This is a genomic window from Paenirhizobium selenitireducens ATCC BAA-1503, from assembly GCF_900492185.1.
Taxonomy (GTDB): domain Bacteria; phylum Pseudomonadota; class Alphaproteobacteria; order Rhizobiales; family Rhizobiaceae; genus Allorhizobium; species Allorhizobium selenitireducens_A.
Map to the genome: position 1 here is coordinate 672,480 of NZ_UEYP01000001.1, position 55,661 is coordinate 728,140.

54 protein-coding genes (2 of these 54 cut by a window edge) are annotated in these 55,661 nt (G+C 63.5%); 29 read left to right on the top strand and 25 right to left on the bottom strand.

What is annotated here, in order from left to right; all coding sequences use genetic code 11:
- Window positions 1-108 carry the beginning of a LacI family DNA-binding transcriptional regulator gene (locus RHIZ70P_RS03260; protein WP_115668918.1) on the bottom strand. The gene continues 972 nt to the left of window position 1, outside the view, so only the first 108 of its 1,080 coding nucleotides appear in the window; its start codon is at window positions 106-108; the stop codon falls past the left edge of the window.
- A 290-nt stretch (window positions 109-398) separates the two neighbouring features.
- Between RHIZ70P_RS03260 and RHIZ70P_RS03265 the strand changes: the two genes are divergently transcribed.
- A complete protein-coding gene (locus RHIZ70P_RS03265) occupies window positions 399-1,565 on the top strand; it encodes a dihydrodipicolinate synthase family protein (RefSeq protein WP_115669059.1) in 1,167 nt (388 codons plus the stop codon).
- Between the two features lie 79 nt (window positions 1,566-1,644).
- Window positions 1,645-2,445 (top strand): SDR family NAD(P)-dependent oxidoreductase, encoded by an 801-nt coding sequence (locus RHIZ70P_RS03270; RefSeq protein WP_115668919.1) that lies wholly within the window; start codon window positions 1,645-1,647, stop codon window positions 2,443-2,445.
- 4 nt (window positions 2,446-2,449) lie between these two features.
- Here RHIZ70P_RS03270 and RHIZ70P_RS03275 read toward each other — a convergent pair whose 3' ends face one another.
- The 3 genes from RHIZ70P_RS03275 to RHIZ70P_RS03285 are packed head-to-tail and all read right to left on the bottom strand — an operon-like array spanning window position 2,450 to window position 5,810.
- A complete protein-coding gene (locus tag RHIZ70P_RS03275) occupies window positions 2,450-3,667 on the bottom strand; it encodes an SAM-dependent methyltransferase (RefSeq protein ID WP_115668920.1) in 1,218 nt (405 codons plus the stop codon).
- Complete coding sequence (locus RHIZ70P_RS03280) at window positions 3,664-4,455, bottom strand: DUF1365 domain-containing protein (RefSeq protein WP_115668921.1); 792 nt, start codon at window positions 4,453-4,455, stop codon at window positions 3,664-3,666. Before RHIZ70P_RS03280 ends, RHIZ70P_RS03275 begins: the two co-directional genes overlap by 4 nt.
- Window positions 4,452-5,810, bottom strand: a complete 1,359-nt coding sequence (locus tag RHIZ70P_RS03285; RefSeq protein WP_115668922.1) for an NAD(P)/FAD-dependent oxidoreductase — start codon at window positions 5,808-5,810, stop codon at window positions 4,452-4,454. Before RHIZ70P_RS03285 ends, RHIZ70P_RS03280 begins: the two co-directional genes overlap by 4 nt.
- Before the next feature lie 276 nt (window positions 5,811-6,086).
- On the opposite strand from RHIZ70P_RS03285, the gene RHIZ70P_RS03290 reads away from it, so the two are divergent.
- From RHIZ70P_RS03290 to RHIZ70P_RS03350, 13 genes are all read left to right on the top strand, one after another.
- On the top strand, window positions 6,087-6,611 hold the full coding sequence (locus RHIZ70P_RS03290) for a sigma-70 family RNA polymerase sigma factor (RefSeq protein ID WP_235842135.1): 525 nt from the start codon (window positions 6,087-6,089) through the stop codon (window positions 6,609-6,611).
- Window positions 6,608-7,282, top strand: coding sequence for a ChrR family anti-sigma-E factor (locus tag RHIZ70P_RS03295; RefSeq protein WP_115668923.1), 675 nt, complete (start codon window positions 6,608-6,610; stop codon window positions 7,280-7,282). Before RHIZ70P_RS03290 ends, RHIZ70P_RS03295 begins: the two co-directional genes overlap by 4 nt.
- A gap of 43 nt (window positions 7,283-7,325) precedes the next feature.
- On the top strand, window positions 7,326-7,727 hold the full coding sequence (locus tag RHIZ70P_RS03300) for a DUF2177 family protein (protein ID WP_115669061.1): 402 nt from the start codon (window positions 7,326-7,328) through the stop codon (window positions 7,725-7,727).
- Between the two features lie 44 nt (window positions 7,728-7,771).
- Entirely contained in the window at window positions 7,772-8,782 is a 1,011-nt protein-coding gene (locus RHIZ70P_RS03305; RefSeq protein WP_115669062.1) for a ligase-associated DNA damage response exonuclease, read from the top strand.
- Between the two features lie 6 nt (window positions 8,783-8,788).
- On the top strand, window positions 8,789-10,402 hold the full coding sequence (locus RHIZ70P_RS03310; protein ID WP_115668924.1) for a cisplatin damage response ATP-dependent DNA ligase: 1,614 nt from the start codon (window positions 8,789-8,791) through the stop codon (window positions 10,400-10,402).
- A gap of 150 nt (window positions 10,403-10,552) precedes the next feature.
- On the top strand, window positions 10,553-11,767 hold the full coding sequence (locus tag RHIZ70P_RS03315) for an MHYT domain-containing protein (RefSeq protein WP_115668925.1): 1,215 nt from the start codon (window positions 10,553-10,555) through the stop codon (window positions 11,765-11,767).
- 161 nt (window positions 11,768-11,928) lie between these two features.
- Window positions 11,929-12,795 (top strand): FAD binding domain-containing protein, encoded by an 867-nt coding sequence (locus tag RHIZ70P_RS03320; protein WP_115668926.1) that lies wholly within the window; start codon window positions 11,929-11,931, stop codon window positions 12,793-12,795.
- A 14-nt stretch (window positions 12,796-12,809) separates the two neighbouring features.
- The gene (locus RHIZ70P_RS03325; RefSeq protein WP_115668927.1) at window positions 12,810-13,310 is read left to right on the top strand and encodes a (2Fe-2S)-binding protein; all 501 of its coding nucleotides are present in this window, start codon (window positions 12,810-12,812) and stop codon (window positions 13,308-13,310) included.
- Complete coding sequence (locus RHIZ70P_RS03330; RefSeq protein WP_115668928.1) at window positions 13,307-15,727, top strand: aerobic carbon-monoxide dehydrogenase large subunit; 2,421 nt, start codon at window positions 13,307-13,309, stop codon at window positions 15,725-15,727. Before RHIZ70P_RS03325 ends, RHIZ70P_RS03330 begins: the two co-directional genes overlap by 4 nt.
- A gap of 222 nt (window positions 15,728-15,949) precedes the next feature.
- On the top strand, window positions 15,950-16,828 hold the full coding sequence (locus RHIZ70P_RS03335) for an AAA family ATPase (RefSeq protein ID WP_115668929.1): 879 nt from the start codon (window positions 15,950-15,952) through the stop codon (window positions 16,826-16,828).
- Entirely contained in the window at window positions 16,825-18,030 is a 1,206-nt protein-coding gene (locus RHIZ70P_RS03340) for a vWA domain-containing protein (protein ID WP_115668930.1), read from the top strand. The genes RHIZ70P_RS03335 and RHIZ70P_RS03340 overlap by 4 nt, the downstream gene beginning before the upstream one ends.
- A gap of 11 nt (window positions 18,031-18,041) precedes the next feature.
- Window positions 18,042-18,875, top strand: coding sequence for an XdhC family protein (locus tag RHIZ70P_RS03345; RefSeq protein WP_115668931.1), 834 nt, complete (start codon window positions 18,042-18,044; stop codon window positions 18,873-18,875).
- 18 nt (window positions 18,876-18,893) lie between these two features.
- Window positions 18,894-19,352: an SRPBCC family protein gene (locus RHIZ70P_RS03350; protein WP_115668932.1), complete on the top strand. Its 459-nt coding sequence runs from the start codon at window positions 18,894-18,896 to the stop codon at window positions 19,350-19,352.
- Between the two features lie 49 nt (window positions 19,353-19,401).
- Here RHIZ70P_RS03350 and glpK read toward each other — a convergent pair whose 3' ends face one another.
- The 12 genes from glpK to uxuA form a co-directional block, all read right to left on the bottom strand.
- A complete protein-coding gene (gene glpK, locus RHIZ70P_RS03355) occupies window positions 19,402-20,898 on the bottom strand; it encodes a glycerol kinase GlpK (protein WP_115668933.1) in 1,497 nt (498 codons plus the stop codon).
- Between the two features lie 77 nt (window positions 20,899-20,975).
- A complete protein-coding gene (locus tag RHIZ70P_RS03360) occupies window positions 20,976-22,697 on the bottom strand; it encodes an ABC transporter substrate-binding protein (protein ID WP_115668934.1) in 1,722 nt (573 codons plus the stop codon).
- 81 nt (window positions 22,698-22,778) lie between these two features.
- Entirely contained in the window at window positions 22,779-23,060 is a 282-nt protein-coding gene (locus RHIZ70P_RS03365) for a DUF2160 domain-containing protein (protein WP_115668935.1), read from the bottom strand.
- A gap of 17 nt (window positions 23,061-23,077) precedes the next feature.
- A complete protein-coding gene (locus tag RHIZ70P_RS03370; RefSeq protein WP_115668936.1) occupies window positions 23,078-23,890 on the bottom strand; it encodes a carbohydrate ABC transporter permease in 813 nt (270 codons plus the stop codon).
- A 14-nt stretch (window positions 23,891-23,904) separates the two neighbouring features.
- Window positions 23,905-24,774: a carbohydrate ABC transporter permease gene (locus tag RHIZ70P_RS03375; protein ID WP_115668937.1), complete on the bottom strand. Its 870-nt coding sequence runs from the start codon at window positions 24,772-24,774 to the stop codon at window positions 23,905-23,907.
- Between the two features lie 2 nt (window positions 24,775-24,776).
- Entirely contained in the window at window positions 24,777-25,847 is a 1,071-nt protein-coding gene (locus RHIZ70P_RS03380) for an ABC transporter ATP-binding protein (RefSeq protein WP_115668938.1), read from the bottom strand.
- Between the two features lie 13 nt (window positions 25,848-25,860).
- A complete protein-coding gene (locus RHIZ70P_RS03385) occupies window positions 25,861-26,937 on the bottom strand; it encodes an ABC transporter ATP-binding protein (RefSeq protein ID WP_115668939.1) in 1,077 nt (358 codons plus the stop codon).
- 55 nt (window positions 26,938-26,992) lie between these two features.
- The gene (gene glpD / locus RHIZ70P_RS03390; RefSeq protein WP_115668940.1) at window positions 26,993-28,504 is read right to left on the bottom strand and encodes a glycerol-3-phosphate dehydrogenase; all 1,512 of its coding nucleotides are present in this window, start codon (window positions 28,502-28,504) and stop codon (window positions 26,993-26,995) included.
- A gap of 104 nt (window positions 28,505-28,608) precedes the next feature.
- Window positions 28,609-29,400 carry a DeoR/GlpR family DNA-binding transcription regulator gene (locus tag RHIZ70P_RS03395; protein ID WP_115669063.1) on the bottom strand — a complete coding sequence of 264 codons (792 nt, stop codon included), beginning with the start codon at window positions 29,398-29,400 and terminating at the stop codon, window positions 28,609-28,611.
- Window positions 29,401-29,565: 165 nt separating this feature from the next.
- Window positions 29,566-29,850 carry a YARHG domain-containing protein gene (locus RHIZ70P_RS03400; RefSeq protein WP_210209264.1) on the bottom strand — a complete coding sequence of 95 codons (285 nt, stop codon included), beginning with the start codon at window positions 29,848-29,850 and terminating at the stop codon, window positions 29,566-29,568.
- A gap of 138 nt (window positions 29,851-29,988) precedes the next feature.
- Window positions 29,989-30,909 (bottom strand): sugar kinase, encoded by a 921-nt coding sequence (locus RHIZ70P_RS03405; protein WP_115669065.1) that lies wholly within the window; start codon window positions 30,907-30,909, stop codon window positions 29,989-29,991.
- 190 nt (window positions 30,910-31,099) lie between these two features.
- The gene (uxuA, locus tag RHIZ70P_RS03410) at window positions 31,100-32,317 is read right to left on the bottom strand and encodes a mannonate dehydratase (RefSeq protein ID WP_115668941.1); all 1,218 of its coding nucleotides are present in this window, start codon (window positions 32,315-32,317) and stop codon (window positions 31,100-31,102) included.
- Window positions 32,318-32,432: 115 nt separating this feature from the next.
- Here uxuA and RHIZ70P_RS03415 point away from each other — a divergent pair, with 115 nt between their 5' ends.
- The 9 genes from RHIZ70P_RS03415 to RHIZ70P_RS03455 all read left to right on the top strand — a co-directional run bounded on the left by RHIZ70P_RS03415 (window position 32,433) and on the right by RHIZ70P_RS03455 (window position 42,624).
- The gene (locus tag RHIZ70P_RS03415; RefSeq protein WP_115668942.1) at window positions 32,433-33,134 is read left to right on the top strand and encodes a GntR family transcriptional regulator; all 702 of its coding nucleotides are present in this window, start codon (window positions 32,433-32,435) and stop codon (window positions 33,132-33,134) included.
- 8 nt (window positions 33,135-33,142) lie between these two features.
- A complete protein-coding gene (locus tag RHIZ70P_RS03420; protein WP_115668943.1) occupies window positions 33,143-34,390 on the top strand; it encodes an AGE family epimerase/isomerase in 1,248 nt (415 codons plus the stop codon).
- Between the two features lie 43 nt (window positions 34,391-34,433).
- A complete protein-coding gene (locus RHIZ70P_RS03425) occupies window positions 34,434-35,411 on the top strand; it encodes a C4-dicarboxylate TRAP transporter substrate-binding protein (protein ID WP_210209722.1) in 978 nt (325 codons plus the stop codon).
- 71 nt (window positions 35,412-35,482) lie between these two features.
- Window positions 35,483-35,974: a TRAP transporter small permease gene (locus RHIZ70P_RS03430; protein ID WP_115668944.1), complete on the top strand. Its 492-nt coding sequence runs from the start codon at window positions 35,483-35,485 to the stop codon at window positions 35,972-35,974.
- On the top strand, window positions 35,971-37,260 hold the full coding sequence (locus RHIZ70P_RS03435) for a TRAP transporter large permease (protein WP_235842122.1): 1,290 nt from the start codon (window positions 35,971-35,973) through the stop codon (window positions 37,258-37,260). Before RHIZ70P_RS03430 ends, RHIZ70P_RS03435 begins: the two co-directional genes overlap by 4 nt.
- 53 nt (window positions 37,261-37,313) lie before the next feature.
- Complete coding sequence (gene uxaC / locus RHIZ70P_RS03440; RefSeq protein ID WP_115668945.1) at window positions 37,314-38,705, top strand: glucuronate isomerase; 1,392 nt, start codon at window positions 37,314-37,316, stop codon at window positions 38,703-38,705.
- Between the two features lie 180 nt (window positions 38,706-38,885).
- On the top strand, window positions 38,886-40,529 hold the full coding sequence (locus RHIZ70P_RS03445) for a N,N-dimethylformamidase beta subunit family domain-containing protein (RefSeq protein WP_115668946.1): 1,644 nt from the start codon (window positions 38,886-38,888) through the stop codon (window positions 40,527-40,529).
- 5 nt (window positions 40,530-40,534) lie between these two features.
- Window positions 40,535-41,464, top strand: a complete 930-nt coding sequence (locus RHIZ70P_RS03450) for a 3-keto-5-aminohexanoate cleavage protein (protein WP_115668947.1) — start codon at window positions 40,535-40,537, stop codon at window positions 41,462-41,464.
- Window positions 41,465-41,595: 131 nt separating this feature from the next.
- On the top strand, window positions 41,596-42,624 hold the full coding sequence (locus RHIZ70P_RS03455) for a histone deacetylase family protein (protein ID WP_115668948.1): 1,029 nt from the start codon (window positions 41,596-41,598) through the stop codon (window positions 42,622-42,624).
- 4 nt (window positions 42,625-42,628) lie between these two features.
- On the opposite strand, the gene RHIZ70P_RS03460 is transcribed toward RHIZ70P_RS03455, so the two are convergent.
- Window positions 42,629-43,603, bottom strand: a complete 975-nt coding sequence (locus RHIZ70P_RS03460) for a LysR family transcriptional regulator (protein ID WP_115668949.1) — start codon at window positions 43,601-43,603, stop codon at window positions 42,629-42,631.
- Between the two features lie 106 nt (window positions 43,604-43,709).
- Here RHIZ70P_RS03460 and RHIZ70P_RS03465 point away from each other — a divergent pair, with 106 nt between their 5' ends.
- Entirely contained in the window at window positions 43,710-44,120 is a 411-nt protein-coding gene (locus RHIZ70P_RS03465) for an acyl-CoA thioesterase (RefSeq protein WP_115668950.1), read from the top strand.
- A gap of 31 nt (window positions 44,121-44,151) precedes the next feature.
- On the opposite strand, the gene RHIZ70P_RS03470 is transcribed toward RHIZ70P_RS03465, so the two are convergent.
- Window positions 44,152-44,913, bottom strand: a complete 762-nt coding sequence (locus RHIZ70P_RS03470; protein ID WP_115668951.1) for an IclR family transcriptional regulator domain-containing protein — start codon at window positions 44,911-44,913, stop codon at window positions 44,152-44,154.
- A 127-nt stretch (window positions 44,914-45,040) separates the two neighbouring features.
- Here RHIZ70P_RS03470 and RHIZ70P_RS03475 point away from each other — a divergent pair, with 127 nt between their 5' ends.
- From RHIZ70P_RS03475 to pcaF, 3 genes are read left to right on the top strand one after another with little or no spacing between them, the layout of a single operon-like run.
- Window positions 45,041-45,763: a 3-oxoacid CoA-transferase subunit A gene (locus RHIZ70P_RS03475; RefSeq protein WP_115668952.1), complete on the top strand. Its 723-nt coding sequence runs from the start codon at window positions 45,041-45,043 to the stop codon at window positions 45,761-45,763.
- Window positions 45,760-46,431 carry a 3-oxoacid CoA-transferase subunit B gene (locus tag RHIZ70P_RS03480; RefSeq protein ID WP_115668953.1) on the top strand — a complete coding sequence of 224 codons (672 nt, stop codon included), beginning with the start codon at window positions 45,760-45,762 and terminating at the stop codon, window positions 46,429-46,431. The genes RHIZ70P_RS03475 and RHIZ70P_RS03480 overlap by 4 nt, the downstream gene beginning before the upstream one ends.
- 1 nt (window position 46,432) lies before the next feature.
- Window positions 46,433-47,638 carry a 3-oxoadipyl-CoA thiolase gene (gene pcaF, locus RHIZ70P_RS03485; RefSeq protein WP_115668954.1) on the top strand — a complete coding sequence of 402 codons (1,206 nt, stop codon included), beginning with the start codon at window positions 46,433-46,435 and terminating at the stop codon, window positions 47,636-47,638.
- Window positions 47,639-47,681: 43 nt separating this feature from the next.
- Here the strand turns inward: pcaF and RHIZ70P_RS03490 are convergent, their stop codons facing one another.
- The 6 genes from RHIZ70P_RS03490 to RHIZ70P_RS03515 all read right to left on the bottom strand — a co-directional run bounded on the left by RHIZ70P_RS03490 (window position 47,682) and on the right by RHIZ70P_RS03515 (window position 54,171).
- Window positions 47,682-49,568, bottom strand: a complete 1,887-nt coding sequence (locus RHIZ70P_RS03490) for a bifunctional sugar phosphate isomerase/epimerase/4-hydroxyphenylpyruvate dioxygenase family protein (RefSeq protein ID WP_115668955.1) — start codon at window positions 49,566-49,568, stop codon at window positions 47,682-47,684.
- A 78-nt stretch (window positions 49,569-49,646) separates the two neighbouring features.
- Entirely contained in the window at window positions 49,647-50,096 is a 450-nt protein-coding gene (locus RHIZ70P_RS03495) for a type II 3-dehydroquinate dehydratase (protein ID WP_181903927.1), read from the bottom strand.
- A 13-nt stretch (window positions 50,097-50,109) separates the two neighbouring features.
- Window positions 50,110-51,411: a TRAP transporter large permease gene (locus RHIZ70P_RS03500; protein ID WP_115668956.1), complete on the bottom strand. Its 1,302-nt coding sequence runs from the start codon at window positions 51,409-51,411 to the stop codon at window positions 50,110-50,112.
- Window positions 51,408-51,926 (bottom strand): TRAP transporter small permease, encoded by a 519-nt coding sequence (locus RHIZ70P_RS03505; protein WP_115668957.1) that lies wholly within the window; start codon window positions 51,924-51,926, stop codon window positions 51,408-51,410. Before RHIZ70P_RS03505 ends, RHIZ70P_RS03500 begins: the two co-directional genes overlap by 4 nt.
- Window positions 51,927-51,994: 68 nt before the next feature.
- Window positions 51,995-52,993, bottom strand: coding sequence for a TRAP transporter substrate-binding protein DctP (gene dctP / locus RHIZ70P_RS03510; RefSeq protein ID WP_115668958.1), 999 nt, complete (start codon window positions 52,991-52,993; stop codon window positions 51,995-51,997).
- A gap of 290 nt (window positions 52,994-53,283) precedes the next feature.
- Window positions 53,284-54,171 carry a shikimate dehydrogenase gene (locus RHIZ70P_RS03515; RefSeq protein WP_115668959.1) on the bottom strand — a complete coding sequence of 296 codons (888 nt, stop codon included), beginning with the start codon at window positions 54,169-54,171 and terminating at the stop codon, window positions 53,284-53,286.
- 260 nt (window positions 54,172-54,431) lie between these two features.
- Between RHIZ70P_RS03515 and RHIZ70P_RS03520 the strand changes: the two genes are divergently transcribed.
- On the top strand, window positions 54,432-55,088 hold the full coding sequence (locus tag RHIZ70P_RS03520; RefSeq protein ID WP_115669069.1) for a TetR family transcriptional regulator: 657 nt from the start codon (window positions 54,432-54,434) through the stop codon (window positions 55,086-55,088).
- A gap of 52 nt (window positions 55,089-55,140) precedes the next feature.
- On the opposite strand, the gene RHIZ70P_RS03525 is transcribed toward RHIZ70P_RS03520, so the two are convergent.
- Window positions 55,141-55,661 carry the 3' portion of a RibD family protein gene (locus RHIZ70P_RS03525; protein WP_115668960.1) on the bottom strand. Its footprint extends 283 nt past the window's final position, so the window shows 521 of its 804 coding nt (coding positions 284-804); the start codon falls outside the window, past its right edge; it ends in the stop codon at window positions 55,141-55,143.

The following is a 55,661-nucleotide window of genomic DNA, read 5'->3' on the forward strand; positions in this document are numbered from 1 at the left end:
GCGCGTTCCCTCGTTGACCAGCGGGCTGCCCTGCAGGACGAGAGACACGGTCGACTTCGACACGCCGGCGGCGCGTGCGATGTCGATGACCGTCACCCTTTCTCCCATTTGCAGATCCTCCCGAATTTCAATCTGGATTGGACTCATAATTGGAACGATCCAAATCTGTCAAGCCAGCAAGGCGTTTTTCCTTCAATCGTGATCAACGGCGTTTTGCCTGAAACCCAAGTTGACCGTCATTGGGTTGTTTATGCTGTCTTATTCGCAATTCTTCGCCGGCGACACGACTGTTCTGCCGGATCAGACCTCGCTCAAACGAATCAAATTAATCAAGCCTCAAGTCTTGTTATTTGGAACGATCTAAATTATTGAGCGACCGAACCATGGAGGAGGAAGCCATGATCCAGACCATTACCCTGCCCAAGATGGACGGCACGATCGAGGACTATCGCCTGGTCGGCACGCCCACGGCACGGCCCGCAGCGCCGCCGCGCTTCAACCGCATCGCCTATGCCGCCGCGCACGTCGTCTCGGACCCGTTTCGCGACAGCGATCCCTGGGGCGCACCGGCGATCGACTGGGATCGGACCATGGCCTTCCGCCATCATCTCTGGAGCCTCGGCTTCAAGATCGCCGAAGCCATGGACACCGCGCAGCGGGGACTGGGGCTTGACTGGGCGGGCGCGCAGGAACTCATCCGCCGCTCGCTGGCCGAGGCGCGCCACGTTCCCGGAGCCGACCTTGCCTGCGGCGCCGGCACCGACCATCTCGCTCCATCCGACGCCCGCTCGCTCGACGATGTTATCCGTGCCTACGAGACGCAAATGGAGTTCGTCGAGGCCAATGGTGGCAGAGCCATCATGATGGCCAGCCGGGCTTTGGCGCGTGTGGCCAGATCTGCGGACGACTACCGCGCCGTCTATCGCCGCATCCTCCGCCAAGCGAAGGACAAGGTCATCCTGCACTGGCTCGGCAGCATGTTCGACCCGCAGCTCGCCGGCTACTGGGGCAGCGACAGCTTCGACGAGGCGCTTGATACCGTGATCTCGATCATCGACGAGAACCGCGACAAGGTCGAAGGCATCAAGATCTCGCTGCTCGACAATGCCAAGGAGATCGCGCTGCGCAAAAGGCTGCCCGAAGGGGTGCTGTGCTACACAGGCGACGACTTCAACTATGCCGACTTGATCGAGGACGGCCCGGACGGCTACAGCCACGCCCTGCTCGGCATCTTCGACGCGGTGGCGCCGCAAGCCTCGCATGCGCTCGCAGCGCTGGCGAAGGGCGATCGCGCGGAGTTCCGCAAGGTACTGGCGCCGACGGTTCCACTGTCGCGCAAGATCTTCGAGGCGCCGACGCAGTACTACAAGGCAGGCGTCGTCTTTCTCGCCTGGCTGAACGGCCACCAGGACCACTTCACCATGCCGGCCGGCATGCAGTCGGCCCGTGGCATCCTGCACTATTGCGACGTCTTCCGCCTCGCCGACCAGGCCAATGTGCTGGACCAGCCGGAACTGGCGCTGCTGCGCATGGAGAACTTCGTCGCCGTCAACGGCGGGCGTTGAACGCCGCGTCCTCGGATCTGAACCGATCGAAGCCGTTTGCCGTATCCCGAGGATAGGGCAAACGGTTCGAGAGGTTTTCATGGAAACGATCAGCACCACACGGCGAGCGGACGCGAGCCAAACAGCTCCGCGCCGCATTGCCTGGATCACCGGCGCCAGCTCCGGCATCGGTCGTGCTCTGGCGCTGCGTCTCGCCCGTGACGGCTGGACCATCGCTGTCAGCGCCCGCAGCGCCGACGAGCTCGCGTCGCTGGCCGCGGAGAGCGATGGGCGGATCGTCGCCTTCCCGCTCGACGTGACGGGCAAGGCAGCGATCGACCAAACCGTGCAAGCCATCGAGGATCGGCTCGGATCCATCGATCTCGCTGTGTTCGCCGCCGGCACCTATTTCCGCGATTATGCCGTGGATTTCGACAGCGCTCGCTTCCGCACGATGGTCGAGTTGAACCTGATCGGCACGGCGCAGTGCCTGGAAAAGATCATGCCGGCGATGATTGCCCGGCGGAGCGGCCAGATCGCCGTCGTGGCCTCGGTCTCAGGTTATGTCGGCCTGCCGGGTGCGGCGAGCTATGGCGCAACCAAGGCGGCACTCAACGTCATGTGCGAGGCGCTCTATCCCGAGCTGCGGTCGCATGGCGTGAAGCTGTCGATCGTCAACCCCGGTTTCGTCGACACGCCGCTGACCCGCAAGAACGATTTTCCCATGCCTTTCCTCATTTCAGCCGAGGAGGCAGCCGAAACGATCGCTGACGGTCTAGCGGCCGGCAAATACGAAATCGTCTTTCCGTGGAAGATGGCTGTCGCCATGAAACTGCTGCACATGCTTCCGGCGCGCCTGCGATTCGCATTGACGCGCCGGATGTTGAGGCCACAGGCCTGACCGTTCAGGACGGCTTGTCGAGGCGAAACTGCACGACATCGATGCGGCCGGTGCGGAAGCCGACCGCGCAATAATGCAGGTAGAACCGCCACAGCCTGTAGAACCGCCGGTCGAAGCCGAGTGTCTCGATCTTCGGCCAGTTGGCGACGAAGGCATGGTCCCAGGCCAGCAGCGTCCGATCATAATCCCCGCCAAAGGCCAGCGTGTGGCCGACCTCCAGCCCGGCCCGCCGTGCGCCGGCGTTGAAGGCCTCGACAGAGGGCAACATGCCGCCGGGGAAGATATAGGTCTGGATGAAGTCGGCATTGCGCCGATAGCTGTGAAAGCGGTCGTCGTGGATGGTGATCGACTGCACCATCGCACTCCCACCCGGCTTGAGGCGGTCACGCACCGCTTCGAAATAGACAGGCCAATTTTCCTCGCCGACCGCTTCGAACATCTCGATCGAGACGATCTTGTCGAATTCACCCCGGCAATGACGATAGTCCTCAAGGCGAATGTCGGCGCGTTCGGAAAAGCCGGCGCGCTCCAGCCGGTCGCGGGCGAACCTTGCCTGCTCGACGGAAAGCGTCAGGCCCGTCACGCGGCAACCGGTGGCACGGATGGCGTATTCGGCAAACCCGCCCCAACCGCAACCGATCTCCAGCACATGATCGTCCGGACCAATCCCGAGTTCCCTGACAATGCGCGCATACTTGGCCTCCTGGGCCTCGGCCAGGCTCTGCGCCGGGCGATCGTAGAGCGCGGACGAATAGGTCATCGTTCGATCGAGCCAGAGCGCGTAGAACGCATTGCCGAGGTCATAGTGGAACGAAATGTTTCGCCGGCTACCTTTCACCGAATTGCGCCGCAGCCGGTGCCGCATTCGGGCGATCCCGCCGATCAGCGAAGTGGGCGCCATCACCCGAGAAAAGGCGTTTTCATTGACGACCGCCAGTTCAAGCACCGCACCAATATCCGGGCTGTCGACATCGCCTTCGATGACAGCCTTGGCAAAACCGAGCGTGCCGCCGGTCACGATGCGCATCAGGGCGCGCGGGCGGCGCACGTTCAGCACGGCCTTCGGGCCTGGGGCTTGGCCCATCGCCACATGCTCGACGCCACCGTCGAACTGCAGGACAAGGCGCCCCTTTTCGATCCGGTCCGCGAAACGGCACAGTATTTTTTGCCAGAACGGACGGGCGGCTGTGAATGTCGAACTTTCCTGCTCGGCGTGGCTCATGGCTTTTCCATTCCATTGTTCAACACGATCGTACTGGCTATCGGCTCGGATGCCGCCACGTGGCGATGGACCGGTATGCGCTTCAGCCAGAGACGCAGGGCCTCCCAGTGGATACCTGCGAGGACCTTCAGCGTCATCAGGGGATAGGACAGCAACATGGCCGCAAGCGCCCGGTCGGACACGGCGCGCCGCTTTCCGGCAAAGGAGGCAAAGAGCAGCGGGCCCTCGCCATCGGTCTCGCTGATGTTGACCGAGACCTGCGGGCCTGGCGGCTGGATGCGAAAATTATAGGTGCAGTCCATCGGCATGAACGGCGAGACATACATCTCCTTGGCGCAGGCATGCTTCACCGCGCCCGGATCGCCACCCACCGGGATGACGTAGGTGTGCCGCTCCTTGAAGGTATTGCATACCTCGTAGAGGATGGCCGCCGCCGAACCATCCACCCTGTTGCAGAAATAGACGGTCAGCGGATTGAAGACGAAACCCAGGATGCGCGGGTAGCACAGCATGAGGATCTTCATGTCCGGTTGATACACGCCGGCGCGCTTGAGATGGCTCTCGGCCCAGGCCTTCAGCCCTCCGACGGTTCCGTCGCCATGATCCGTGTCGCGCAACGAAAACACAGCCCGGCGATTGTGCCCGAACAGGGAGAGGTTCCGGTCGAGATCCGGCAATTCGTCGAGATCGATCAGCAAAGAGAACACGCTGTAGCGCAGCGTGTGCTTCTTCGGTCGGTGCCGCACATGCAGCACATGTCCCGTATAGATTGCGGAGAGATAGCTCATTCGGCTGCCTCAAGCTGACGGACATGGTCGATGCGGGCGGATTCGTTTTCGACCGTCCAGGGGCGCTTCACGCCGCCGAGCGCCTCCGCCACGGCGAGGCCGGCCTGAAGCCCGTCCTCGTGGAATCCGCTGCCGAAATAGGCACCGCAAAACCAGGTATGCCTGTTGCCTTGAATCTGCCAGAGACGACGCTGGGCCGCAATGGCCTTCAGATCGAAGAGCGGATGCGCATAGTCGATCACCTTGATCACATGCCGGGGATCGATTGTGCGGCTCGGATTGAGGGTGACGAACAAGGGCCGGGCCGGATCGAGGGACTGAAGCCGGTTCATCCAATAGGTGACGCACAAGGCCTTGCCGTCCTCGTCGCCACGATCGGCGATGTAGTTCCAGCTCGACCAGACCTGCCGGCGCTTCGGCATCAGGGCTGGATCGGAATGCAGCACGGCGACGTTGGGCGTGTACTGAAAAGCACCAAGCGTCTCGCGCTCGACCTTATCGGCGTCGCCCAGAATGGCCAAAGCCTGATCGGCATGAGTGGCGATCACCACGTCGTGGAAACGCTCGACATGGCCTTCCCCATCGGTCAGTTCGACACCGAGCGCGTCACGGTGGATCTTCCGCACGGATCGGCCGAGGCGGAGTTCGCCGGCGAAATCGGCAAGCAGACGCTTCACATATTCGCGGCTGCCGCCGGCCACGGTTCGCCAGCGCGGTCGATCATCGAGCGACAGAAGGCCGTGATTGGCAAAGAAGCGGATAAAGGCATGCAGCGGGTAAAGCCGCATTTCGCCGGCCGTCGTCGACCAGATCGCAGCGCCCATCGGCAACAGATGATCCTCGATGAAGGAGTCGCCATAACGGCTCGACGCCAGGTACTCACCAAGGCTGACATCGGCCAGGTCGGGACGCTGGAGCAGCCCAGGAGCCTCCTTGTAGAATCGCAGCACATCCGAGACCATCGACCAGAAGCGGGGCCGCAGAAGATTGGTCTTCTGGCCGATCAGCCCCTTGAGGCCGGACCCGGAATATTCGAATGCACCGCCATCGAGCGAGGCGGAAAACGACATGTCGGAGGCGAGCGTCGGGACCTTCAGATGATCGAAAAGCGCGACAAGATTGGGATAGTTGCGATCATTGTAAACGATGAATCCCGTATCGACCGGCACGTCGCCTGTCGCTGATGGCGCGAGCTCCGTGTTCGAATGCCCCCCCGGGCGGCGCTCCGACTCATAGAGTACGACATCGGCATTTCGGCCAAGCAGCCAGGCGGCGGAGAGGCCGGAAATCCCTGAACCGACCACTGCGATCCTGCGTCTGCCCGAAAACGTCGTCTTGCCGAAGCCCGTATCCATCGAATCTTCCTCTTTCGCTGTATCGTCAGGCCACACTACGCAGCGGACCCGCATCCGGATCGATGGCGAACGAAAAATCGAAGGACGGTGATCCGGGTCGAAGGACTGCCCGTAATCGACGTCATGACAACAGCATTTTTCATATCGGCGGACGCGGGTCGCAATGCTATGAGAGGAATAGCGGGGCAGAACAAAGCCGCGCACCTCAGCCATGGGAAAAGATCCGCATTGACGCGCGTAACCGACGACGAGACATCACAGCAGTCACTTACGCAAATGCTGGCAGCTGTCGGGCAGAGCAAGGACATTGAGGCTTTCGAGGCGCTGTTCCGCCATTATGGGCCGCGGGTGCGCGCCTATATGGCCAAGCTCGCCCGCGACAACCAGGCCGCGGAAGAACTGATGCAGGAAACCATGCTTGCCGTATGGAACAAGGCGCATCAATTCGACCCGGCGCGCGGCAGCGTGTCGAGCTGGATCTTCACGATCGCCAGAAACCTCAGGACCGACGCCTATCGCAAGGAGAAGCGGCCGACCTTCGACCCGACTGACCCGGCCTTCGTTCCCGACGACGTGCCCCCCGCCGATGTCGAATTTGAAGGTCGGCAGCAAGCCGACCGGCTACACCGCGCCATGGAGACGCTGCCGAGCGAGCAGCTTGAATTGCTCAAACTCGCTTTTTTCAACGAGGCCTCGCACAGCACGATCGCCGCCAAGCTCGGCCTTCCCATGGGAACGGTCAAATCGCGCATCCGTCTCGCCTTCGCCAAACTCCGCGCCGCGCTGGAGGATCACACATGAGCATTCAGCACCATATCAGCGACGAACTCCTCCTGGGTTATGCGTCAGGCACGCTCGCCGAAGGCTGGAGCATCGCCGTTGCCACCCATCTTGCCCTTTGCCCGTCGTGCCGTCGCCGGCTCGACTTCATGGAGCATGCCGGCGGTGAAATGCTGGAGATGGCGTGCACCGATGTCGCAGACGACACGAGCTGGGCGGCGATGAAGGCACGGCTTGGCCAAGACAAGGCATCGACCGCGACGGCCGCGGCGCGGACACCGGCAAAGCCGGCGACGGCCGCGGGCGACGTGGTCATCCCGGAACCCCTGCGCTCCTATCTCGGCGGCGATCTCGCCGACCTGAAATGGAAAGCGCTCGGGCGGGGCGCCTATCATATTCGCATCCCGACAGGCGACCGCGAAACGAGCGTGCGACTCCTCAGGATTCCCGCCGGCAAGCCCGTGCCCGAACATTCGCATGGCGGGCGGGAACTGACGCTGGTGTTGAAAGGCAGCTTTCAGGATGGCGATGCGCTGTTTAAGCGCGGCGACCTGGAGGAAGCGGACGAAAGCCTGCAGCATCAGCCGGTGGCGACACCGGACGAGGATTGCATCTGCCTGGCCGTCACCGACGCGCCGCTGAAATTCCGCAGCTACCTGATGCGGCTGGTGCAGCCTGTGCTCGGCATCTGAGACAGCCGCGCCTGCGAACGCAACGACCCTGGATCGGATCATGATGACCTATGCCATCGCCTATGTCGCCACCGCCGTCGTGTTTTTCGGGCTCGACTACGTCTGGCTGTCTCGTATCGCCATCGGCTTCTATCGCCGCCATATCGGCGACCTTCTGCTGGCGACACCCAATTTCGCGGCAGCCGGGCTGTTCTACCTCTTCTACGTCGCCGGCATCGTCTATTTCGCCGTGATGCCTGCCGTCTCCGGCGGCGGCTGGCTGACGGCAGTGGCAGGCGGTGCGCTGCTCGGCCTGATCGCCTATGGCACCTATGACATGACCAATCTCGCGACACTCAAGGACTGGTCGATCACGGTCAGCATCGTCGACATGGCCTGGGGCAGTTTCCTGACCGCCGCTGCCGCCACAGCCGGTTACCTCGCCGTCACGCGCCTGGCTTCATGACGCCTCTGGTAGGGGCACGCGATCGCCCTATCTGAGGTCTCATGATCAAGCCCGAAACCCTGCTTCATCCGACCCAAGCGGGCCTCTATTGCCCGGCAGGCGACTTCTACGTCGATCCGATAAGGCCGGTGGAGCGGGCGCTGATCACTCACGGGCATTCCGACCATGCCCGTCCGGGGCACGGCAAGGTTCTGGCGACACGGCAGACCCTCGACATCATGCGCATTCGCTGCGGCGCGGAGTTCTGCGGCAGCGAGCAGGCGATCGATTTCGGCGAGCGCCTCGTCCTCAACGGTGTCGGTATCAGCTTCCATCCGGCCGGACATGTGCTCGGATCAGCGCAGGTCGCCGTCGAGAAGGACGGCATGAGGATCGTCGTGTCCGGTGACTACAAGCGAAGCACCGATCCGACCTGCGCGCCCTTCGAACCGGTGGCCTGCGATGTGTTCATCACCGAGGCGACCTTCGGGCTGCCGGTGTTTCACCATCCAGACCCCACCGACGAGATCGCCAGGCTGCTGACCTCGCTTGGCCAGTTTCCGCAACGCAGCCATCTGGTTGGTGCCTATGCGCTCGGCAAGGCGCAACGGGTCATCTCGCTGTTGCGCCGCTCCGGCTATGACCGGCCGATCTACATTCATGGAGCGCTGTCGAAGCTCTGCGCCTACTACGAGAGCCAGGGTATCGATCTCGGCGATCTGCGGCCCGCGACCGACGATGAACAGGATGCGCAAGGCTTTCGCGGCGCCGTGATTGTCGGCCCCCCTTCCGCGTTCAACGATCGCTGGGCGCGGCGCTTTGCCGATCCGCTTTCGGTGTTCGCCTCGGGCTGGATGATGGTGCGCCAGCGGGCCAAGCAACGGGGCGTGGAACTGCCGCTGGTGATCTCCGACCATTGCGACTGGCCGGAACTGACGGCGACGATCACGGAACTCAAACCCGGGCAGGTGTGGGTGACCCATGGCCGGGAGGAGGCTCTGGTCAGATGGTGCGAACTCCAGGGGATAGCGGCGCGACCGCTGCATCTGGTGGGCTACGAGGATGAGGGGGACTGACGCGCGATGAAGGCCTTCTCCGACCTGCTCGACCGCCTGGTTCTGACGCCGAGCCGCAACGGCAAGCTCACCCTGCTCGTCGACTATTTTCGCGCAACCCCCGATCCGGATCGCGGCTATGCGCTGGCGGCGCTGGCCGGCACGCTGGACATCGGCGCGGTCAAGCCGGCCGTGCTGCGCGAACTGGTGCTCGAGCGGATGGACGAGGTGCTGTTTCGCTATTCCTATGACTATGTCGGCGATCTCGCGGAAACGATTGCGCTCGTCTGGGACGGAGAGAAAGACAAGCCGGAGAGTGGCGCCGAGGAGCCGCGGCTATCGGACGTGGTCGAGAAGATACGGTCGCTCGGGCGAACCGAAATCCGCAACGCGGTGCGCGATCTGCTCGACCGGCTCGACAGTTCGGGCCGCTTCGCCTTTCTCAAGCTCGTCACCGGCGGCCTGCGGATCGGGGTCTCCGCCCGGCTTGCCAAGCAGGCGCTGGCGATGTTCGGGAACAAGGACATCACCGAGATCGAGACGCTCTGGCATGGCCTTTCGCCTCCCTACGGGACCCTGTTTGCCTGGCTGGAAGGCGGAGCGGACAAGCCGGCGCTTGCCAGTCCGGCAATCTTCCATTCGGTCATGCTGTCGACCCCGGTTGGCGAGGGCGATCTGGAGAACCTCGACCCGGCCAGTTTTGCGGCGGAATGGAAATGGGACGGCATTCGCGTCCAGCTGTCGCGCTCCGGCAGCCGCACGCGGCTCTATTCGCGCTCTGGCGACGACATTTCCCATTCCTTCCCCGATATCGTCGAGGCGGCGGATTTCGAGGGCGTGATCGATGGTGAACTTCTGGTCGGCGGAACGCTGCGTTCCAACGAACCCACCCGCACCTTCTCCGACCTGCAGCAGCGCCTGAACCGCAAGACGGTGTCTGCGAAGATGCTGGGGGAATACCCGGCCTTCCTGCGCGCCTATGACATTCTCTTCCAGGGAGAGGACGACGTGCGCTCCGAGACCTTCGTCCAGCGTCGCGAGCGACTGGCCGAGCTGATCGACGCCAGCCAGCCGACCCGTTTCGATCTCTCGCCGCTGGTGCCGTTTTCCAGCTGGGACGAGCTTGAGCGCCTGCGCATCGATCCGCCCGATCCGGTGATCGAGGGCGTGATGATCAAGCGGCTGGACAGCGTCTACCAGGCGGGGCGCGCCAAGGGACCATGGTTCAAATGGAAGCGCGAGCCGTTCAACGCCGATGCGGTGCTGATTTATGCGCAACGCGGGCACGGCAAGCGGTCCAGCTATTATTCCGATTTCACCTTCGGGGTCTGGACCAAGGGGGAGAGCGGCGACGTGCTGGTACCGGTCGGCAAGGCCTATTTCGGCTTCACCGATGCTGAGCTGGAAATTCTCGATCGCTATGTGCGCAACAATACCGTCGATCGCTTCGGACCGGTCAGGGCGCTCAGGGCCGAGCCCGATCACGGCTTCGTCGTCGAGGTTGCCTTCGAGGGCATTGCCCGTTCGCCCCGTCACAAATCGGGCGTCGCCATGCGCTTCCCGCGCATCGCCCGGCTCCGCCAGGACAAGTTGCCCCGCGATGCCGATCGGCTCGACACGCTTCTTGCCATGATCGACTGAGACGAACAGATGAGCCTGTTCGCTGCGATGCGTCTTTAGCCTGTATGACAAGCATGGCGCGCACGCTCGGCTTGCCAATCTCGCCACCGCAGTTGTACCTTCCCGGCAGGAGGCGGTTGCCGGCGGAGGAACGCGGCAGCCAAAGAGTTGATGTTCGCAGGACACGATCCATTTCTCGTGGCGCTTTCGGTCGCCGTCGCGATCCTGGGCGGCTATACGGGCTTCGGGATTGCGGGCCGCATCCGCACGGCACCGCGCGCCAATCCGCGCCTGCTTTTGACCGGTGCCGCGGCCTTTCTGGCGATCGGCATCTGGACCATGCACTTCGTCGGCATGCTGGCGGCACCGATCCCGACGGACGCAAGCTATCTCGTCCTGCCGACCGTCATCTCCTTCCTGTTGTGCGCCCTGGTGGTCGGCATATCGCTGTTCTTCGTCAGTATCGGCACGCCGTCCAGGATACGCGTTGGCGCTTCGGCCCTGCTGCTCGGGCTCGGCATCGCCTCGATGCACTATGTCGGCATCCACGGGCTCTCCGGGAATTTTGCCATCGAACACGACTACGCCATGCTCGTGCTGTCGCTGGTTATTGCGGTTGCCGCGGCCTATGGAGGCTTGAAGATCTATCTTGCCCGCCAGAGTGGCCTGCTCCTGGCACTGAGCGCCATGGCCTTCGGCATCGCGGTCTCCGGCATGCACTATACCGCGATGTACGGCATGCATTTCGTGCCCGCAGCCACGGGCCATCAGCATGAGTTCGGCGGGCTGGTCGCGTCGCCACAATTGTTGTCGCTCGTGGTGGCGCTCCTCTGTTTCGTCATCGCCGCCGGCTTCCTGCTGTTCCTTGTTCCGGAACAGCGGCAGCGATCGGCCACGCCCGATTACGACGAAGCCGATATCGGCACCGTCGATCCGCTGGCCGGCCTCGAAGACCGCCCGTCACCCCGCGCCGATCAACCCGCCTTACGCGCCCAGCCGCTCGGCGGCATCGGCCAGCCCAGGACAATGCCCGTCAGCCGCGTGCCGGTTTCGAGTGCCGACGGCACGCTCCTCATCGACATCTCGGAAATCCGCAGCATAAGGGCCGACGCGCATTACACACTGATCCATGACGGGCAGCGCGAGCGCATGTGTCCCTGGTCGATTTCCGAGGCCGAGGCCCGGCTCGACCCGGCTCTGTTCACCCGCGTCCACCGCAGCCACATCATCGCGCTGCCGCATGTCAGCTTCCTGCGCAAGGAAGGCGACGGCGCCATCATCGAGCTCGACGGAGCCGTACCGCACGTGGTTCCGGTCAGCCGGGCGAAGATCGCCGAGGTCAAGGCACGGCTCGGACTGGTCCGCCGCGCGGCCATGCGTCAGTAAGTCAGAACGCCTGACGCAGTTCGTGCGGCAATTGCCGCAATTCGTGCGAAACAGCGAGCTTCGTGACGGGATCAGAGCCCGCCGCTTGCGCATCATCAAAAGCGCGAACACCCTTCCTCCATCGTTCGTGTCGACGCCCGACCGGCGAATGGGAGGAAACCATGATACCAGGCGAATTCGAATACCATCGGCCAGCAACGCTCGCCGATGCTGTGAAACTATTGTCCGAGCTCGGCGAGGAGGCCCGGCCGCTCGCCGGCGGCCACAGCCTGATCCCGATGATGAAGTTGCGCTTCGCGACGCCCGAACATCTGATCGATCTTGGCGGCATCGGCCAGTTGAAGGGCATCTGTCGCGACGGCAATGCGCTCGTCATCGGTGCGATGACCACGCAGCACGACATCATCCATTCCGCCGACATCGCCGTGCATCTGCCGATCCTGAAAGAGACGGCGCTGATGATCGCCGATCCGCAGGTTCGCTATGTCGGCACGCTGGGCGGCAATGTCGCCAACGGCGATCCCGGCAACGACATGCCGGCGGTGATGATGGCGCTCGGTGCGAGCTATCGCCTGGAAGGGCCGGACGGGACCCGCGACGTGGCCGCCACAGATTTCTACCAGGGCGCCTATTTCACCGCGCTCGAACCCGGGGAAATCCTCACCGCCATCTCCATCCCGGTTCAGCCGACGGGCCACGGCTATGCCTATGAGAAGCTGAAGCGCAAGGTTGGCGACTATGCCACGGCGGCTGCCGCCGTCACCCTCACCATGGCGGGCGGCAAGGTCGCTGCCTGCTCGATCGCGCTCACCAACCTCTCCGAGACGCCTTTGCTGGCAGACGCTGCGGCGCAAGCCGTGATCGGAACGAGCCTGGATGACGCCGCGCTGAAGGCGGCGGCAGCGGCAGCCCGCGCAGTGATGAGCCCGGCGGCCGATGCGCGCGGCACCAGCGAATATCGCACCCATGTCGGCGGCATCATGGTCATGCGGGCGCTCACGCGCGCCGCGTCCCGTGCAGCGGCCTGAGGAGGAAAAAGACTATGGCGAAGACCCATGTGAAGATGGTGGTGAACGGAGCGGAGGTCGAAGGCCTCGTCGAACCCCGCACTCTCCTCATCCATTTTATCCGCGAACAGCTGCTGTTGACCGGCGCGCATATCGGCTGCGAGACCACCCATTGCGGTGCCTGCACCGTCGACATCGACGGGCGTTCGGTGAAGAGCTGCACCATGTTCGCCGTGCAGGCGAACGGCACCGAGATCCTGACGATCGAGGGCATTGCCAATGACGACGGCACGCTTTCGGCGCTTCAGGAAGGCTTCCGGCAGATGCACGGCCTGCAATGCGGGTTCTGCACCCCGGGCATGATCGTGCGGGCGCACCGTCTGCTGCAGGAAAACCCCAACCCGACCGAGGAGGAGATCCGCTACGGCATCGCCGGCAATCTCTGTCGCTGCACCGGCTACCAGAACATCGTCAAGGCGATCCAGTACGCCGCCGCCAAGATCAACGGCACCGATTTCCAGGAGGCAGCAGAATGAACGACATGACTCCCACGCGGGAACAGAGAGAAGCCCGCCTCGAAGGCATGGGTTGCAAGCGCAAGCGCGTCGAGGACATTCGCTTCACCCAGGGCAAGGGCAATTACGTCGACGACGTGAAGCTGCCGGGCATGCTGCACGGCGATTTCGTCCGCTCGCCGCACGCCCATGCGCGCATCAAGTCGATCAATACGGAGAAGGCGCTGAAGGTGCCCGGCGTGCTTGCGGTCCTGACCGCCGAAACGCTGAAGACCGTCAACCTCGCCTGGATGCCGACGCTCGCCGGCGACGTGCAGATGGTGCTGGCCGACGGCAAGGTGCTGTTCCAGAACCAGGAGGTCGCCTTCGTCGTGGCCACCGACCGCTATGCGGCGGATGACGGCATCGGCGCAGTCGAGGTCGAGTACGAGGCGCTGCCTCCCCTCATCGATCCCTTCACCGCCATGGATGCCGATGCACCCATGCTGCGCGAGGATCTCGCCGGCAAGACGGAAGGGGCGCACGGCCCCCGCAAGCACCACAACCACATCTTCGAATGGACGGTCGGCGACCGGGAACTGACGGACCTCGCCTTCGACAAGGCGGACGTGACGATCAAGGAGATGATCTCCTATCACCGCACCCATCCGTCGCCGCTCGAAACCTGCCAATGCGTGTGCTCGTTCGACAAGATCAAGGGCGAGCTGACCATCTGGGGCACGTTCCAGGCGCCGCACGTCATCCGCACGGTCGTGGCGCTGATCTCCAAGATCCCCGAGCACAAGATCCACGTGATCGCGCCGGACATCGGCGGTGGCTTCGGCAACAAGGTCGGCGCCTATCCGGGTTATATCTGTGCGGCGGTCGCCACCATCGTCACCGGCAAGCCGGTGAAATGGGTCGAGGACCGGATGGAGAACCTGACCACTACGTCCTTTGCCCGCGACTATCACATGACGACGGAAATCGCCGCGACGAAAGAGGGCAAGGTGACGGGGCTGCGCGTCCACGTGCTCGCCGACCATGGCGCCTTCGACGCCTGCGCCGACCCGTCCAAGTGGCCGGCCGGTTTCATGAACATCGTCACCGGGTCCTACGACTTCCCCGTTGCGCATCTGGCGGTCGACGGCGTGTATACCAACAAGGCGCCGGGCGGCGTCGCCTACCGCTGTTCTTTCCGCGTCACCGAGGCCGCCTATTGCATCGAGCGCGGCATGGACATCCTCGCCCAGAAGCTCGGCATGGATCCGGCAGAACTGCGGCTGAAGAACTTCATCAAGGCCGAGCAGTTTCCCTATCACTCGGCGCTCGGCTGGGAATATGATTCGGGCGACTATCACACCGCCATGAAGAAGGGCATGGAGACCATCGACTATGCGGGTCTCCGGCGCGAGCAGGCGGAGAAGCGCGAAGCCTTCAAGCGCGGCGAAACCCGCGAGATCATGGGCGTCGGCGTATCCTTCTTCACCGAAATCGTCGGTGCGGGACCGTCGAAGAACTGCGACATCCTCGGCATCGCCATGTTCGACAGTTGCGAGATCCGCCTGCATCCGACCGGCTCGGGCATTGCCCGCGTCGGCACCAAGAGCCAGGGCCAGGGCCACGAGACGACCTGGGCGCAAATCATCGCCACCGAGATCGGCATCCCGGCCGACGACATCATGGTCGAGGAAGGCAATACCGACACGGCGCCCTATGGTCTGGGCACCTATGGCTCGCGCTCGACGCCGGTCGCGGGCGCCGCGATCGCGCTGGCCGCCCGCAAGATCCGCGCCAAGGCGCAGATGATCGCGGCTTACCTGCTGGAAGTGCACGAAGGCGACCTCGAATGGGACGTCGACGGCTTTAGGGTGAAGGGCCTGCCGGAAAAGTTCAAGTCGATGAAGGATATCTGCTGGGCGGCATACAACTCCGTGCCCCCGGGCATGGAGCCGGGCCTCGAGGCGGTCAGCTATTACGATCCGCCGAACATGACCTATCCCTTCGGCGCCTATTTCTGCGTCATGGACATCGACGTCGATACCGGGGTCTACAAGATCCGCCGCTTCTACGCGCTGGACGATTGTGGCACCCGCATCAATCCGATGATCATCGAGGGCCAGGTGCATGGCGGGCTGACTGAAGCTTTCGCAATCGCGATGGGACAGGAGATCCGCTACGACGCCACCGGCAACGTGCTCGGCGGCTCGTTCATGGACTTCTTCATCCCGACCGCGGTCGAGACGCCGCATTGGGAGACCGACCACACCGTCACCCCCTCGCCGCACCATCCGATCGGCGCCAAGGGCGTCGGCGAAAGCCCGAATGTCGGCGGCGTACCGGCCTTCTCCAACGCCGTCAACGACGCCTTCTCCTTCCTCGGGTCGACGCATATCCAGATGCCCCACGACTTCTGGCGCAACTGGGAAGCAGCGAAGCGGCTCGGCGTGACGGGCTGAGGGAGGCGACGAGGAAAGGCCCTCTCTGGCCTGCCGGCCATCTCCCCCACAAGGGGGGAGAAGACCGAGCCGAAAGCGCTCGCTTTTATCCGCCGAGGTTTCGGCTGGGTTAAGCCCTCCCCCTTGTGGGGAGGGTTGGGAGGGGAGTGTCTTCCCGTCCTGTGGGGCAAGCCGGCAGTCAGGCCGTGCGTTCTGTGACCATCGAAAGAAGCGATTCGAACCATGAGCAAGCTCAACCGCGATGAAATCGCATCAGGACTTTCCAAGGTCGGCTACGTCGCAGACGGCGAGCTGGCGACGGCGATTTCGCTCATGGCCTTTCTCAAGCGGCCCCTGCTCCTCGAGGGCGAGGCCGGTGTCGGCAAGACGGCAGTGGCGGCTGCCCTTGCCGACCTCTACGACACCAGGCTGATCCGGCTACAATGCTATGAGGGGCTCGACCAGTCGGCGGCGCTCTACGAATGGAACTATCAGCGGCAATTGCTGGCGATCCAGGCGCATCAGGGTCGCGGCGCGGTCGAGATCGAGGACGAGATCTTTTCGGAGAAGTACCTGCTGGAACGGCCGCTGCTGGCGGCGATCCGGCAGCCAAAAGCGCCGGTGCTGCTGATCGACGAGGTGGACCGGGCCGACGAGGAGTTCGAGGCCTTCCTTCTGGAGGTTCTGTCCGAATTCCAGGTCTCCATTCCCGAACTCGGCACGATCCCCGCGACCACCATCCCGCATGTGGTGCTGACCTCGAACGGAACGCGCGAGCTTTCCGATGCGCTGCGTCGCCGCTGCCTCTACCATTATGTCGACTTTCCGGACCCGGATCGCGAGGCGCGCATCATCATGGCGCATCTCTCCGGCATCGGCGCCTCGCTGGCGCTGCAGATCGCCCGGATGGTCGAGGCGATCCGCAAGGAGGACCTGCGCAAGGTTCCGGGCGTCGCCGAAACGCTCGACTGGGCGACCGCACTGGTGGGTCTTAAACTGCGCGACCTGCACGACGATCCGGAGGCCTTGCACGACACGCTGCTTTGCCTGCTGAAGACCCGCGAGGACAGGACGCGGATCAGCCGCGAGGTCACCGAACGTCTGCTCGGGAGGGTGGCATGAGCTGTTGCGGCCAGCCGATGGACCAGGACGAGATGGACGCCGTCTCCGGACTGGTGTCGGAGAAGCTCGCAGCCTTTCTCAAGACGCTGCGGGACAATGCCTTTGCCGTCGGGCTCTCCGAGGGCAAGGATGCGGCCGCGCTGATGGCGGCCGGCTATGCGTCGAAGCCATCGCTGATGCGCCAGGCCTTCAAGCAGCTGTTCTGCGCCCGCAAGAGCGAATGGCAGCGGTTCGACGGACTGTTTGACGCCTTCTGGCTGGCCAAACGGGTGCGCGGACGCTCCGCCGTGTCCGGATCGCCGGCGCCGTCCCCCAATCCCGCGCTCAAGAGCCTGCAGGACCCACAGGCATCGCAGCGCGGCAACGAGGCAACCGACCAGGTTCCCTCCTCCGGCGAAGACGGCGCCGACCAGTCCGGCGAAGGCCGGATGGAAGGCGCCTCGGTGATCGAGAACATTGCCAAGAGCGATTTCCGCAAGCTGTCCAACCCGGAAGAAATCGAGCGCGCCCATGCGGTCGCCGCCCAACTGGCGCGCGCCATGCAGGCGCGCCTGACGCGGCGCGATCTGGCCCGCAGACACGGCTATCGCATCGACCTGCGCCGCACGATCCACCGCAATATCGGACATGGCGGCGTTCCGGTGTCGCTGGTGATGCGCGAGCGGCGCGAAAAGCCGCTCAGGCTCGTGCTGCTGCTCGACGCATCCGGATCGATGAGCATGTATACCGGCGTCTTCCTGCGCTTCATCCATGGCGTTCTCGACAATTTCCGCGAGGCCGAGGCCTTCCTGTTCCACACCCATCTCGCGCATGTCTCCGATGCGATGAAGGAGCGCGACCCGGCGCGTGCGCTCGACCGGCTTTCGATGATGGCGCAGGGGTCCGGAGGCGGGACGCGGATCGGCGACTGCCTTGCCACGTTCAACCGCCACCACGCCGCCCGCGTCATCCATTCGCGCACCTGTGTGATGATCGTGTCCGACGGCTACGAGACCGGCGATGCGGCAAAGCTCGGCGCGGAGATGGCGACGCTCGGCCGGCGCTGCCGACGCATCGTCTGGCTCAATCCGATGATGGGCTGGGACGGCTATGCGCCGGAGGCCGCCGGCATCAAGGCGGCGCTACCGCATGTCGATCTTCATGCGCCGGCCCATTCGCTGGAGAGCCTTGCGGCGCTCGAACCCTATCTGGCCAGATTGTGAAGGAGGCGAGCATGACGATGCATGTCGATGTGATGGACCTCATGGCGAAACTCAAATCGTCGGAAGAGGCCTTCGTGCTGGCCACCGTGGTCAGGACGGTCTCCGTGACGGCGGCGAAGGCCGGGGCAAAGGCGATCATCCGGCCGGACGGAACGATCGCCGCCGGCTGGATCGGCGGTGGCTGCGCCCGCGGGGCGGTGCTGCGGGCCGCAACCCAGTCGCTGCGAGACGGGAAGGCGCGGCTCGTCTCGATCCAGCCCGGCGACCTGCTCGCCGATCTTGGGGTGAAGCCCGGCGAGGCGCGTGGCGGCGTGCAGTTCGCCCGCAACATGTGCCCGAGCCAGGGCACTATGGACGTATTCGTCGAGCCAGTGCTGCCGCGCCCGTCTCTCATCGTGTTCGGGGCAAGCCCGGTGGCCCTTGCGCTCGCGGCGCAGGCCCGCCCGCTCGGCTTCAACGTGACGCTGGCGGCCCCTGCGGACGATCTGGGCGAGGCGCCGGACGTGGACCATCTGATCGATGGTTTTGCCATCGAGCCCGAGACCAAGGGCGAGCGCTACCTTGTCGTCTCGACGCAAGGACGGGGCGACGAGGCGGCGCTCAAGGCCGCCGTCGCGGCCAGGGCCGACTATATCGGCTTCGTCGGCAGCCATCGGAAGATGGCGGCATTGAAACAAGAACTCACGGAGGTCGGCATCGAGCCGGCCGCCCTCGATCGGGTAAAGGGGCCCGCCGGGCTCGATATCGGCGCGATTACCCCGGAGGAAATCGCGCTTTCGGTACTCGCGGAAATCATTTCGATCCGCCGTCGCGGCCAGCGCGGCGAAACGGCACAACAGGCTTAAGGGAAGAGGAAACATATTATGGACATGAATGGCAGCGAACGCATCGAGGCACCGGTCGAGACGGTCTGGCAGGCCTTGAACGACCCGGAGATCCTTCGTCAGGCGATCCCCGGCTGCGAGAGCCTCGACAAGACCTCCGACACCGCCATGACCGCCAAGGTGGTCCTCAAGATCGGGCCGATCAAGGCGAAGTTCGAGGGCGCGGTCGAGCTGCAGAACCTCAATCCGCCGCATTCCTATACGATAGCCGGCGAAGGCAAGGGCGGCTTGGCGGGCTTTGCCAAGGGCGGCGCCGATGTTTCGCTTGAAGCCGATGGTCCGGATGCGACGATCCTGACCTACACGGTGAAGGCCGAGGTCGGCGGCAAGATCGCCCAGCTGGGTAGCCGGCTGATCGATTCGACCTCGAAGAAGTTGGCGGGCGAGTTCTTTGCCAAGTTCGGCCAGCTGGTCGGCAATTCGGTCGCGGCCGCCTGAGCGGGTTGGCGCGCCGCGGTGGCCTTCGAGGCTTTGCGGCGCGCGACCCTCAGTCGCGTTTGGTGAGGCAGCGCGAGACGCAATCGTGCCATCCGGCGACCGCCAGCCGGCGCTCCGCGTCGTCCATGCCCGCCTCGAAGCGGCGATCGCGCTTCCAATGCTCGGCAAAGCCCTTTTGATCCGGCCAGATGCCGGCGCGGGAGCCGGCGAGCCAGGCGGCGCCGAGAACCGTGGTCTCTAGGATCTGCGGACGGTCGACCGGTGCGGCCAGGATGTCGGCGAGACGCTGCATGGTCCAGTTTGAGGCGACCATGCCGCCATCGACACGCAGCACGGTCTTTTCGCTCGCGCCCTCCCAGTCCTTCTTCATCGCCTCCAGCAGATCATAGGTCTGGTAGGCGACGCTTTCGAGCACGGCGCGGGCAAATTCGGCGGGGCCGGTGTTGCGGGTCATGCCGAACATGGCGCCGCGGGCCTCGGCATCCCAATAGGGCGCGCCGAGCCCGGTGAAGGCCGGCACGAGATAGACGCGCTGGTGCGGGTCGGCCTTGGCGGCCAGGCCGTCGGTTTCGGCCGAACTGCCTATGAAACCCAGGCTGTCGCGCAGCCACTGCACGGCCGCGCCGGCGATGAAGATCGAGCCTTCCAGCGCATAGGTGGTCTCGCCGTTCAGCCGATAGGCGATCGTCGTCAGCAGCCGGTTGGACGATGCGACGCGATCGGTTCCGGTGTTTAAGAGAGCAAAGCAGCCGGTGCCATAGGTGGACTTCATCATGCCGGGCTCGAAACAGGCATTGCCGATCACCGCCGCCTGCTGGTCGCCGGCCACGCCGAGGATCGGGATTTCCGCGCCGAAGATCTCCGGATCGGTCACGCCGAAATCATCGGCACAGTCCTTCACCTCGGGCAGCATGGCGCGCGGGACGGCGAGGATGTCGAGAAGTTCGTCGTCGAAACGGTTTTCACCGATATCGTAGATCAGCGTGCGCGACGCATTGGTGGCGTCCGTCGCGTGCACGCGGCCGGCCGTCATGCGGAAGATGAGCCAGCTATCGACCGTCCCGAAGCAGACCTCGCCTTTTCCGGCGCGGGCGCGCAGCCCCTCGACGGAATTCAGCATCCAGGCGAGCTTGGTGCCGGAAAAATACGGATCGAGCAGCAGGCCGGTCTTGGCGGTGAAGAGCGGCTCCAGGCCCTTGGCCTTCAGCTCCTCGCAGAAACGGGCGGTGCGGCGGTCCTGCCAGACGATGGCGCGATGCAGCGGTTCGCCGGTCTTGCGGTCCCAGACCACGGCGGTTTCGCGCTGGTTGGTGATGCCGATAGCGGTGATGTCGCGCAGCGTGATGCCGGCCTTGGCGACCGCCATGCGGGTGGTCGAAAGCACGCTCTGCCAGATTTCCTCGGCATCGTGCTCGACCCAGCCAGAATCGGGGAAGAACTGGGTGAATTCCAGCTGGGCGACCCCGACGATCTGCATGTCCTGGTCGAACACCATGGACCGGGTCGATGTGGTTCCCTGGTCGATTGCCAGAATATATCCGCTCATCGGGCTTTCGTCTCCTTGGATGAAGACCGGGGCGCGTGGTTCGCGCCCCGGTCCTTTGTCATGCTAACGAGGGAAGATTACTTCTGCCAGCTCTTGACCAGTTCGTCGTAGTTGACGGTCATCGGCTTTTCCTTCTCGTTCTCGACCTTCAGCTGCGGCGCAAGGTTGCCCTTGGAAACCGCATCCTTGTTCCAGTATTCGAGATCGTGTTCTTCGGCGAGCTTCGGGCCGATGTCACCCTGAACGCCTGCACGTTCGAGGCGCTGCATGACCTTTTCCTGCTCGGCGCACAGCGAATCCATGGCTTCCTGCGCCGACTTCGCACCCGAAGATGCGTCGCCGATCGCCTGCCACCACAGCTGGGCCAGCTTCGGATAGTCCGGAACGTTGGTGCCGGTCGGCGACCACTGAACGCGGGCCGGCGAACGGTAGAACTCGATCAGACCGCCAAGCTTCGGAGCACGCTCGGTGAAGCTCGGATGCTGGATCGACGACTCGCGGATGAGTGTCAGGCCGACATGGCTCTTCTTCACGTCCACCGTCTTCGAGGTGACGAACTGGGCATAAAGCCAGGCCGCCTTGGCGCGGTCGTCCGGGGTGGACTTGAGCAGGGTCCAGGAACCCACGTCCTGATAACCGAGCTTCATGCCGTCCTTCCAGTAGACGCCATGCGGGCTCGGGGCGAAGCGCCACTTCGGCGTGCCGTCGGCGTTGACCACCGGCAGGCCGTCCTTGACGAGGTCGGCGGTGAACGCGGTGTACATGAACATCTGCTGGGCGATTTCGCCCTGCGACGGAACCGGACCGGATTCCGAGAAGGTCATGCCCTGGGCTGATGCCGGTGCATAGGCCTTCAACCAGTCGAGGTACTTCTGGATGGCGTAGACCGAGGCCGGTCCGTTGGTGTCGCCGCCGCGGGCGACGCACGAGCCGACCGGACGCGAGTTTTCGTCGACCTTGATGCCCCATTCGTCGACCGGCAGACCGTTCGGCAGGCCCTTGTCGCCGTTGCCGGCCATGGAGAGCCAGGCGTCGGTGAAGCGCCAGCCGAGCGACGGGTCCTTCTTGCCGTAGTCCATGTGACCATAGACCTTCTTGCCATCGATCTCGCGGCCGGTGAAGAATTCGGCAATGTCCTCGTAAGCCGACCAGTTGACCGGAACGCCGAGGTCGTAGCCGTACTTTGCCTTGAAGTCGGCCTTGTTCTTCTCGTCGTTGAACCAGTCGTAGCGGAACCAGTAGAGGTTGGCGAACTGCTGGTCGGGCAGCTGGTAGAGGTCGCCGTCCGGAGCGGTGGTGAACTTCAGGCCGATGAAGTCGTTGAGGTCGAGGCCCGGATTGGTGACGTCCTTGCCTTCGTTGGCCATCCACTTGGTGAGCGAACGGGCCTGCTGGTAGCGCCAGTGGGTACCGATCAGGTCGCTATCGTTGACATAGGCGTCGTAGACGTTTTCGCCCGACTGCATCTGCGTCTGCAGCTTTTCGACGACGTCGCCCTCGCCGATCAGGTCGTGGGTGATCTTGATGCCGGTGATCGCGGTAAAGGCGGGCGCCAGGACCTTGGATTCATACTCGTGCGTGGTGATGGTTTCCGACACCACCTTGATTTCCATGCCGGCGAAAGGCTTCGCGGCATCGACGAACCACTGCATTTCCTTTTCCTGGTCGGCGCGCGACAGCGCCGAAAGGTCACCGACCTCCTTGTCCAGGAACTGTTTGGCCTCGTCCATTCCGGCAAAGGCGGAGCCGGTCATCGCCAGCAGCATGGCTGCGGTCGTCGTCAAAAGGTGCTTTCGCATGATTTTCCTCCCAAAGGTTGCGATTGCAGTCTCTTCGTAGTCCGGGATGGCGGAAGCGGCCCGCCATCCGTTTTTCAAGCCTCAGACGAAACGGAATACGCCGATCGCGTAGACCACCGACAAGGCAAGAGCCCACCACAGGTTCGGACCTCCCAGCCCTAACCATGCGAGATGAATGAATGCGGATCCGAGCAGCGAGATGAACAAACGATCGCCTCGCGTCGTTTCGAACCGCAGCACGCCGATCCGGGGATTGCCGCCCGGCGAGAAGTACTCCCAGACCGCCATGCAGGCGATCAGCGTGAAGATGCCGATGAAGAACAGCGCCGTCGGCAGGGTCCATGCCATCCACGAGAAGTCCATCTTGAGCCTCCCTTTCCTTAGACGCGGCCCAGGGCAAAGCCCTTGGCGATGTAGTTGCGGACGAAATAGATGACGAGCGCACCCGGGATGATGGTGAGCACGCCGGCCGCCGCCAGCACGCCCCAGTCCATGCCCGAGGCCGAGACCGTGCGGGTCATGGTAGCGGCGATCGGCTTGGCGTCGGTCGTGGTCAGCGTGCGGGCGATCAGCAGTTCGACCCAGGAGAACATGAAGCAGAAGAAGGCGGCGACGCCGATTCCGCTGGCGATCAGCGGCATGAAGATCTTCACGAAGAAGCGCGGGAAGGAATAGCCGTCGATATAGGCCGTCTCGTCGATCTCCTTGGGCACGCCCGACATGAAGCCTTCGAGAATCCAGACCGCCAGCGGCACGTTGAAGAGGCAATGCGCCAGCGCCACGGCGATATGCGTGTCGATCAGGCCGAAGGCGGAATAGAGCTGGAAGAAGGGCAGCGCGAACACGGCCGGCGGCGCCATGCGGTTGGTGAGCAGCCAGAAGAACAGGTGCTTGTCGCCGAGGAAGCGGTAGCGCGAGAAGGCATAGGCCGCCGGCAAGGCCGCCGCGACCGAGATCACCGTGTTCATCACCACGTAGATGATCGAGTTGATATAGCCGTTGTACCAGGACGGGTCGGTGAAGATCACCATGTAGTTCCTGAGCGTCGGGTGCTGCGGAAATAGCGAGAATGCCCCGAGGATCTCGTTGTTTTCCTTGAAGCTCATGTTGACCAGCCAGTAGATCGGCAGCAGCAGGAAGACGATGTAGACCGTCGGAATGAGGAAGGAGAAGCGGCTCTTGTCGTGGTTCATCTTCTCATTCCCCCTCACTTGGCCTGGGCGTCGTGGCTGGTCATGACCGTGTAGAAGATCCACGACATGAGCAGGATGATCAGGAAGTAGATGATCGACATGGCAGCCGCCGGGCCCAGGTCGAACTGGCCGACCGCCATCTTGACCAGATCGATGGACAGGAAGGTCGTCGAGTTGCCGGGGCCGCCGCCGGTGACGACGAAGGGCTCGGTATAGATCATGAAGCTATCCATGAAGCGCAGCAGCACGGCGATCAGAAGCACGCGCTTCATCTTCGGCAGCTGGATGTAGCGGAAAACCGAGAAGCGCGAGGCGCCGTCGATCTTGGCGGCCTGGTAATAGGCGTCCGGGATAGAGACGAGGCCGGCATAGCACAGCAGCACGACGAGGCTGGTCCAGTGCCAGACGTCCATGACGATGACCGTCACCCAGGCGTCGACCGGATCCTGCGTATAGTTGTAGTCGATGCCGAGTACGGTCAGGTAGTGGCCAAGGAAACCGATGTCGACGCGACCGAAGACCTGCCAGATGGTGCCGACCACGTTCCACGGAATGAGCAGCGGCAGCGCCATCAACACGAGGCAGACGGGCACGCCCAGCCCCTTCTTCGGCATGTTGAGGGCGATCAGGATGCCGAGCGGCACCTCGATGGCGAGGATCACCATGGAGAAGATCAGGTTGCGGCCGAGCGCATTCCAGAAGCGGTCGGAAGACAGCATTTCCGTGAACCAGGCGGTGCCGGCCCAGAAGAACTTGTTGTCGCCGAAAGTGTCCTGCACCGAATAATTGACCACGGTCATCAGCGGGATGACGGCCGAAAAGGCCACCAGCAGCAGAACCGGAAGGACCAGGAACCAGGCCTTGTTGTTGAAGGTCTTTTCCATTCTCAGCCCTCCTGTCCGACGCGCCAGCTGTCGGCATAGATACCGATGGCTTGGGGATCGAAAGTGACACGTGCCTCGCTCGGGATTTCGGTGTCCTCGGGAGCGACGATCGACAGTGGATGGCCGCAGAACTGGGTGCGGACGATCTTCTGGCGGCCGGTATCCTCGACCTTGGTGATCGTGACCGGCATGCCTTCGCGGCCGAGCCGGACGAATTCCGGCCGGATGCCGAGCTCGATCCTGGCGCCCTTGGCCAAGGTCGGCGCGCCGTTCAGCGCAATGGTCTGCTCCCCGACGACGGCCGTGGACCCGTTCACTGCGGCCGGCATGAAATTCATGCCCGGCGAGCCGATGAAATAACCGACGAAGGTGTGGCTTGGACGCTCGAACAATTCGGCCGGTGTGCCGATCTGGACGATTTCGCCGTCATACATGACGACGACCTTGTCGGCGAAGGTGAGCGCCTCGGTCTGGTCGTGGGTGACGTAGACCATGGTGAAGCCCGACTGGCGGTGCAGCCGCTTCAGCTGCGAGCGCAGAACCCACTTCATGTGCGGGTCGATGACGGTCAGAGGCTCGTCGAACAGGATCGCGTTGACGTCGGAGCGCACCAGGCCGCGGCCGAGCGAGATCTTCTGCTTCTGGTCGGCGGTGAGCCCCTGCGCGCGCCTGCCGGCCATGCCGGCGAGATCGGTCATCTCAAGGATTTCCTTCACCCGGCGGTCGACGTCCGCTTCCGGCACATGGCGGTTGCGCAGCGGGAAGGCGAGATTGTCGTAGACCGTCATGGTGTCGTAAACGACCGGGAACTGGAACACCTGGGCGATGTTGCGCGCCTCGGTCGAAAGCGCCGTCACATCGACACCGTCGAACAGGATGCGGCCGTCCGAGGGATGAATGAGCCCGGAAATGATGTTGAGCAGCGTGGTCTTGCCGCAGCCGGAGGGTCCGAGCAGGGCATAGGCGCCGCCGTCGGCCCATTCGTGATGGACTTCCTTCAACGCGTAGTCGCCGGCGGCCTTGGCCTTGGGGCTGTAGGCGTGGCGGATATGGTCGAGATTGATGCGTGCCATGGTCCCTTCCCCCTCACGCCGCAGCGACGTCGACGAGCGCGCGCCCGTCGGAGCCGAACGCCATCAGGTGGCGCGTATCGATGAAGACTTCGAGCGCGTGATCCGGATCGATGTCGTGGATGCCGTGGGCCAGCATGACCCAGCGCGCACCGGCGAAGTTGAGGTGGATAAAGCTCTCGGAACCGGCGATTTCCGAGACCAGGGTTGTCGCCGAAAGCGCGGTGGTCGCGTGGTCGTTGCGATGCAGATAGAGGTGATGCGGTTGAAAACCGATCGTCACCGGACCGTCGGCGATCGTGGCCAGATGCGCCGGAACCGGCAGGACCGGACGGTCGGCGAGCAGGAACTGGGCGCCCGACTTCACCAGCTCGATCGTGTTGAGCGGTGGATCGGCGAAGGTGCGCGCGGTCAAGAGATCGAGCGGATGGCGATAGACCCGGATGGTCTCGCCGAACTGCGTCACCGCACCCTGGCTCAGGGTCGCGGTATTGCCGCCGAGAAGCAGTGCTTCGGACGGTTCGGTGGTGGCGTAGACGAAGATCGCGCCGGACTGGGCGAAGATCTTCGGCAGTTCCTCGCGCAGTTCTTCGCGCAGCTTGTAGTCGAGATTGGCGAGCGGTTCGTCGAGCAAGACCAGGTTGGCGTTCTTGACGATGGCGCGCGCCAGTGCCGTGCGCTGCTGCTGGCCGCCGGAAAGGTTGAGCGGCGTCCGGTCGAGGTAAGGCGTCAGCCGCAGAAGCTCGGCGGCCTTCTTCACCTCGCGGTCGATGGTCGCGGAATCCTTGCCGGCGATCCGCATCGGCGAGGCGATGTTCTCGTAAACGGTCAATGCCGGATAATTGATGAACTGCTGATAGACCATGGCGACATTGCGCTTCTGCACCGCTACGCCCGTGACATCGACGCCATCCAGGTGGATCGATCCACCCGTCGGCTTGTCGAGACCCGCCATCAAGCGCATCAGCGAGGTCTTGCCGGAGAGCGTCGGGCCCAACAGGACGTTCAGCGATCCCCGCTGCAAGACGAGATCGGTCGGGCGAATGTGATATTCGCCGGCAACCATCTTCGAGACATTGCGCAATTCAAGCATCTATTCCTCGGGCCTCCTCCGAACCGTCGGCTATCTTCCAGCAGGCACTCGCCGCTTAGCGGGCGACAGCGTCCGCCATGTATGTTTCCAGTTCCGCGGCCTCCCCGGCCGTCAGGAACAGACCCTGCTTGGTGCGGCGCCACAGCACGTCTTCCGCGCTACAGGCCCATTCCCGCCCGATCAGCCAGCGGACTTCGCACTCGTAAAGCGAGCCGCCAAAATGGCGCCCCAGGTCTTCCGATCCTTTTGCGCCCGCGAGCATTTCCTTTGCGTCGGTGCCGTAGCAGCGGACAAGTCGCTCGGCATGGCCCTGCTCCAGGAAAGGAAAGACCTTCAGCAGCTTGTCGACTTCCGCCGGATAGGCCGTCGCGTCGAAGTCGCCGCCGGGCAATCGGCTCTTCGCCGTCCACGGGCCACCCCTGGCGCCGATCGCCTCACCGATCTTTTCCAGCGCATGCTCGGCCAGCCGCCGATAGGTCGTCAGCTTTCCGCCGAACACATTCAGCAACGGTGCCTCGTCGGCCCTCTGGTCGAGCTTCAGCACATAATCGCGGGTCGCTTCCTGTGCCTTGGATGCACCATCATCATAGAGCGGGCGGACGGCCGAGTAGCTCCAGACGATATCGTCCTTGCGCACAGGCTCGGCGAAATACTCGCTCGCCGCATTGCAAAGATACGCGATTTCCTCTTCACTTATTTTCACATTTTTCGGATCATCCGTATAGTCACGATCCGTCGTGCCGATCAGCGTGAAATCATTCTCGTAGGGGATGGCGAAAATGATGCGGTTGTCCGGGTTCTGGAAGAAATAGGCACGCGTGTCGGAGAACTTCTTCTTCACCACGATATGGCTGCCCTGGACGAGCCGGACATTGTGGACATTGTTGCGGCCGAAGGCGCCCGCGAGCACCTGGTCGACCCACGGGCCGGCCGCATTGACCAACATGCGCGCCTTGAAGGCGCGCGACTTGCCGGTCGACTGGTCGATGAGCGTAACGGACCAAAGTCCGTTCTCGCGGCGGGCCGAGGTAACACGGGCGCGGCTCATGATCGTCGCACCGCGATCGGCGGCGTCCCGCGCATTGAGCACCACCATGCGGGCATCGTCGACCCAGCCGTCGGAATACTCGAAGGCCTTGGAAAATACCGGCTTCAGCGGCCGTCCGGCCGGATCTCGGCGCAGATCGAGCGTCCTCGTCGCCGGCAGCAGCTTGCGGCCGCCGAGGTGGTCATAGAGGAAAAGGCCGAGACGGATCAGCCAGGCGGGGCGAACGCCGCCCTTCTGGAAGGGCAGGACGAAACGCAGGGGCCAGATGACATGCGGCGCCATGGCCCAGAGAATTTCGCGCTCCATCAGCGCCTCGCGCACAAGGCGAAACTCGTAGTATTCGAGATAGCGAAGGCCGCCGTGGATCAGCTTGGTGGCGCCGGACGACGTGCCCGAGGCGAAGTCGTTCATCTCGGCAAGCGCGACCGAATAACCGCGCCCGACCGCATCGCGCGCGATGCCGCAGCCGTTGATGCCGCCACCCACGACAAAGATGTCGAAAACCGTCTCGCCCGACATTCGCTCCCCGCTCCCATTTTCGCACTGCAGAAGTTCGTGCAGTTGCGAAAGCTTGGATATCTAAATCGAAGCATAAACGAATGTCAAACGAACATTCAGGAAAATCAGCGCCGACCGTCGCTGAATTCCTGCTGGCTTTGCGTTTCCACCAACTGTACGTCGTTTTCGGCACAGATTCTGCGAATCGACTCGACCGGACAATGGTCGGTGATGAAGGTATGGACCTGGGAAATATGGCCGATGCGCACCGGTGCGGTGCGCTCGAACTTGGAGGCATCCGAAACGAGGATGACATGGCGGGCATTGGCGATGATCGCCTGGGCGACCTTGACCTCACGATAGTCGAAGTCGAGAAGCGCACCATCCTCATCAATGGCAGACACGCCGATGACGGCGAAATCGACCTTGAACTGACGAATGAAATCGACGGCCGCTTCGCCGACGATACCACCGTCCGAACCACGCACCACCCCGCCGGCGATGACTACCTCGATCAGCGGAAATACGCGCAAGCGGTTGGCGACGTTGATGTTGTTGGTGATCACCATCAGTTCTCGATGGTCCACCAAGGCTTCTCCCACGGCTTCGGTCGTCGTGCCGATATTGATGAACAGGGAGGAGTTGTCGGGGATCAGCGCGGCTGCGGCCCGGCCGATCGCCTGCTTCTCCGGCGCGGCGATGGAACGTCGCGCCTCGTATTTCACATTCTCGTTGCCGCTGGGAAAGATGGCACCGCCATGGATGCGGGTGAGTGCCTTGCCGTCGCAAAGATCGTTCAGGTCCTTGCGAATGGTCTGCGGGGTCACGGCGAACCGGGCCGCAAGTTCATCGACCAGGACACGGCCTTCCGCCTTGGCGAGAGTCATGATTTCCGCCTGCCGGCTGGAAAGCAGCATTGCCATCCCCTCTTTTCGTTTTCTTTCATCCTAGGGGAAAATGAAGTTCAGGCAAGAGTACCATCGTCGGATATGGGAAGGCATATCGGCCCATCACACCAAGCCGAGGTGACGGCAGAGCCGCCACCTCCGAGCAATCGGATCTAGCCTGGATCACCAGACCGATCAGCGGCAACCCTGGTAGACTTCCCAACGCTCGATATCGGCGACGCGGCGCTGTTCGCCGGGCGTCAACTTGCCATAGGGCGGGAAGCAACCGCGTCCGAACACGTTGCGGGCGCGTTGCGTCTTGAAGCAATAGCCCTTGGCGGCATAGATCGCATTTCGCTCATACCAAAGCTGTTCGCAGGTCATGCCGCTCTGGGCCATTGACGGCGCCAAAGCCCCCATGCCGAACAACATCGGAACGACGGCAATCGCGGTCATTAACAGTTTCTTGATGTAGCCCATTTCGAACCCTCCCCTGTGTGGAACGAGAACAGGCTAACACAACCGCGTCATCCCCAATTGACTCATATCAAGACTATTCTTGGGTCGGACGGGCCGACCTTGCCCCGAGACGGGTGGTTCCTACGGGACGGCGGCAGACTAGAGCGAGAGCCGGATTTGCTCGCGCGGGACCAGGGCGCCGGGACGGCAAACGACCTGCGCTGCGACCTCATGCCCCCGGGCCGCTGCCTTGTCCGGTGCCTCACCGGCCAGGCGCGCCGCGAGATAGCCGCCATTGAAGGAATCGCCCGCCCCGGTGCTGTCGACCGGCTTCACGCTGTCGAAAGTCAGGATCGCAATCGCGCCGTCCGACATGGACACGGCAACCGGCCCGCCGCCATTCTTGACCACCACTTCCCCAGCGCCCGCGCGCAGCCAGCGGGTGGCGCATTGCTCGATATCGCTGTCGCCAAAGACGGCAGCCTCGTCATCGAAACTCGGAAGGGCGATCGAGGCCGCTGCGGCGGCGCGCGTCAGCCAGGCCCGCATCGTCTGCGGGTCCTCCCACAATTTCGGACGGATGTTCGGGTCGAAGACCGTCGTCTTTCCGGCTTCGCGAGCCGCGCCAATCAGGCGCAACAGCGCCTCTCGACGGGCCGGCTCAAGAATGGCCAGCGTGATGCCGGAAAAATAGATGACGTCGGATTGGGCGATCGCGGTATTGAGTGCCTGCTCGTCGTCGGCGAGCCGGCGCGCCGCGGACTGCCCGCGCCAATAGGAGAAGCTGCGCTCGCCGTCATGCAGTTCGATCGCGTAAAGACCGACCGTGCGCTCGGGATCGCGCGCGATGAAGCGCGTCGAAATGGCGTTGTCCTGAAGAAAGTCCCGCATGCGCTCGGAAAAGGGATCGAGACCGAGCCGAGTGAAATAGGCGACCTCCCAGTCTGCCGGCAGGCAGGCGCGGGCATACCAAGCGGTGTTCAGCGTATCGCCGGCAAAACCCATGCGCCACAAGCCGCCCTCGGCCTGAGACAGTTCCACCATTGCCTCGCCGATCGAGAGAAACAGCTTATTCCCCATCCATTCGCCTCCTACGCGATCGCGCTTCGCATGCCCGGTCGTGGCTTTTCCGCTATCGGCGTCGCCGAGGCAATCATAAATCGACGCGACGACGCGAAGAAGACCTCGCGTGGTCGCGTTGCCGCTCAAGGTCGGGCCGACGCCCCGGCGCAAACCTTCCTCTGCGCCGGCACCGTCTGGCCCGGTTCGCTCAAGGGTGAATTCCCTCGACCGGATGCTGGAGCGCCGTCATGATGCCCCGCAGTTCGGCCAGGCCTTTCAGGCGGCCGATGGCGGGATAGCCGGGCTGGGCCTTGCGACCGAGGTCGTCGAGAATGTCCTGGCCGTGGTCCGGGCGGAAGGGAATGCTGCAATCGGACCGCCCGGCCGTACGCCGGCGGCTCTCCTCCCGCACCACGGCAGCGATCATCGCCACCATGTCGGTACCGCCGCCGAGGTGTTCGGCCTCGTAGAAGCTGCCCATGATGTCGCCCGATTGGCGCTGGACGTTGCGCAGATGGAGGAAATGGACGCGATCGCCCAGCCTGTCCATCATTCCCGGCAGATCGTTATCGGGTCTCGCACCGAGCGAGCCGGTGCACAGCGTGATGCCGTTCGCCGGCAGATCGACCGCAGCCATCACCTTGCGGTAGTCGGCTTCCGTCGACATCACCCGGGGCAGTCCAAGCAGCGAGAACGGTGGATCATCCGGATGACAGCAGAGGCGCAGGCCGAGGTCCTGGGCAACGGGCGTCACTTCCGCGAGAAAATCGATCAAGTGGCTCCGGAGACGTTCTTCCGAGATCGCCGCATATTCCGCAAGATGGCCTCGGACATCCTCGAGGGTGAAGTGTTCCGCGGCGCCTGGAAGGCCGAAGACGACATTGCGGGCGAGCGCCTGCCGTGCAGCGTCGTCCATTGCTTCAAACCGACGCTTCGCGTCTTCCACCACCTCCGGGGGATAGTTTTCCACCGCGCCGGGCCGTGCGAGGATATGGATGTCGAAGGCGGCAAAATCATTGAGGTCGAAGCGCATGCAGGTGGCGCCATTGGGCAGGCGCCAGGCGAGGTCGGTGCGGGTCCAGTCGAGCACCGGCATGAAATTGTAGCAGATCACCTCGATCCCGGCGTCGCGCAGGACCCGGAGCGAGGTCTTGTAATTGGCGATGTGTTCGCGCCAGGAGCCCTTCTGCTTCTTGATGTCCTCCGACACGGGGAGGCTCTCGACGACCTCCCATTTGAGGCCCGACGGATTGCCGTCCTTCATCCGGCCGATCTCGGCCTGGCGCTTCTTCACCTCTTCGCCCGTCCATACCGCACCGGTCGGGACGTGGTGAAGCGCCGAGACCACCCCTTCGACCCCGGCCTGCATCATGTCGTCGATCGACACGAGATCCCGTGGTCCAAACCAGCGCCAAGTCTGCCGCATCTGCCATACCTCCTGAGCCTGCTGCGTCGATGATATCCGATCGTTCTCTAGCAGCTGATTTGTTTGTTGACTAGTATGGAAGTTCGGACCTATACAGTTCGAAGGGAGAAATCGAATGGCACTTGTCCGCGCAGAACCAGCCGCACTGGAGCAAAGCTCGGCCGTCGGGCCACAGCTCTACCGGCTGTTGCGCGACCGGATCGTCAAGGGCGATCTTGCGCCCGGCGCTCGGATTTCGGAATCGGAAATTGCCGCCAGCTACAAGGTCAGCCGCCAGCCGGTGCGCGAGGCCTTCATCAAGCTCGCAGAAGAATCCCTCGTCGAAGTGCGCCCACAGCGCGGCACCTATGTCCGACGCATTTCGGTCCCGGCGGTAATGACGGCACGCTTCGTTCGCGAAGCGGTCGAGGCCGATATCGTTCGTGCGGCAGCGCAGGCCGTCACACCCAATATACTGGCTCTTCTCGAGGCCAATCTTGCCGCTCAACGCGCAGTGGTCGACAGCGATGATCCCAGCCGTTTCATGGAGCTGGATGAGGCCTTCCACCGGCTTCTGGCCCAGGCCGCCGGCCAGCCGGCCATTTGGGACATCCTGGAAGACCTGAAGACCCAGATGGACCGCGTACGCCATATCAGCGCCCGCCAGTTTCCACGCGAGCGCCTGATCGATCAGCATGCAGCCGTCGTCGCGGCCTTGCGTTCCGGTGATCCGGATGCCGCCGAGGCTCAGATGCGGGCCCATCTCAAGGGCGTGCTGACGGACCTTCCGGCGATCGCCGAGGCCATGCCCGAATTCTTCGACGAAGCGGGAGGCTGACGCAGGTGATGGCCACGGGAGGGGCACAAGGGATCGTAAAGGGCGGGGATGCCGAACGAACCGCGCCGGAATGGGCCGCATGGTTCCATGGCACGCTGATGCCGTGGTGGCTGGAGCAAGCCCGAGATACCCTTCACGGCGGCTTCTTCGACCGGTTGACCGAGGACGGCGTTGCCCAGGCCGACGATCCGAAGTCGACGCTGGTGCAGGCGCGCCTGCTCTTCACGCTGGCGCATCTTTATCTGCGCAAGCCGGACGATCGCCTGCTCGACGGCGCCCATGCGGCCCACCGCTTCCTGACCGAACATCTTCGCGATCCACAGGATGGCGGCTATGTCCGCGCGGTCGACCGTACCGGGCGGCCGAGCGGTCCTGCGACCGACCGGATCAAGCGCAGCTACGATCAGTCCTTCGTCCTGCTGGCCCTTTCGACCTATCAACGGGTGGAGCCATCAAAGGCCATAGCGGGCCAGTTGGGGGAATGCTGGTCCTTCATCGAGACCCGCCTGACCGATCCGGAAACCGGCGCGTTGTATGAGGACGACACCTTTCATTCTGGGGGCCACGACACCGGTGCCGCCACCCATGCCCTGCGTGCCCAGAACCCGCACATGCACATGTTCGAGGCCCTGTTGCAGGCCTTCGAAATGACCGGCGATGCGATATGGATGCGGCGGGCCAAGGACATGCTCGCCGTGGTCAGGCGTCACTTCATCGATCCCGAGAACGGCACGATCATCGAGTTCCGCGCAGCGGACCTCAGCCCTGCAAAAGGCCGCGACGGCTCCTTGCGGGAAATCGGCCACCAGTGCGAATGGAGCTGGCTGCTGGATCGTCATGTCCGGCTCGGCGGCCATGCCGACGCGCTCACCCTTGCCGACCGCATGATGGATTTCGCCGAGCGCTTCGGCTTTCACCGCGACGGTCCGATGAAGGGCGCCGCCTATGACGAGGTCCATTCCGATGGTCGCGTCATGACCGACACCATGCTGCTCTGGCCGCAGACCGAGGCGGGCAAGGCCTTTGTCGCCCGTTACGGGCGCCTTGGCCACGGGGCCGACGCGGACCGCGCGCACGACTTCATGCGCATCGTCTTTCAAACCTATTTCGCCGGACGGAAGGCTTGGCGAAACCGCGTCGACGGCACGGGAGCAACTCTGCAGGCCGAAGCCCTTAGCCGGCTACTTTACCATGTCGCCGTGTTCGTCACGGAAGGCGAACGTGTCGGGCTCTGGCCCGACCGCACGACTGGCTGACGCCAGAAGATCCAAATTTCATCAAGTAACGGAGGAGAAGACTATGATGAATTCCCTGAAGTCCCTTGGCCTTGCGGCCGCTTTCATCGCAGGCCTTGCCGGCACCGCCTATGCGGAAATCGCCTTGAACCTGTCCACCTCGCAGAATCCGCAGGATCCGCTCGTCATCGCCATGGAGGGCGCGAAGAAGAAGATCGAGGAGCGGAGCAAGGGCGAGATCAAGATCACCATCTTCCCGAGCTCGCAGCTCGGCTCCGACAATGACGTCCTCGAGCAGATCCGCAACGGCGCCAACATCGCCGTGCTGGTGGACGCCGGCCGTCTGGCGCCGTTCCAAAAGGAACTCGGCATCCTCTCCGCGCCCTATCTGGTCGACGATTACAGCAAGTATGCCGCGATCACGTCCTCGCCCGTCTATGCCGAATGGGTAGAGAAGCTCGCGCAATCCTCGGGCATCCGCCTCCTGAACTACAACTGGTTCCAGGGCACGCGCCAGATGTTCTCCAAGAACCCGGTCAAGGGACCGGCCGATCTCTCCGGCGTGCGCGTGCGCACCATCGATGCGCCCGGCTGGATCGCCACCGTCAATGCCATGGGCGCAACCGCCGTGCCGATGCCCTGGTCGGAAGTCTATTCCGCGCTCCAGCTTGGTGCGATCGACGGGGCGGAAGCGCAGCTGACCGGTGCTTTTGGCATCAAGCTGCATGAAGTGGTCAAGAACGTCGCGCTCACCAACCATGTCCAGCTCTTTACCGGCCTTGCCACATCCGAGCAGTGGTTCCAGGCGCAGCCGGAAGAGATGCGCAAGATCATCGTCGAGGAGCTTGCCGCGGCCGGTGACGAAGCCACCCGCATGACGGTGGAGAAGCTCGACAGCGTGCGCAAGGAGATGGAAGCGGCAGGCGTGACCTTCACCGACGTCAAGCTGGAAGATTTCAGCTCACGCGTGCCGGGGGTCTACACCGAGCTTGGCCTCGAGGAACCGCGCAAGGCGCTCGAGCCGTTCATCGCCGCCCAGTAAATCGAGTCACCGACGCGGCAAACCACAATGGCCAATGCGCAGTCCGCGTCATTGGCCTCGGGAGAGGGAATATGTGGAAATTCTTTGATCGCGCCGAGGAAATCCTCGCGCTCGTCTTTCTGGCCGGCACCGTGATCAGCGTGCTGGCCGGCGCCGTCGGACGCTCGTTCGGCGTTCCGTTTCCGGAGGGACCCGAAATCGCGCAGTTGCTGTTGATCTGGACCTGCATGCTCGGGGCGGACCTGACCATCAAGCGTGGGGAACACATTCGCGTCTCGGCGCTGCCCGACGCGCTTGCGCCTCGCTATCGGCTCGTCCTGATCTGGGTCAGCCTGCTCTGCATCGTACCCTTCCTGGGCTACATCGTTTATCTCGGCACGCAGTTGGCTCTGTCCAACTGGGCTCGCGAACTCGGCGCGTCAGGATTGAGCTATGGTCTCGTGACCCTCGCCCTGCCGGTCGGCGCCGCGCTGATGATCATTTCCGTTTTTCGCCGTATCTTTGCCCACGGCGTGCTCTTTGCCCTTGAACCCGAAGTCCCCGCGCAGGAGTATCCCTTGTGATTTCCACCCTGATCCTGATCCTTGCGCTGAGCTTCATGGTCATCGGCATGCCGGTTGCCTTCGCCATCGGCATTGCCAGCATGGCCTATTTCCTGCTGCCCACGACCTTTCTGCCGGACAGCATCGCCGTGCAACGCATCGTTGCCTCAAGCCAGTCCTTCCCGCTCCTTTCGGTGCCACTGTTCATCCTGGTCGGGCATCTCATGAACGGCACCGGCATTACGCCGCGGCTGACCAGCCTGGCGACCACGCTGGCGGGCTGGATGCGCGGCGGCCTTGGCCAGACGAGCCTCGTACTCAGCGCCCTGATGGGCGGCATTTCCGGCTCGGCCGTGGCGGATGCCGCCATGCAGGCCCGCGTGCTGGGCGAGCCGATGATCAAGAGCGGCTATTCCCGCGGCTTCACCGGTGCACTGCTGTCGATCGGCGGCCTGATCACGGCGACCATTCCGCCGAGCCTCGGCCTCATCCTCTACGGTTTCCTCGGCGAAGTGTCGATCGGCCGCCTGTTCATCGCCGGCGTCGTGCCCGGCGTTCTTCTGACGATCGCGTTGATGTTCGCCACAGCCTGGGTCGCGCGCAAGCGGGACTACAAGCCGGTGAACGACCGTCTTCCGACCTTCCGCGAGGTGCTCGCGGGCTTCCGCATCAGCTTCTGGGCCATCCTTTTCCCGGTCTGGCTGCTGGTCGGCATCCGTTTCGGCCTGTTCACGCCGTCGGAAGCCGGCGCCTTTGCCGTCGCCTACACCCTCTTCATCGGGTTCTTCATCTATCGCGAACTGACGATTGCCAAGCTGGTCGATGCCCTTGTGGCCAGCGTGCGCGACATCGGCATGATCATGATCATCATCCTTCTGTCGGGCGCCTTCGGCTATGTCATCACCTTTGAGCGCGTGCCGCAGACCATAGCGGAAGTAACGCTTGGGCTGTTCTCCAGCCAGTCGATGCTGCTGTTCGTGATCGCCGGCTTCCTGCTCGTCTTCGGCATGCTGGTCGAGGCAACCGTCATCGTCATGCTGCTGACGCCGATCCTCGTTCCCGTCATCACCGCCGCCGGCATCGATCCCGTCCATTTCGGGCTGGTGATGATGACGCTGGTGACCTTCGGCGGCATGACGCCGCCGGTCGGGGTGTCGATGTTCACCGTGTGCGGCATCCTCAATTGTTCCTACAAGGAATACACCGTCGAGATGGTGCCGCTGGTCATCGCCGTGCTCGCCGTCGTCGTCCTGATGATCCTCGCCCCGGAAGTCGTGCTGTTCCTGCCGAACTATCTGATGGGCTGATCCTTGCCAGGGGCGGCTTCGGCCGCCCCACCATACCCAACCCGAGTGACGCCATGCTCTTGCATCCCGATCGCCTGTTTCCCGCCGATCCCGCGACCCGCGCCATCGCCCGCGACCTCTACCGCACCGTCGAACACCTGCCGATCGTCTCGCCGCACGGCCATACCGATCCGCGCTGGTGGGGAGAGAACCCGGCCTTCGCCAACCCGGCGGAGTTGTTCGTCATTCCCGACCATTATGTCGTGCGCATGCTGGTCAGCCAGGGCGTGCCCTATGAGGCGCTGGGCATCGGAGAAAACGCGGAAAGCGATCCGCGCGTCATCTGGCGGACGTTCGCCCGCCATTATCACCTGTTTCGCGGTACGCCTTCGCGCCTTTGGCTCGACCATGCCTTCTCCGAGGTCTTCGGCCTCGACGAGCGCTTGTGCGAGGACAATGCCGAGCACCACTACGACGTGATCGCCGAAAGGCTGGCGGACCCGGCCTATCGGCCGCGGGCGCTGTTCGACCGTTTCGGCATCGAAGTGATCGCCACGACCGACGGTGCCCTCGACGATCTTGCCCATCATCAGGCGGTGCGCGCCTCCGGCTGGCAGGGGCGGATCGTCCCGACCTATCGGCCCGATGGCGTGGTCGACCCAGATACCGACGGGTTCCGCCGGAACGTCGAACAGCTCGGAATGCTCACCGGCTGCGATATCGGCACCTGGGAAGGCTATCTGGCCGCTCATCGGGCCCGCCGCGACTTCTTCCGCTCGATGGGCGCAACCGCCACCGATCACGGCCACCCGACCCCCCGGACGGCCGATCTCGGCCAGGCCGAAGCGCACGCGCTCTATCAGAGGGTTCTCAAAGGCGCGCTGACCAGGGGCGATGCCGAATTGTTCCGGGCGCAGATGCTGACCGAGATGGCTCGCATGTCGGTGGAGGACGGGCTGGTCATGCAGCTGCATGCCGGCTCGATGCGCAGTCACAACGCCGGCGTGCTGAAACGATATGGACGCGATCGCGGCTTCGACATTCCGGTCGCGACGAACTTCACCGAGGCCCTGCAGCCGTTGCTCAACGCGGTCGGCATGGATCCGCGGCTGACGCTCATTCTCTTCACCCTCGACGAAAGCGTCTATGCGCGCGAACTCGCGCCGCTTGCCGGCGTCTATCCGTCGCTTCGCCTCGGCCCGCCCTGGTGGTTCCATGACAGTTTCGAGGGTATCCGTCGCTATCGCGAAGCGACGACGGAGACCGCCGGCTTTTTCAACACGGCCGGCTTCAACGACGACACGCGTGCGCTCTGCTCCATCCCGGCACGCCACGATGTCAGCCGCCGCGCCGATTGCGCATACCTGGCCGAACTCGTCACCAGCCATCGGCTGGACGAAGCCGAGGCCCACGAACTCTCCCCGCTTCTGGCCGGCGAGCTGGCTCGGCGTGCCTACCGGCTTTGATGGCTGAAGGGCACCCATCCCTTCATTCCTTGAAGCTATGATCGGTATTTTTACTATCTATTTGATCAATGACCGCTTCGGGGGAATTCTTGTTGTGAAGCACGGCGGGTGCAAAGCAGCCCCGGACCAAGCTGGTCTGGCCGGCCGGTGACGCCGCGAGACGGGAGGGGGCTCGCTAGGATGGCAAAGGCGCAATTTCCAGACTTCGGCCTGACACTGGCCGAGCGCCGCGAGGCGGTCCGCGGGCATTACTACGAATATCCGGGCATGGACGGAGAACGGGGCGAGATCTGGTGCTATTCGGACCGTTTCTCCTACGCGCCGGGCGACGAGGTGACCCTGTTCGTCAGCTCGACGGCTCCGTTCTGCGATATCGAGATAATTCGGGACGGTGCGCGCGAACAGCATGTGTTGTCGCTTTGCGGTGTTCCCACCTTCTGGCAGGAGACGCCGGATCAGTGCTCGGTCGAGGGTTGCGGCTGGCAGCCGAGCCACAGCTTCCGCATCCCCTCCTACTGGGCCTCAGGCGCCTACAGACTGACGCTGACAGCGCAAGGTCGCGACGGACAGCCGATCGAGAGCCACCATCTCTTCATCCTGTGTCCCGCGCCCGGCGCCGAGTCCGGCCGTATCCTGCAGGTCGCCGCGACCGGCACCTGGACGGCCTACAACACCTGGGGTGGCTCCAACCACTACCAGGGAATCACCGGGGCGAACCGGGACGAGTATGCGACCAGCGTCAGCACGCAGCGTCCCTGGTGCCGCGGTTTTGTCGTGCTGCCGCCGGACGCGCCGCGCGTGCCGGTGGAGGTCAGCCTGCCGCCGGGCACCGTGCCGCGCTATCCGCACATGGAATGGGCCTATGCGACGGGACACTCGAAGAAATATGCGTCGTCCGGCTGGGCGAGCTATGACAGCCATTTCTTCCGCTGGGCGGAAGGGGCCGGTTACGGCGTCGATTTGATCAGCCAGCACGAGCTGCATTTCCATCCGGAACTGCTCGACGGTTATGACTGCGCCGTCTTCGTCGGACACGACGAATACTGGACCTGGGAAATGCGCGACGCGGTCGACCGTTTCGTCGAGCGCGGCGGCTTTGCCGCGCGTTTTGCCGGCAACTTCATGTGGCAGACCCGCCTCGAGGACGAAGGGCGCACGCAGGTTTGCTACAAGTACCGGGCCCGGGCCGAAGACCCCGTTTACAAGACCGGCGATCTGACGCGGGCCACCAACAGCTGGGAGGCGCCCGAGATCGGCCGACCCGGAGCCGCGACCTTCGGCCTCAATTCCACCAATGGCGTCTATGCCGGCTGGGGCGGATGCTCGCCGCGCGGCGTGCGCGGCTTCCCGATCTGTCGGCCGGAACACTGGGCCTTTGCCGGGACGGGTTTGTTCTATGGCGATCTTTTGGGCGCCGAGAGCCATATCTACGGCTACGAGGTCGATGGTCTCGACTACGAAATCCGTTACGGCCGGCCCTATCCGACCGCCACCAGCGGCGCGCCAGAGGGCCTCGAAATCCTGGCGCTCGGCATGGCAAGCTCCGTCGAGGAGAACGACGTGCTGGCACCCGAGGACCGCTTCTTCGGCGACGAGGACGGACGCTTCATCGCCGAGACGCTCTACGGCGAGGCGAGCGACGAGAACCTCGAAAAGGTGCGCTACAGCAATGGCATGATCGTCAGCTTCCGCAAGGGCGCGGGCGAGGTCTTCCATGCGGGCACCTGCGAATGGGTGGCCGGGCTGCTGCGCGGCGACGCCATGGTCGAAAAGGTGACGCATAATGTGCTGAGGCGCGCCCTCGGTTCCTCCAACAGAACGTGAGCCCCATGAGATCGAAGAAAGTCATCATCACCTGCGCCGTCACGGGCTCGGTCCATACCCCGTCCATGTCGCCCTATTTGCCCTACAGGCCGGAAGACATCGCGGCGCAGTCGATCGAGGCCGCCGAGGCCGGCGCCTCGATCCTGCACCTGCATGCGCGCGATCCGGAGAACGGCCGGCCGACGGCAGATCCCGCCGTGTTCATGCGCTTCCTGCCCGTCATCAAGCAGGCCTGTGACGCCGTCATCAACATCTCCACGGGCGGTTCCTCGCTGATGACGCTCGACGACCGTCTGGAGGCCGCCCTTTCAGCCGAGCCGGAAATGTGCTCGCTCAACATGGGCTCGATGAACTTCGGTCTTTACCCGGCGCTCGATCGGCCGCGCGAATGGCAGCACGACTGGGAACCGCAACTGCTCGAGGCCACCCGCAGCACCCTGTTCAAGAACACATTCGCCGATATCGAAGGGATCCTGAAACGCCTCGGCGAGGGCTGCGGCACGCGCTTCGAGTTCGAATGCTATGACGTCGGCCATCTCTATACGCTGGCCCATTTCCGCGACCGTGGGCTGGTCTCAGGCCCGCTGTTCATCCAGTTCGTTTTCGGCGTTCTCGGCGGCATCGGCGCCGATCCGGAAAACCTCGTGCACATGAAGCGGATTGCCGACAAGCTGTTCGGCGATGACTACCGCTTCTCCGTCCTGGCGGCCGGGCGCCACCAGATGCCGATGATCACCATGGCTGCGACCATGGGCGGCAGCGTGCGCGTCGGCCTGGAGGACAGCCTCTATGACGGCCGTGAACTGGCACAATCCAATGCCGCCCAGGTTCGACGGATCCGCGCCATCCTCGAGGGCCTGTCGCTCGAGGTCGCGACGCCGGAGGAAGCGCGCGCCATGCTCGCATTGAAAGGCGGCGACCGCGTCGCCTTCTAGGAAAAGGCCGGTGGATCGCAACGCCGGCACGGACGGCGCACGTCGGGTCTGCTCGGCAAGGAGCGTGTCCGGATCAGGTTATCAAGCGGCGGACGGTCGGGCAGGCCGCGCCTTGAAGGAAAGTCGAACTGATGAAGGTCTTCTACGCCGAAGAACAGCAACGCCACGATCCGAAATTCTTTCTGTCGAGCGGCGGGCGCCAGCCCAACCCGGAACAGCCGGAGCGGATCGAGCGGCTGCTTGAGGGCTCACGCGCCGCGGGTCTCTCCGTGGAGCGGCCGGCAGACCACGGCCTCGGTCCGATCTCGGCCATCCACACGCCGGAATATCTGGACTTCCTCAAGCGGATCTACCAACGCTGGCAGCATATTGAAGGCGCCTCGGAAGAGGTGATCCCGAACATCCATCCGATCGCCCGCGGCGGCACCTATCCCGCCTCGGCGGTCGGCCAGGCCGGCTATCACATGGCCGACACCTCCTGCCCGATTTCGGCCGAGACCTGGGAGAGTGCCTGCTGGAGCGCCTGGAGTGCGACCTCTGCGGCGGACGCAGTCCAGGCGGGGGACGGGTGGAGCTATGCACTATGCCGCCCGCCGGGGCACCACGCCTTCAGCGACGTCGCCGGCGGCTTCTGCTTCTTCAACAATTCGGCGATCGCCGCGCAGCGGTTGAGACGCTCGGCCGAACGCGTGGCGATCATCGACGTCGACCTGCATCACGGCAATGGCACGCAGGGCATTTTCTATGCCCGCAACGACGTCCTGACCGTCTCCATCCATGCCGATCCGGTTCGTTTCTATCCGTTCTTCTGGGGCCATGCCGACGAACGGGGCGAAGGACCGGGCCTCGGCTACAATCTCAATCTGCCTCTTGCGCGCAAATCGGACGATTCGAGCTTTCTCGAAGCACTGTCGGCCGGCCTGCGGCGCGTCGAAGCCTTCAGTCCGGACGCGATCGTCATCGCTCTGGGGCTCGACGCTTATGAGCAGGATCCGTTCGGCGGGCTTTCGGTCTCGACCCCCGGTTTCGCCCGGATCGGCGAGGCCATCGCCAAGCTCGGTCGCCCGGCGGTCATCGTCCAGGAAGGCGGTTATCTCTGCGACGCGCTCGGCGACAACCTCACATCCTTCCTGACAGGCTACGGTGGAAGGGCCGGGTGAGACCTCAGGCTCGCTCGCTCCCCGGGCCGGGGTAGGATCGCTCGTCGAGCGGCTGCGAGGCGATCGCCTGGCGGAGTTCGGCAAGGAGCAGACCCTCGGCGCGTCCCCGCCGTGCCGAAGGATCATGGACGAGATGGACGTCGACCATCGGCGCCTCCGTGAGCGGCGGCAGCCGCCAGAGGCGTCCGGCGCGCACATCGTCCTCGACTACATGGATCGGCAGGGGGCCGAAACCGAAGCCGGCTATGATCAGCCGCTTGACCTCTTCCAGATGCGACGAGGTACCGATGACCGCGCCCTCGAATCCCTCCTTTTGGCGCAGGAGGGCGACGGGCCACAATGCGCCGGACATCTGGTCGGTCTTGAAGGAGACGTAAGGCTCGTGGCGCAACGCCGAAAGGGAAAGGTCGGACCTTCCGAACAGCGGATGGCGGGGACCGCAGAAATAGCCGAAGGCTTCGCGGTAGAGCAGGTCGTATTCCAGCTTCGGGTGGCGCTCTTCCATCAGGCAGACGCCAAGGCTGGCATCCCGGTTCGCCACGGCTGCGGCGACCTCGTGGCTGGACGCCACCGTCATCGACAGTGTCACCTCAGGGAAGGCGCGATGGAAGGCGGCGAGCACGTCGTCGAAGAAGGGGCAGACGACATGACTGGCCAGCGCGATATCGATATGCCCGGTGAGGTCGCCCGGATGCTGTTCCATCCGTTGCGGCAAGCCGGAGACGATGTCGAACAGAGCGACGCATTCGCTGAAGAGACGCTGTCCGGCCGGGGTCACCGAAAAATGCGAGGCGTTTCGCTCGATGAGCCGGCAATCCATGTGGGTTTCGAGACGCCTCAGCGCGTTGCTGATGGTCGGCTGCTTGAGCGAGAGCTTTTCGCCGGCCGCCGTCAGACCCTTCTCCTGCACGATGACCATGAAGGTCCGCAGCAGGTTCCAGTCGAGTTCCCATACGAAACGCCGTCGCGGACCAGCCATGGATGCACCATTCCTCAAATGTATGCTTGCAGCGCCAGCTATTGCATGAATTGATTTGCCGTCAAAGCCGGAGACTGGCTCGATGGCCCCGGAGGAGAATAGAAGAATGGCAATCCTGACTTATCAAGGCGTGGTCTACCCGGCACAATGCGATGCGATGGGTCACATGAATGTGCAGTTCTACATCGCCGCCTTCGACCAGTCACTGTGGCACCTGATGGCGGCTTGCGGCTATTCGGCCGCCTGGATTACAGAACGCCGGCAAGGATGGGCCGATCGCCGCTACGAGATCGACTTTCGCCAGGAACTCCCGGTCGGCAGCCTGTTCGAAATCAGAAGCTCTGTGGTAAGGGTCGGACGCACCTCGCTTTCCACCCGCCACAGCCTGACGAACAAGGCCGACGGCGTGCTTTGCGCCGAGCTTCTCGCCGTGTCGGTCTATTTCGATCTCGCGGCGCGCCAGTCGCTGCCTTTGCCGCCCGAGATCCTCGAAGGTGCGGAGAAGCTCAACGGTTAGCCGGACAGCAATTTCGGGCCGAAGCCGATCGTTATCGGATCATCGCCTTCAACTCGGCCTGCACCGCTTGCAGCGAAGGCAGATAACGCTCGGCGAGATCCTGGGGATCATCTCCGCGCACCGGAAGGCCGAGGTTGAGTGCAGCGACGGTGACGCCCCGCGCGCTGAGAACGGGCACCGCGATCGAGCGCAGGCCGAGTTCCACTTCCTGATCGATGACGGCATAGCCCTCGTCGCGCACGGCACGGATGCGATCCAGGAGGATGCCCGGGTCCGTGACGGTAAGCGGGGTTCGGGCGGCAAGCGGGTGCGCAGTCAGGCGGCTGCGGATCTCATCGTCCGGCAGTGCGGCCAGCAGAACGCGCCCCATCGAGGTGCAGAAAGCCGGCAGGCGGGAGCCGGGCATCAAGGCGATCGACATGACCCTGCGCTGGGCAGCGCGGGCGACATAGACGATCTCGTCCCCATCGAGGATGGACACCGAAGAGCTTTCCCCGAGTTCATCCGACAGCCGATCCAGCAGCGGCTGTACCATTTGCGGCAGCGGCATGGTTGCGAGGCAGGCCGTGCCGAGGCGCAGAACGCGCGGCGTCAGGGTGAAGAACTTGCCGTCATAGTCGGCATAGCCGTGGTGGGCCAGCGTCAGCAGACACCGCCGCGCGGTGGCCCGGTCCAGGCCGCTGGCCGCCGCTACCTGCGCAATGCTTTGACGCGGGTGGTCGGCAGTGAAGGTCTCGATGACGGCCAATCCCTTGGCAAGGCCGCCCATGGTGTCGCGCTCGGTGATAGCCATCGTAGGTTCCGTGCGATATGTCAACAAATGTATCATATCGCACAAAATCATTGCCGAACAGCCCTCCTTTTCCTATCCAATAGGATAGGCCGTTTGATTGCGATCGGCGGCAAACGAGGAGATTGCGATGGACAAGACAGTCCCAAGCCTGGCCGAAGCCGTGGCCAAGATCGGCGATGGCGCGACCGTGATGATCGGCGGCTTTGGCGGCTCCGGCGCGCCGATCGAGCTCATTCATGCGCTGATCGACCGGTTCGTCGAGACCGGCCACCCGAAGGACCTGACGGTGGTGAACAACAATGCCGGCAACGGCCATGTCGGGCTGGCGGCGCTGATCGAGCAAGGCATGGTCAAGAAGCTGATCTGCTCCTTTCCGCGTTCAGCCGATCCCAAGGTCTTCACGGACAAATATTTCGCCGGCGAAATCGAGCTCGAGCTGGTGCCGCAGGGCACGCTGGCCGAGCGCATCCGCGCCGGTGGGGCCGGCATCCCCGCCTTCTACACACCGACGGCCTACGGAACGGATCTCGCCAAGGGCAAGAAGATCGAGGAATTCGATGGCCGGCCCTATGTCCAGGAGCGTTGGCTCAAGGCCGACTTCGCGATCGTCAAGGCGCATGTCGGCGACACGCATGGCAACCTGACCTACAACAAGGCTGCCCGGAACTTTAATCCGCTGATGTGCATGGCGGCGGCCCATACCATTGTTCAGGTATCGAAGCTTGTCGCCCCCGGCGAGATCGATCCCGAAAACGTCATTACGCCCGGCATCTTTGTCCAGGCGGTGATCGAAGTTTCCGACCCTCAGCAGGAAGAAGTCCTCAACCGCGCGGGAGCGATCTATCCATGACCGACAAGCTTTCCAACGCCCAGATCGCCTGGCGCGCAGCCCAGGACATCGAAGACGGCGCCTATGTCAACCTCGGCATCGGCTTTCCAGAAATGGTCGCGCAATACCAGCCGCCCGGCCGCCAGGCTGTTTTTCACACCGAAAACGGCATTCTCGACTTCGGCGAGCCGCCCGCGGCCGGTGAAGAGGACTGGGACCTGATCAATGCCGGCAAGAAGGCCGTGACGCTCAATCCGGGCGCCGCCTTCTTCCACCATGCCGACAGCTTCGCCATGGTGCGCGGCGGGCATCTCGACGTCGCCATTCTCGGCGCCTATCAGGTCGCGCAGAACGGCGACCTGGCCAACTGGAGCGTCGGCGCGGGCGGAGTGCCGGCCGTCGGCGGGGCCATGGACCTCGTGCATGGGGCAAAGCGGGTGGCGGTGATCACCGAGCATGTGACGAAGAAGGGCGAGCCGAAGCTTCTCGATCGTTGCACGCTGCCCCTGACCGGCGTCGGCTGCGTGACACGCGTCTATACCAGCCTTGCGGTGATCGACATCGAAAACGGCCGCTTCGTCCTGCGCGAAAAGCTGCCGTCGATCTCGCTTGAACAATTGCAGTCGCTGACCGGCGCCGAGCTTCTCGTGCCCGGTCCGGTGGCCGACCTCGTCGTACCGGAGCTCTGACATGACCCAAGCTTTTATCTGCGACTATATCCGCACGCCTATCGGCCGTTTCGGCGGGTCCCTTTCCTCTGTGCGCGCCGACGATCTTGGCGCGATCCCGCTGAAGGCCCTGATGGCCAAGCATGCGGGGCTCGATTTCGCGGCGGTGGACGACGTGATCTTCGGCTGCGCCAACCAGGCGGGCGAGGACAATCGCAATGTCGCCCGAATGTCGCTCCTGCTCGCCGGCCTGCCGGTCGGCGTGACGGGCACGACGATCAACCGGCTGTGCGGCTCGGGCATGGATGCGGTGATGACCGCGGCGCGCGCCATCAAGGCCGGCGAGGCCGAATTGATGATCGCCGGGGGCGTCGAAAGCATGTCGCGCGCACCCTTCGTCATGCCGAAGGCCGAGACGGCCTTTTCCCGCCATGCGGAGATCCACGACACGACGATCGGCTGGCGCTTCGTCAACCCGTTGATGAAGAAGCAATACGGCGTCGATTCGATGCCGGAGACCGGCGAGAACGTCGCCGCGGACTTTTCCGTCAGCCGCGAGGATCAGGACGCCTTCGCCCTGCGCTCGCAGGCCAAGGCCTCGGCTGCCCAGGAGAACGGTCGGCTGGCGAAGGAAATTACCCCTGTGACGATCCCGCAGCGCAAGGGCGATCCGGTCGTCGTCGACAAGGATGAACATCCGCGCGCGACGACCATCGAGACGCTGGCCAAGCTCGGCACCCCGTTCAAAAAGGAGGGCGGCACGGTGACGGCCGGCAATGCCTCCGGCGTCAACGACGGTGCGGCAGCGCTGATCATCGCCTCGGAAGCGGCGGCGAGAAAGCATGGCTTGACCCCCATCGCCCGTATCCTCGGCGGGGCCACCGCCGGTGTTCCGCCGCGCATCATGGGCATCGGTCCGGCCCCGGCTTCGCAGAGGCTGATGGCCCGGCTCGGCATGACCCAGGACCAGTTCGACGTGATCGAACTCAACGAAGCCTTCGCCTCCCAGGGCCTGGCGACGTTGCGCCAGCTCGGGATTGCCGACGATGATCCGCGCGTCAACCGGAACGGCGGCGCCATCGCGCTCGGCCATCCGCTCGGCATGTCGGGCGCCCGCATCACCGGCACGGCGGCGCTCGAACTGCAACTGACGAGTGGCCGCTATTCGCTGTCCACCATGTGCATCGGTGTCGGCCAGGGCATCGCCATCGCGCTCGAGCGTGTTTGATGGCGCTTCGGGCACGCGCGCTCGGGGAAGGTCGTAGGAACGGCTAGTTCGTGGGCATGCCCGCGGGCCGAAGATGGCGTCGGAGGGCGGCGATGCGGAAGATCGCATTGGCCGCCCCATAGCCCTGATAGCCGCGGCGCTCGACGATCTCGAAGAAGAAACCCTCTCCATAGGTCGGCGAATAGAGCTGGAAGTACTCCCCCTGCTCGTCGCGATCATAAAGAATGTTGTGCCGCTTCAACCGCTCGACCAGATCCGGGTCGATGCCGAAGCGGGCCTCCACGTCGTCGTAGTAGTTCGGCGAGATTGCCAGCGTGGAAAAGCCGTTGCGTAGCAAAGCTTCGGCCGTCGTAAAGATGTCGTCGGTCTGGAAGGCGATGTGCTGGATGCCCGAACCGAAGTTTTCGGCGATGAAGTGCCCGGCCAGCGTCTTGCGGTTCTCCGCGCCGTTCAGCGTGATGCGAAGACTGCCGCTCTCGTTCTCGACGACCTGGCTGCGCACGACGCCGGCGGGATCGATGATGTCGACCATCGGCGTCTTCCGCGTCTTGAGCTGCGAGGTGTAGAACAGCAGCCAGGTCAGCATCTCGTCGTACTTGACCGTCTGGGCCACGTGGTCGAACCGCGTCAGGCCGACCTCGTCACCGTCGGCGACCGGCAGCGGGTTGAAGTCGATCTCCCAGATGCGGCCGAGATCGCCCGTGCGGTCAAGGAAATACAACAGGCCCCCACCGACGCCGCGGATGGCGGGAATAACCACCTCGCCCGGCCCGACCTGTTGCTCGAAGACTTCTGCGCCGAGCGCCACGGCGCGCTCAAAGGCCGCCTTGGCATCATCGACCATCAGTGCGATCGCGTAGGCATTGGCGCCATGCACTAGATAGGAGGCGCTGGCGAACCCCTTTTCATCCCGGTTGAGAAGGAGGTTCACGCCGCCCTGCCTGAAGAGTGTGACCGCCTTGGATTTGTGTTCAGCCACCGCCCTAAAGCCGAGCGCTTCAAGCAGGCTTTCCAGTTGCGCGCCGTCGTTGTCGCCGACGGCGAATTCCACGAAGGCGATCTCCGCCACTTCGGCGCGATCGGGCATGGCAGGAACGCTCATGACGATATCCGGGTCCGCCCGTTTGACCTGGTCCATCAGATAGATGAGCGAGCGATGTCCATCGGCCGAGATCGCGCTTGGCGACCCGCCGCGGAACTGGTCGTTGAAGATTTCCAGCGACAGATAGCCGTCATAGCCGGTCGCCGCCACGGCGCGCATGAAATCGGTGACGGCCAGGTCGCCCTCGCCGGGCATGTTGCGGAAATGGCGCGACCAGTAGAGCAGATCCATATCGATCAGCGGTGCATCGGCCAATTGCACGATGAAGATGCGGTCGGCCGGAATGGACCGGATCGAATTGACGTCGATCTTGCGCGCCAAGGTGTGAAAACTGTCGAGGATCAGGCCGATATTTTGGTGATCGGCGCGGCGCACGATCTCCCAGGCGTCGCGATGGTCATGGATGTGGCGGCCCCAGGCGAGCGCCTCGTAGCCGACGCGCAGGTTCCGCTTCGCTGCCCGCTCGCCGAGTTCGCGAAAGTCGGCCGCCGCCCGGTCGATGCCGCCGAGAGAGACCGGGGAAGTGTTGGAACAGATCAGCATGAGATCGGTGCCCAGCTCCGCCATCAGGTCGAACTTGCGTTCCGCGCGGTCGAAATTACGGCTTTGGAATGGCTCGGGCATGCCTTCGAAATCGCGGAACGGCTGAAACAGCGTAACCTCCAGTCCGTGGTCGCGCACCATGCGGCCCACCTCGGCCGGCGAGCGGTCAAAGGCCAGGAAGTCGTTTTCGAATATCTCGATTCCGTCAAAGCCGGCACGGGCGATCGCCGCCAGTTTCTCCTCGAAGTCGCCACTGATCGAGACGGTTGCGATCGATGTTTTCATGTCCGTGCTCCAGCACATTTCGGGGAGGACCAACGGGTTTCCAAGGCCATGGAACCGGATGACACCGGACCTGACGCCTTACCGCTTGTTCTCCGCAATCAGCAGTTCAAGCGCCCTCACCGCCAGGGGATAGCCCTTGGCTCCCAGACCCGCCATGACCGTCGTCGCCGTCATGGAGACGTAAGAGCGATGATAGATCGGCTCCCGGCGATGCACGTTGCTGATGTGGAATTCGATGATCGGCCCCTTGAACATCTTCAGGGCGTCGAGCAGGGCCAGCGAGGTGAAGGTGAAGGCGGCCGGATTGATGACGAGACCGGCAGCGTCGTCGATCGCCGCGTGAACGAGATCGATCAGCTTCTCCTCGCTGTTGGTCTGGTGAAAGACGACAGGGCGCTCGCCCGCCGCCTGCCTGCACCAGGCCTCCACGTCCGCCAGCGTGTCGTGCCCGTAGATTTCCGGCTCGCGCCGTCCGAGCCGGTTGAGGTTTGGTCCGTTCAGAATGTAGATCGGCTTCAACTCGTTCATCTTGGAGCTCCAATCAACCCTGGTAGCCCATGAGCCGGGGCAGCCACAGCACGGTGTCGGGAAGGAAGGTGATCACGCCGAGGCAGAAAACCATCCAGAAAATGAAGGGGGCAGCGTCGCGAATGATGTCGCGCACCGGGGCGCCCGAGATCTTGGCGACGATGAAGAGCAGCAGCCCATAGGGCGGCGTCACCAATCCCAGCATGATGTTGACCACGACGACGACGCCGAAGTGTACCAGGTCGATGCCGAGCGCCTGGGCCGTCGGAATGAAGACCGGTACGATGATCAGCAGGATGGCTGTCCCCTCGAGGACGCATCCGAGCAGCAGCAGCACGATGTTCACGAAGATCAGGAAGGTGGTCGGCGACATGTCCCAGCCGGTGAGGATCACCCTCAGGCTTTCCGGGATGTTCTCGATCGTCACGACATAGTTGAACACCAGCGCGCCGGCGATCAGCATGCCGATCGAAACGGACGTCTTGGCGCTGACGAAGAGGGCCCTGTAGAAGGCGGCAAAGCTGATGCTGCGATAGACGAATGCCGAGATGATCAGTGCGTAGGCTGCGGCAAGGGCTGCGGCCTCCGTCGGCGTGGTGATGCCGGAATAGATGCAGCCGAGCAGCAGGACCGGCATCAGGAGCGCCGGCAGCGCGCGCCAGGTGATGCCGGGGATTTCGCGTAGCGGCACCGGCTCCTCGACGGGAAAATTCTTCCGCCGGGCGGTGATGGCGATCTGCACCATCTGCAGACCGGCCATCAACAGGCCCGGCACGATACCGGCAAGGAACAGGAAACCGATCGACGCATCGGAGACGAGCGCATAGATCACCATCGGAATGGAGGGGGGAATGATCGGGCCGATGACGGCGGTGACGGCGGTCAGCGCCGCCGCAAAGCTTGGTGTATAGCGTCCGCCGTTCGTCATCAGCTTCTGCATCATGCCGCCCGTGCCGGCCGCATCGGCGATCGCCGAACCGGACATTCCGGCAAAGATGATGCTTTGAACGACGTTCACCTGCGCCAGTCCGCCGCGGAAGCGGCCGACGAGGACGTTGCAGAAGGACAGGAGGCGTTCCGTCATCGATCCTATGTTCATGAACTCGGCCGCAAGCACGAAGAGCGGAACGGCCAGGATGACATAGTTGGAATACATGCCGTTGAGGAACTGCTCGGCGGCAATCCCCATGTCGGCGCCCGAGAGCATGAGATAGAAGATCGAGCCGGCGATCATCGACAACCCTATCGGCAGGCCGAGAAAGGCGAGAACGGTGATCGCGACGATCGAAAGGGAAAAGGGGCTGGCAAGGTTCATACGCCGGAACTCGCTTTGGTCGGGTCGAAGCTATCCGGCGCCTTACCGCGAATGGCCTGCACGCATAGCCAGACATAGCGAATGATCATGGCCACCGCGAATACGACATAGATGGAAAAGAGGTAGTCGAAGCGGATCTTCAGATAGGCGGTGCTCTCGACCTTCATAAAGGTGACGTAGTCGATGACGGCCGGAAGCGACCAGCCGAAAAGGAATACGAGGGAAACTGCCGAGATCACCTGCATCACCCGGCGCGGCCCGTCAGCCGCAGGGCCCCAGAACAGGTCGAAACGGATTTCGTCGATCTCCCGGATGACAAAGGCGGAGCCGAACAGCACCATCCATATCCACAGCGCGACACTGGCCTCGTGGGTCCAGCCGATCGAGACGTTCAGCACGTAGCGGAACGCGATCTGCATGAGGAAGATCACGAACATGCCCAAAAGCATGAAGGCAATGAGGTTCTCGGCGCGGTTTCTCAGCCACTCGCCGACCATGGCAAATTTCGAACTCATCCGGGGTCACTTTCCTGTTGTGTCAGACGAGCCGGCATGGCCGGCTCGTCGCATCGGGTGACGGCGGATCAGAGAGCGGCCACCTTTTCGAGGATGCCCTCAGGCCAGCTCTTTGCAAGGTCAGAACCGAGGTATTTTTCCTGGGCGAACTTGCGGAAGGCATCGAGGTCGGGCTCGTAAATCTCCAGGCCGGCGGCCTTGAATTCTTCGACGAGCTTCGCCTCCTGGGCGAGATGCTGCTCCTCGCTCCACTGCATCGCCTTGTCGGCGGCGGCCTGGATCTTCGCCTGCTGCTCGGCCGAGAGACCCTTCCAGACGTCCGCAGAGATCGTCAGGAGATCATAGCCGATCAGATGCGAGGTCATGACGATCTGCGACATGACCTCGTAGAACTTCATGTTCTTGACGTTCGGCAGCGGGTTGTCCTGACCGTCGATGGCGCCGGTCTGCAGACCGGTGTAAACTTCTGCATAGGCCATCGGAATGGGATTAGCGCCGATCGCCTCACCCAGGAACTGCCAGGCATCGCCGCCGGGCATGCGCAGTTTGATACCTGCCATATCCGCCGGCGTCGAGATCTTCTTGTCGGATTTCAGGCCGACCTGGCGCGCGCCGAAATAGGTCGGACCGAGAATGTGGACGCCCGCCTTTTCCTCCGCCATCTTCTTGAATTCGGCACCGACGTCACTGGCGAAGAAGGTACGGACATGGGCCGCATCGCGGAACAGATAGGCCGAGGTGAGCACCGACCATTCCGGCACCTGCTTGGAAATGTCCTGGGGGGCGATGTTGCCCATCTGCAGGTTGCCGCGCTGGAGCGCGACGAGTTCGGTTCCCTGCTTGAAAAGCGTACCGCCGTAGAAAGGCTCGACCTTGAAGCCATCCTTGAGCTCATCGGCGAACATTTTCACCATGCCGGCGCGAATGTCCTGCTCGGAGAACACGGCCGAGAATTTCAGCGTAACCGGCTCCTGAGCGAGGGCCGGCATCGACAGCGCCATGCCGACGGCAGCGGCGACGGCAAAGGTCGCGCCAAGCAAATGGCGCCGTGTGAGTGTGGTGGTCATTTCTTCCTCCTCAATGTCCCTTCCGCCTCCACGGATGCGGGACTTCTCCCCTTGGGATCGGCCGCGTGACCGACCCTTTAACTTTTGTACGAAATAGTTCGTTTATGTCAATAGGCGCAGCAGAACTTGACGTCGATCAAGACCGGATTTGGCCGGCGGCGCAGATCCGATCTTCAAATATCCCTTGTCTCCCGAACTTCACCTAGCATCGATTTGCGCGATCGCAACCGCGCTTGCCGAGACCCCGGCACGTCCGCATCCACAGGATCGGCAAGGATCGACATTGTCTCTCAGGCGCGCCGTTCGACCGGAGCCGGCGGGCTCCCGGTCAAGGAGCGGAAGTGCGCCCGCATGCGTTCGGCATCCGCCTCGCGTCCGGTGAACAGTGAAAACGCGCCGACGGCCTGGAACACCGCCATGCCGCCACCGTCCGCCACGCTGCAGCCTCGGCGTCGTGCCTCGGACAGCAACGCGGTCTCCAGCGGGAAGTAGACGATCTCCGCCACCCAGAGCCGAGGGTAGAGAAGCTCGGCGGGCAAAGGCAGGCCCGGATGCTTGTCCATGCCGGTCGGGGTCGCGTGAACCAGCCCGCTTGCCGCGGCCATGGCCTGCCGCAGGTCCGATCCGGCGGTAACCTCGGCATTGGGAAAGTGACCCGCCATAGCGGCGGCCAGTTGCTGAGCCCGCGCAGTGTCGACGTCAAAGATTGTCAGGGCGTCCGCCCCGAGTTGCAGGGCGGCGAATGCGGTGGCCGCTCCGGCGCCTCCGGCGCCGAGTTGCACCACATTCGTCAGATCGGCCTGCGGTAACTGGAGGCGAAGCCCTTGGGCGAAACCCCACCAGTCGGTATTGTGCCCGATGCGCCGGCCGTCACGAAGCACGACCGTATTGACCGCGCCGAGCCTTGCGGCGTCGTCGGACAGTTCATCCAGCAGGCCGATCACCTGCTGCTTGCAGGGGAACGTGATGTTCAGACCGCAAAAGCCGCGCTCCTCCGCCTCCCTGACGACCTGTGGCAGCGATTCCGTACCGTCGCCCTTGAGATCGAGGTCGAGCAATTCGTAACGATAGTCAAAGCCCTGTGAGGCACCCTCAGCCATATGCATGGCAGGGGTGAGCGAGCGTTGAATTCCGGAGCCTATGAGGCCCGCCCGTGTTATTCCGTCCAGTCTGGTCATTGTCCTCGCCTGGCGATGCGGTCGGCGCCTTGGCCGATCGCCTCGCCCTCCCGCGTCCTTTGACAGGCGGCCCATCCCGCCGGCCGCCCTTCGTCCCCACACTTACGGAATTATTGTACTAACTAGTTCGTGTCAATTGTGGCCCGGTTGAATCGCAGCGACAAGGTGACTAAGAAACGAAGGGAGAATGAGCCGAAACGGCGAGTGTTCGCCAGGAAGCCCAAGGGTTTACTGGCGATCATGGGGGGAGTGGATTGATCATGGCCGGAAACGCCAGAGACATACGCAAGAACGATCCGGAAAAGACCCGGGAAAACATCCTCGATGTCGCCACGACGGAGTTTGCCGAATTCGGCCTCTCCGGTGGCCGGGTCGACGCGATCGCGGAAAAGACCCGCACCTCCAAGCGGATGATCTATTATTACTACGGCAGCAAGGAAGGCCTCTACCTGGCCGTGCTCGAAAGGGCCTACCGCAAGATCCGCGCGCTGGAATCCGATCTCGCGCTGGCCGACATGCCGGCGGAAACGGCCTTGCGCCAGCTCATTTCCTCCACGTTCGACCATGATGAAGGAAATCCGGAATTCGTCCGGCTGGTCAGCATCGAGAACATCCATCACGCCATGCACATGCGGCGCTCGACGGAAATCGGCGAACTCAACATATCGGTCATCCGCACGATTCAGGAGATCCTCGACCGCGGCAGGCGGGAAGGAACCTTCAAGCGCAACGTCGATGCGATCGACCTGCACATGCTGATCAGCGCCTTCTGTTTCTTCAGGGTCTCGAACCGATACACGTTCGGCACGATCTTCCACCGCAACCTGTCCGAGCCGGTAATTTACGCCCGACACAAGCAGATGATCTCCGATGCCGTGATCGCCTATCTCGCAGCGCCGGAATCGGTTGCCGCTTGATCGTCACCGATCTTTCCTCGGACGTCCTCCGGCCATCGGCCAGTCGCGCAGCTCATGCCGGGTCGGCCACACGGTCATCCTCGCCCTGCCGGTCTGACGCGCTTCGCCGTTCCAGCTGGCAGTCGAACAGGATGTCGCTGCCGAGATTGTAGACCTCGGTCATCGGGCGATGGGCGCCGGCGAGCCGCTCGATCGGCGACAACATGATCCCGCTGGGCCCGGACCCTATGATGATCGGTGAGATGGCGACATGCAGCCGGTCGACGAGGCCTGCATCGATGAACCGCGCGATCGTCCGGGCACCACCTTCGACCAGCACCCGCAAAAGGTTGCGTCTTGCCAGCGCATCGAGGATGTCTCGCGGGTCGAGCCCGCGGGGCTTGGGCTCAAGGTCTACCACCTCCGCCGTCGGCAACGGCCGGCCCTTGGCGCTGGCGCTGCGAAACACGATCACCGGGGCCCCGCCATCATGAAACAGGCTCTCGCCACCCTCCAGGACCGCGTGACAGTCCACGACCACGCGCACCGGCGCCGGCCCCTTGACCATCCTGACCGAGAGTTTCGGATCGTCGG

What these genes read in the sequence shown, in the direction of transcription:
- RHIZ70P_RS03265 (WP_115669059.1), top strand. Translation starts at nt 399, where the DNA reads ATGATCCAGACCATTACCCTGCCCAAGATGGACGGCACGATCGAGGAC.
- RHIZ70P_RS03270 (WP_115668919.1), top strand. Translation starts at nt 1,645, where the DNA reads ATGGAAACGATCAGCACCACACGGCGAGCGGACGCGAGCCAAACAGCT.
- RHIZ70P_RS03275 (WP_115668920.1), bottom strand. Translation starts at nt 3,667, where the DNA reads ATGAGCCACGCCGAGCAGGAAAGTTCGACATTCACAGCCGCCCGTCCG.
- RHIZ70P_RS03280 (WP_115668921.1), bottom strand. Translation starts at nt 4,455, where the DNA reads ATGAGCTATCTCTCCGCAATCTATACGGGACATGTGCTGCATGTGCGG.
- RHIZ70P_RS03285 (WP_115668922.1), bottom strand. Translation starts at nt 5,810, where the DNA reads ATGGATACGGGCTTCGGCAAGACGACGTTTTCGGGCAGACGCAGGATC.
- RHIZ70P_RS03290 (WP_235842135.1), top strand. Translation starts at nt 6,087, where the DNA reads ATGCTGGCAGCTGTCGGGCAGAGCAAGGACATTGAGGCTTTCGAGGCG.
- RHIZ70P_RS03295 (WP_115668923.1), top strand. Translation starts at nt 6,608, where the DNA reads ATGAGCATTCAGCACCATATCAGCGACGAACTCCTCCTGGGTTATGCG.
- RHIZ70P_RS03300 (WP_115669061.1), top strand. Translation starts at nt 7,326, where the DNA reads ATGACCTATGCCATCGCCTATGTCGCCACCGCCGTCGTGTTTTTCGGG.
- RHIZ70P_RS03310 (WP_115668924.1), top strand. Translation starts at nt 8,789, where the DNA reads ATGAAGGCCTTCTCCGACCTGCTCGACCGCCTGGTTCTGACGCCGAGC.
- RHIZ70P_RS03315 (WP_115668925.1), top strand. Translation starts at nt 10,553, where the DNA reads ATGTTCGCAGGACACGATCCATTTCTCGTGGCGCTTTCGGTCGCCGTC.
- RHIZ70P_RS03320 (WP_115668926.1), top strand. Translation starts at nt 11,929, where the DNA reads ATGATACCAGGCGAATTCGAATACCATCGGCCAGCAACGCTCGCCGAT.
- RHIZ70P_RS03325 (WP_115668927.1), top strand. Translation starts at nt 12,810, where the DNA reads ATGGCGAAGACCCATGTGAAGATGGTGGTGAACGGAGCGGAGGTCGAA.
- RHIZ70P_RS03330 (WP_115668928.1), top strand. Translation starts at nt 13,307, where the DNA reads ATGAACGACATGACTCCCACGCGGGAACAGAGAGAAGCCCGCCTCGAA.
- RHIZ70P_RS03335 (WP_115668929.1), top strand. Translation starts at nt 15,950, where the DNA reads ATGAGCAAGCTCAACCGCGATGAAATCGCATCAGGACTTTCCAAGGTC.
- RHIZ70P_RS03340 (WP_115668930.1), top strand. Translation starts at nt 16,825, where the DNA reads ATGAGCTGTTGCGGCCAGCCGATGGACCAGGACGAGATGGACGCCGTC.
- RHIZ70P_RS03345 (WP_115668931.1), top strand. Translation starts at nt 18,042, where the DNA reads ATGACGATGCATGTCGATGTGATGGACCTCATGGCGAAACTCAAATCG.
- RHIZ70P_RS03350 (WP_115668932.1), top strand. Translation starts at nt 18,894, where the DNA reads ATGGACATGAATGGCAGCGAACGCATCGAGGCACCGGTCGAGACGGTC.
- glpK (WP_115668933.1), bottom strand. Translation starts at nt 20,898, where the DNA reads ATGAGCGGATATATTCTGGCAATCGACCAGGGAACCACATCGACCCGG.
- RHIZ70P_RS03360 (WP_115668934.1), bottom strand. Translation starts at nt 22,697, where the DNA reads ATGCGAAAGCACCTTTTGACGACGACCGCAGCCATGCTGCTGGCGATG.
- RHIZ70P_RS03365 (WP_115668935.1), bottom strand. Translation starts at nt 23,060, where the DNA reads ATGGACTTCTCGTGGATGGCATGGACCCTGCCGACGGCGCTGTTCTTC.
- RHIZ70P_RS03370 (WP_115668936.1), bottom strand. Translation starts at nt 23,890, where the DNA reads ATGAACCACGACAAGAGCCGCTTCTCCTTCCTCATTCCGACGGTCTAC.
- RHIZ70P_RS03375 (WP_115668937.1), bottom strand. Translation starts at nt 24,774, where the DNA reads ATGGAAAAGACCTTCAACAACAAGGCCTGGTTCCTGGTCCTTCCGGTT.
- RHIZ70P_RS03380 (WP_115668938.1), bottom strand. Translation starts at nt 25,847, where the DNA reads ATGGCACGCATCAATCTCGACCATATCCGCCACGCCTACAGCCCCAAG.
- RHIZ70P_RS03385 (WP_115668939.1), bottom strand. Translation starts at nt 26,937, where the DNA reads ATGCTTGAATTGCGCAATGTCTCGAAGATGGTTGCCGGCGAATATCAC.
- glpD (WP_115668940.1), bottom strand. Translation starts at nt 28,504, where the DNA reads ATGTCGGGCGAGACGGTTTTCGACATCTTTGTCGTGGGTGGCGGCATC.
- RHIZ70P_RS03395 (WP_115669063.1), bottom strand. Translation starts at nt 29,400, where the DNA reads ATGCTGCTTTCCAGCCGGCAGGCGGAAATCATGACTCTCGCCAAGGCG.
- RHIZ70P_RS03400 (WP_210209264.1), bottom strand. Translation starts at nt 29,850, where the DNA reads ATGGGCTACATCAAGAAACTGTTAATGACCGCGATTGCCGTCGTTCCG.
- RHIZ70P_RS03405 (WP_115669065.1), bottom strand. Translation starts at nt 30,909, where the DNA reads ATGGGGAATAAGCTGTTTCTCTCGATCGGCGAGGCAATGGTGGAACTG.
- uxuA (WP_115668941.1), bottom strand. Translation starts at nt 32,317, where the DNA reads ATGCGGCAGACTTGGCGCTGGTTTGGACCACGGGATCTCGTGTCGATC.
- RHIZ70P_RS03415 (WP_115668942.1), top strand. Translation starts at nt 32,433, where the DNA reads ATGGCACTTGTCCGCGCAGAACCAGCCGCACTGGAGCAAAGCTCGGCC.
- RHIZ70P_RS03420 (WP_115668943.1), top strand. Translation starts at nt 33,143, where the DNA reads ATGGCCACGGGAGGGGCACAAGGGATCGTAAAGGGCGGGGATGCCGAA.
- RHIZ70P_RS03425 (WP_210209722.1), top strand. Translation starts at nt 34,434, where the DNA reads ATGATGAATTCCCTGAAGTCCCTTGGCCTTGCGGCCGCTTTCATCGCA.
- RHIZ70P_RS03430 (WP_115668944.1), top strand. Translation starts at nt 35,483, where the DNA reads ATGTGGAAATTCTTTGATCGCGCCGAGGAAATCCTCGCGCTCGTCTTT.
- uxaC (WP_115668945.1), top strand. Translation starts at nt 37,314, where the DNA reads ATGCTCTTGCATCCCGATCGCCTGTTTCCCGCCGATCCCGCGACCCGC.
- RHIZ70P_RS03445 (WP_115668946.1), top strand. Translation starts at nt 38,886, where the DNA reads ATGGCAAAGGCGCAATTTCCAGACTTCGGCCTGACACTGGCCGAGCGC.
- RHIZ70P_RS03450 (WP_115668947.1), top strand. Translation starts at nt 40,535, where the DNA reads ATGAGATCGAAGAAAGTCATCATCACCTGCGCCGTCACGGGCTCGGTC.
- RHIZ70P_RS03455 (WP_115668948.1), top strand. Translation starts at nt 41,596, where the DNA reads ATGAAGGTCTTCTACGCCGAAGAACAGCAACGCCACGATCCGAAATTC.
- RHIZ70P_RS03460 (WP_115668949.1), bottom strand. Translation starts at nt 43,603, where the DNA reads ATGGCTGGTCCGCGACGGCGTTTCGTATGGGAACTCGACTGGAACCTG.
- RHIZ70P_RS03465 (WP_115668950.1), top strand. Translation starts at nt 43,710, where the DNA reads ATGGCAATCCTGACTTATCAAGGCGTGGTCTACCCGGCACAATGCGAT.
- RHIZ70P_RS03470 (WP_115668951.1), bottom strand. Translation starts at nt 44,913, where the DNA reads ATGGCTATCACCGAGCGCGACACCATGGGCGGCCTTGCCAAGGGATTG.
- RHIZ70P_RS03475 (WP_115668952.1), top strand. Translation starts at nt 45,041, where the DNA reads ATGGACAAGACAGTCCCAAGCCTGGCCGAAGCCGTGGCCAAGATCGGC.
- RHIZ70P_RS03480 (WP_115668953.1), top strand. Translation starts at nt 45,760, where the DNA reads ATGACCGACAAGCTTTCCAACGCCCAGATCGCCTGGCGCGCAGCCCAG.
- pcaF (WP_115668954.1), top strand. Translation starts at nt 46,433, where the DNA reads ATGACCCAAGCTTTTATCTGCGACTATATCCGCACGCCTATCGGCCGT.
- RHIZ70P_RS03490 (WP_115668955.1), bottom strand. Translation starts at nt 49,568, where the DNA reads ATGAAAACATCGATCGCAACCGTCTCGATCAGTGGCGACTTCGAGGAG.
- RHIZ70P_RS03495 (WP_181903927.1), bottom strand. Translation starts at nt 50,096, where the DNA reads ATGAACGAGTTGAAGCCGATCTACATTCTGAACGGACCAAACCTCAAC.
- RHIZ70P_RS03500 (WP_115668956.1), bottom strand. Translation starts at nt 51,411, where the DNA reads ATGAACCTTGCCAGCCCCTTTTCCCTTTCGATCGTCGCGATCACCGTT.
- RHIZ70P_RS03505 (WP_115668957.1), bottom strand. Translation starts at nt 51,926, where the DNA reads ATGAGTTCGAAATTTGCCATGGTCGGCGAGTGGCTGAGAAACCGCGCC.
- dctP (WP_115668958.1), bottom strand. Translation starts at nt 52,993, where the DNA reads ATGACCACCACACTCACACGGCGCCATTTGCTTGGCGCGACCTTTGCC.
- RHIZ70P_RS03515 (WP_115668959.1), bottom strand. Translation starts at nt 54,171, where the DNA reads ATGACCAGACTGGACGGAATAACACGGGCGGGCCTCATAGGCTCCGGA.
- RHIZ70P_RS03520 (WP_115669069.1), top strand. Translation starts at nt 54,432, where the DNA reads ATGGCCGGAAACGCCAGAGACATACGCAAGAACGATCCGGAAAAGACC.